The 57,671-nt window shown below is 63.1% G+C and carries 37 protein-coding genes (2 of these 37 running past the window's edge); 14 read left to right on the top strand and 23 right to left on the bottom strand.

The window, feature by feature from the left end:
• A protein-coding gene (locus tag M3G19_RS05035) for an O-acetylhomoserine/O-acetylserine sulfhydrylase (RefSeq protein WP_259901139.1) crosses the window boundary here: on the bottom strand, window positions 1-1,144 show its 5' portion. It extends 197 nt beyond the left edge of the window; only the first 1,144 of its 1,341 coding nucleotides appear in the window; its start codon is at window positions 1,142-1,144; the stop codon falls past the left edge of the window.
• Between the two features lie 172 nt (window positions 1,145-1,316).
• Here M3G19_RS05035 and M3G19_RS05030 point away from each other — a divergent pair, with 172 nt between their 5' ends.
• Window positions 1,317-2,252 carry a hypothetical protein gene (locus tag M3G19_RS05030; RefSeq protein ID WP_259901138.1) on the top strand — a complete coding sequence of 312 codons (936 nt, stop codon included), beginning with the start codon at window positions 1,317-1,319 and terminating at the stop codon, window positions 2,250-2,252.
• A gap of 189 nt (window positions 2,253-2,441) precedes the next feature.
• Here M3G19_RS05030 and M3G19_RS05025 read toward each other — a convergent pair whose 3' ends face one another.
• The 8 genes from M3G19_RS05025 to M3G19_RS04990 all read right to left on the bottom strand — a co-directional run bounded on the left by M3G19_RS05025 (window position 2,442) and on the right by M3G19_RS04990 (window position 25,624).
• Window positions 2,442-4,058 (bottom strand): hypothetical protein, encoded by a 1,617-nt coding sequence (locus M3G19_RS05025; protein ID WP_259901136.1) that lies wholly within the window; start codon window positions 4,056-4,058, stop codon window positions 2,442-2,444.
• On the bottom strand, window positions 4,055-7,444 hold the full coding sequence (locus M3G19_RS05020; RefSeq protein WP_259901135.1) for a DUF5682 family protein: 3,390 nt from the start codon (window positions 7,442-7,444) through the stop codon (window positions 4,055-4,057). The genes M3G19_RS05025 and M3G19_RS05020 overlap by 4 nt, the downstream gene beginning before the upstream one ends.
• Window positions 7,441-8,541: an AAA family ATPase gene (locus tag M3G19_RS05015; protein ID WP_210573809.1), complete on the bottom strand. Its 1,101-nt coding sequence runs from the start codon at window positions 8,539-8,541 to the stop codon at window positions 7,441-7,443. The genes M3G19_RS05020 and M3G19_RS05015 overlap by 4 nt, the downstream gene beginning before the upstream one ends.
• Window positions 8,538-13,154, bottom strand: a complete 4,617-nt coding sequence (locus tag M3G19_RS05010; RefSeq protein WP_259901133.1) for a hypothetical protein — start codon at window positions 13,152-13,154, stop codon at window positions 8,538-8,540. Before M3G19_RS05010 ends, M3G19_RS05015 begins: the two co-directional genes overlap by 4 nt.
• Entirely contained in the window at window positions 13,151-17,698 is a 4,548-nt protein-coding gene (locus M3G19_RS05005) for a hypothetical protein (RefSeq protein WP_259901131.1), read from the bottom strand. Before M3G19_RS05005 ends, M3G19_RS05010 begins: the two co-directional genes overlap by 4 nt.
• Window positions 17,695-22,272 (bottom strand): hypothetical protein, encoded by a 4,578-nt coding sequence (locus M3G19_RS05000; RefSeq protein ID WP_259901130.1) that lies wholly within the window; start codon window positions 22,270-22,272, stop codon window positions 17,695-17,697. Before M3G19_RS05000 ends, M3G19_RS05005 begins: the two co-directional genes overlap by 4 nt.
• Entirely contained in the window at window positions 22,265-23,164 is a 900-nt protein-coding gene (locus tag M3G19_RS04995; protein ID WP_259901128.1) for a DUF4132 domain-containing protein, read from the bottom strand. The genes M3G19_RS05000 and M3G19_RS04995 overlap by 8 nt, the downstream gene beginning before the upstream one ends.
• A 246-nt stretch (window positions 23,165-23,410) precedes the next feature.
• Window positions 23,411-25,624, bottom strand: coding sequence for an NADP-dependent isocitrate dehydrogenase (locus M3G19_RS04990; protein WP_259901127.1), 2,214 nt, complete (start codon window positions 25,622-25,624; stop codon window positions 23,411-23,413).
• A 117-nt stretch (window positions 25,625-25,741) separates the two neighbouring features.
• Here M3G19_RS04990 and M3G19_RS04985 point away from each other — a divergent pair, with 117 nt between their 5' ends.
• The 4 genes from M3G19_RS04985 (at window position 25,742) to M3G19_RS04970 (ending at window position 29,552) form a co-directional block, all read left to right on the top strand.
• Window positions 25,742-26,647 carry an exodeoxyribonuclease III gene (locus tag M3G19_RS04985; RefSeq protein WP_259901125.1) on the top strand — a complete coding sequence of 302 codons (906 nt, stop codon included), beginning with the start codon at window positions 25,742-25,744 and terminating at the stop codon, window positions 26,645-26,647.
• Window positions 26,648-26,751: 104 nt separating this feature from the next.
• Window positions 26,752-27,210, top strand: a complete 459-nt coding sequence (locus M3G19_RS04980) for a hypothetical protein (RefSeq protein ID WP_259901120.1) — start codon at window positions 26,752-26,754, stop codon at window positions 27,208-27,210.
• A gap of 60 nt (window positions 27,211-27,270) precedes the next feature.
• Window positions 27,271-28,329, top strand: a complete 1,059-nt coding sequence (gene trpS, locus M3G19_RS04975; protein ID WP_259901119.1) for a tryptophan--tRNA ligase — start codon at window positions 27,271-27,273, stop codon at window positions 28,327-28,329.
• A 140-nt stretch (window positions 28,330-28,469) separates the two neighbouring features.
• Window positions 28,470-29,552 carry a YhjD/YihY/BrkB family envelope integrity protein gene (locus tag M3G19_RS04970; protein WP_259901117.1) on the top strand — a complete coding sequence of 361 codons (1,083 nt, stop codon included), beginning with the start codon at window positions 28,470-28,472 and terminating at the stop codon, window positions 29,550-29,552.
• Here the strand turns inward: M3G19_RS04970 and M3G19_RS04965 are convergent.
• Window positions 29,512-30,876, bottom strand: a complete 1,365-nt coding sequence (locus M3G19_RS04965; RefSeq protein ID WP_259901116.1) for a D-alanyl-D-alanine carboxypeptidase family protein — start codon at window positions 30,874-30,876, stop codon at window positions 29,512-29,514. The two genes, M3G19_RS04970 and M3G19_RS04965, sit on opposite strands and share 41 nt — an antisense overlap.
• A gap of 249 nt (window positions 30,877-31,125) precedes the next feature.
• Between M3G19_RS04965 and M3G19_RS04960 the strand changes: the two genes are divergently transcribed.
• A complete protein-coding gene (locus M3G19_RS04960) occupies window positions 31,126-31,800 on the top strand; it encodes a VIT family protein (RefSeq protein ID WP_259901196.1) in 675 nt (224 codons plus the stop codon).
• A 198-nt stretch (window positions 31,801-31,998) separates the two neighbouring features.
• Here M3G19_RS04960 and M3G19_RS04955 read toward each other — a convergent pair whose 3' ends face one another.
• The 3 genes from M3G19_RS04955 to M3G19_RS04945 are packed head-to-tail and all read right to left on the bottom strand — an operon-like array spanning window position 31,999 to window position 34,595.
• The gene (locus tag M3G19_RS04955) at window positions 31,999-33,237 is read right to left on the bottom strand and encodes a hypothetical protein (RefSeq protein ID WP_259901115.1); all 1,239 of its coding nucleotides are present in this window, start codon (window positions 33,235-33,237) and stop codon (window positions 31,999-32,001) included.
• Window positions 33,238-33,276: 39 nt separating this feature from the next.
• Complete coding sequence (locus tag M3G19_RS04950; protein ID WP_259901114.1) at window positions 33,277-34,314, bottom strand: NlpC/P60 family protein; 1,038 nt, start codon at window positions 34,312-34,314, stop codon at window positions 33,277-33,279.
• Window positions 34,311-34,595 (bottom strand): hypothetical protein, encoded by a 285-nt coding sequence (locus M3G19_RS04945; protein WP_259901110.1) that lies wholly within the window; start codon window positions 34,593-34,595, stop codon window positions 34,311-34,313. Before M3G19_RS04945 ends, M3G19_RS04950 begins: the two co-directional genes overlap by 4 nt.
• 71 nt (window positions 34,596-34,666) lie before the next feature.
• On the opposite strand from M3G19_RS04945, the gene upp reads away from it, so the two are divergent.
• The 8 genes from upp to M3G19_RS04905 all read left to right on the top strand — a co-directional run bounded on the left by upp (window position 34,667) and on the right by M3G19_RS04905 (window position 46,458).
• Complete coding sequence (gene upp / locus M3G19_RS04940) at window positions 34,667-35,302, top strand: uracil phosphoribosyltransferase (protein ID WP_259901108.1); 636 nt, start codon at window positions 34,667-34,669, stop codon at window positions 35,300-35,302.
• 82 nt (window positions 35,303-35,384) lie between these two features.
• Window positions 35,385-35,816 carry a helix-turn-helix domain-containing protein gene (locus M3G19_RS04935; protein ID WP_259901106.1) on the top strand — a complete coding sequence of 144 codons (432 nt, stop codon included), beginning with the start codon at window positions 35,385-35,387 and terminating at the stop codon, window positions 35,814-35,816.
• 152 nt (window positions 35,817-35,968) lie between these two features.
• Window positions 35,969-37,153: an amidohydrolase gene (locus tag M3G19_RS04930; protein ID WP_259901104.1), complete on the top strand. Its 1,185-nt coding sequence runs from the start codon at window positions 35,969-35,971 to the stop codon at window positions 37,151-37,153.
• 123 nt (window positions 37,154-37,276) lie between these two features.
• Window positions 37,277-38,683 carry an NAD(P)H-quinone dehydrogenase gene (locus M3G19_RS04925; protein WP_259901103.1) on the top strand — a complete coding sequence of 469 codons (1,407 nt, stop codon included), beginning with the start codon at window positions 37,277-37,279 and terminating at the stop codon, window positions 38,681-38,683.
• A 124-nt stretch (window positions 38,684-38,807) separates the two neighbouring features.
• Window positions 38,808-39,947: an ATP-binding protein gene (locus tag M3G19_RS04920; protein ID WP_259901100.1), complete on the top strand. Its 1,140-nt coding sequence runs from the start codon at window positions 38,808-38,810 to the stop codon at window positions 39,945-39,947.
• 182 nt (window positions 39,948-40,129) lie between these two features.
• On the top strand, window positions 40,130-41,641 hold the full coding sequence (prpD, locus tag M3G19_RS04915) for a 2-methylcitrate dehydratase PrpD (RefSeq protein WP_259901098.1): 1,512 nt from the start codon (window positions 40,130-40,132) through the stop codon (window positions 41,639-41,641).
• A gap of 74 nt (window positions 41,642-41,715) precedes the next feature.
• The gene (locus tag M3G19_RS04910) at window positions 41,716-42,867 is read left to right on the top strand and encodes a bifunctional 2-methylcitrate synthase/citrate synthase (protein WP_259901096.1); all 1,152 of its coding nucleotides are present in this window, start codon (window positions 41,716-41,718) and stop codon (window positions 42,865-42,867) included.
• 150 nt (window positions 42,868-43,017) lie between these two features.
• Window positions 43,018-46,458, top strand: coding sequence for a pyruvate carboxylase (locus M3G19_RS04905; protein WP_259901094.1), 3,441 nt, complete (start codon window positions 43,018-43,020; stop codon window positions 46,456-46,458).
• A 168-nt stretch (window positions 46,459-46,626) separates the two neighbouring features.
• Here the strand turns inward: M3G19_RS04905 and M3G19_RS04900 are convergent, their stop codons facing one another.
• From M3G19_RS04900 to M3G19_RS04855, 10 genes are all read right to left on the bottom strand, one after another.
• The gene (locus tag M3G19_RS04900; RefSeq protein ID WP_259901090.1) at window positions 46,627-48,150 is read right to left on the bottom strand and encodes an ABC-F family ATP-binding cassette domain-containing protein; all 1,524 of its coding nucleotides are present in this window, start codon (window positions 48,148-48,150) and stop codon (window positions 46,627-46,629) included.
• Window positions 48,151-48,526: 376 nt separating this feature from the next.
• Window positions 48,527-49,165, bottom strand: a complete 639-nt coding sequence (locus M3G19_RS04895) for a DUF305 domain-containing protein (protein ID WP_259901088.1) — start codon at window positions 49,163-49,165, stop codon at window positions 48,527-48,529.
• A 76-nt stretch (window positions 49,166-49,241) separates the two neighbouring features.
• Window positions 49,242-50,075, bottom strand: a complete 834-nt coding sequence (locus tag M3G19_RS04890; protein WP_210573768.1) for a carbohydrate ABC transporter permease — start codon at window positions 50,073-50,075, stop codon at window positions 49,242-49,244.
• A complete protein-coding gene (locus tag M3G19_RS04885) occupies window positions 50,072-51,199 on the bottom strand; it encodes a carbohydrate ABC transporter permease (RefSeq protein WP_259901086.1) in 1,128 nt (375 codons plus the stop codon). The genes M3G19_RS04890 and M3G19_RS04885 overlap by 4 nt, the downstream gene beginning before the upstream one ends.
• 144 nt (window positions 51,200-51,343) lie before the next feature.
• Window positions 51,344-52,594: an ABC transporter substrate-binding protein gene (locus M3G19_RS04880; RefSeq protein ID WP_259901085.1), complete on the bottom strand. Its 1,251-nt coding sequence runs from the start codon at window positions 52,592-52,594 to the stop codon at window positions 51,344-51,346.
• Window positions 52,595-52,889: 295 nt separating this feature from the next.
• The gene (locus M3G19_RS04875; protein WP_259901082.1) at window positions 52,890-53,369 is read right to left on the bottom strand and encodes a GNAT family N-acetyltransferase; all 480 of its coding nucleotides are present in this window, start codon (window positions 53,367-53,369) and stop codon (window positions 52,890-52,892) included.
• 153 nt (window positions 53,370-53,522) lie between these two features.
• Complete coding sequence (locus tag M3G19_RS04870; protein ID WP_259901081.1) at window positions 53,523-54,908, bottom strand: NAD-dependent succinate-semialdehyde dehydrogenase; 1,386 nt, start codon at window positions 54,906-54,908, stop codon at window positions 53,523-53,525.
• Between the two features lie 97 nt (window positions 54,909-55,005).
• Window positions 55,006-56,559: an APC family permease gene (locus M3G19_RS04865; protein ID WP_259901079.1), complete on the bottom strand. Its 1,554-nt coding sequence runs from the start codon at window positions 56,557-56,559 to the stop codon at window positions 55,006-55,008.
• Window positions 56,546-57,487: a universal stress protein gene (locus tag M3G19_RS04860; RefSeq protein ID WP_259901077.1), complete on the bottom strand. Its 942-nt coding sequence runs from the start codon at window positions 57,485-57,487 to the stop codon at window positions 56,546-56,548. Before M3G19_RS04860 ends, M3G19_RS04865 begins: the two co-directional genes overlap by 14 nt.
• Window positions 57,488-57,498: 11 nt before the next feature.
• On the bottom strand, window positions 57,499-57,671 hold the 3' portion of the coding sequence (locus M3G19_RS04855; RefSeq protein ID WP_259901075.1) for an NAD(P)/FAD-dependent oxidoreductase. Its footprint extends 1,324 nt past the window's final position; 173 of the gene's 1,497 nt are visible here — the last part of the coding sequence; the start codon falls outside the window, past its right edge; the stop codon is at window positions 57,499-57,501.

Below are 57,671 nucleotides of genomic sequence, written 5' to 3'. Positions count from 1 at the left end.
GCTTCAGCGCGTCGATGAACTTCCACGCCGCGGTCTTGTCGTTCGCGTCGCCCGCAAGATCGAAGGACAGCACGGAGCCGGTGTACTTCAGGCCGAGCTTCTCCTTCGTCGCGTAGTGCGGCGAATCCGGCAGTCCCGCGAAATTCACGTGCGCGACCTCGTCCTTGCCCGCCAGGTATTCCGCGACCTTCAGGGCATTCGCATTATGCTTATCGACGCGCAGGCCCAGCGTATCCATCCCCTGCAGCGCCACCCAGGCGTTGAATGGCGAGATGGCCGCGCCTGTGTCACGCAAGATACCCGCGCGTGCCTTCACCGCGAATGCCGGCGCACCCAAGTCCGCGTAGACGAGACCGTGGTAGGCGGGGTCGGGATTGACGAAATAGGGGAATACCGGTTCGCCGTCGCGGGTAGCGGTCCAGTCGAAGGAGCCGCCGTCGATAAGCGCACCGCCGAGTGCTGCGCCGTTGCCGGTGTAGAACTTCGTGGTGGACACGACCACGATGTCTGCGCCCAGCTCAAGCGGCCGGACGATCGCTGCGGTGGCCATGGTGTTGTCCACGATCAGCGGTACCTGGTTGGCATGCGCGACCTCGGCCACTGCCGGGATGTCCAGCACATCCGCGATCGGGTTGCCAAAGGTCTCGCCGTAAAACGCCTTCGTGTTCGGCTTGACTGCCGCCTGCCAGCTAGCCGGGTCGTCCGGGTTGTCCACGAAGCTGACCTCGATGCCGAGGCGGGGAAGCGTTACCTCGAAGAGCGTCTCCGTGCCGCCGTAGAGGCGCGGTGAGGTAACGATGTGGTCGCCCGCACTCGCCAGGTTCGTGATCGCCGCAGTCTCCGCCGCCATGCCGGATGCGAACGCCACCGCCGCGACACCGCCCTCGAGCGACGCCAGCCGATTCTCCAGCGCCTCCTGCGTCGGGTTGGTAATGCGCGTGTAAATCGGGCCCGGATCCGCGAGCGCGAAGCGGTCCTGCGCGTGCTGCGTGTCGTTGAACACATACGACGTGGTCATGTAGATCGGCTGGTTTCTGGCGCCGGCACCGTTGTCGACGCTCTGGCCCGCGTGGATCGCGCGGGTGTCGAAGGACCAGTCGTTTGCTGCACTGTTGTCGTATCGGGTCTTCTGCTCGTTTGTCATGGCACCAAGTTAGGAGGGGGTCTGGGTGCCCGCAAGCACTTTTCGGTGCCGGTGGTCTGTGGCTCTAGCAAAAAGTGGACCAAGCTGTCTATTTGCGTGTACGGGTTGGGCGGGCTCCGTGAATCTAAATCGGCGGCGGAACCGGTTTGGGGGCGGCGGAGTCTAAGAGGATATGGGGAGAGATAGAGAAAACCAGGAAGAACTGAAGAAATGGGAAATGAGGAAGGGGGAGTTGCGGGCGGGGATCGTCGATAGGCGTGTGGCCGATGAAGATTTTCAGGGCGACGTTGAGGAGCTCGCGGCGCTCATCCACTACCCGCGTGAACTGTGGGAGGAACTCGAATATCACGAACAGCAGTGGCTGCGCGTCGAAGCCGCCGCCATGGTGAGCACCACCGCCATTCTGACGGGGCGGTCCGCCGCACGGAAACTCGGAATATGGGTCATAGCCAGCACTGAGGAGAAAGTCGAAGTGAGTCTTCCGTCCCGTGGCGTATCACGCAGCCGGATGGCCTCCGGAAACTACGAATTTCGGCATTCACATATCCAGCCGAGTGACGTGGTGATGTACGAGGGACATCCAGTCACCAGCCCCATCCGTACATTCATCGATATCGCCCGCCACCACGGCTTCCTCGAAGGCCTCATCGCCGCCGATTACCTGCTGCGCCGCGGAATCGAACGCTTCGAGATCCTGCGCGGAATCCAGCGAATGGGGCGCGCCAAGGGGATTGGGACTGCCCGCCGGTGCCTTGAACATGCCATCCCGGACTCTGATTCGCCCTACGAATCACTCGCTCGGGGGCTGATTATCGAAGCCGGTATTGGGCCTATACAAGCCCAGTACAAAATCGGTGGATACTACGTTGACCTACTCATCGACACCTGGCTTGTGATCGAAATCGACGGAGAAAAGAAATACTCTGGGCCTGATGCCGAGAAAGTCCGCCAGGACGAATTCAACCGGCAAAAACTCATTGCAAACCGTGGCTATGTGTTTCTCCGCTACGCGCCATGGTTTGTGCGCAAGTACCCCGGCCGGTTCCTCGCCGAGGTTCGCCAGGCACTGGCGGCCAGCGGGCTCATTGGTGAACGGTTGGTGCAGTAGGAGGTGGTGGCGGTGGTGGGCGGCGAGGATGTGAACCCTAGTTGTTATCTCTAGTTGTTAGCCCCTGCCAGATGTTAACCCCAAAACTTAGTTACCCCAGGTGGGCATTGTCAGCTGATTTTCGGCGACCAGGGGAAACTAAGTTTTGGGGTTAACATCTGGAGTTCGGCTAAGTTCGCAGCTCAGAGGTCAGCACACCGCGGCGACGGCGGCCCAGCGGCGGGGGATGTCGCGGGGGTCGGGGCGGAAGCGGCCGTCGAAATCGTGGGAGCCGGTGGTGGCGGCGTCGGCAAGGTTCTCGAGGAGGTCGGCTCGGTGGCCGCTGGCGTGAGAGCGCAGCCACGTGGCATCGGCCATGACCCGTTCGCGGTTCGTACCGGTCACCGCGCGTCGGCCCTGACGTGCCACGGCATCTCGCCACCGTCGCAGCACCGTTTCCGGTTCGATTTGTGAGAAGGGGACAGCCACCGGTTCCGCGTCCTTGGGGACACCGAGCCAGTGGTTGTTGGGGCGGTCGAGGCCGGGGAACACCCAGGTGTCTTCGTGAGCGACACCGATGAGGATCCATGGGGCGCTGCCCGGTTCCTGGGCGTGGCGCTGCCGCAGGCGAAGTTGCACCTGCACGTTGTTCGCACTGGCCAGAGTCCTCAAGGCGGGGCTGCCGATGCGTTCAGCGGTGGGGCTGGCCTGGCAGCGCAGTGGCCCCTCGTCGGTGTCGAACACGAATACCGGGTGGAGTCCGTCGTCCTCGATTCCCCGTAGGACGGCGTCGCCGAACCACCAGTCCTGCGCCGGAACGGCGTTTGTGTCCGGGGTGCGTGCGTTGACGCGGAGTTTCTTGCCACGGCCTAACCTGCCGTCGGCGGAGGCCGTGGCGTTGGTGAGCAGGAGGCCGGTACGAGCGACGTCGCAGTGTGGGAGCCCCAACTGGCCCAGCTCAGTGTCGCCGTTGTAGGACTGAGCGATCTGCGTGCTGTCGCCGGGGAGAACGGAGGACAGTTCCCAGACGCGGCCGTCGCGTTCGTCCACCAGATAGGTGATGACCCCGCTATAGCCGGACGCGGTGAGCAGGGGTTCGCATGCCCAACCACGCAGTCGCAGAGTCCCCACCGGTGAGTAGGCGCGGCGCACAGTGCCGATGGCGTCGATGCTCAATGTTCCGGTGTCGTAACCGTGGCGGAGCTGGTGAGTCGCTAATGCGATTTCCACCAGCGTCGAAATTGCGTCCTGGGTGACGTGGCTTTCGCCGTACCCGAGGCGTCCGGTGCCGAGGTAGCCGTGGAGCCTAGCGAAGTGGGCGGCCAACAGTGGCAGCTTCTGCACCCGTGCTGCTGCCACGACGCGCAGCACTTTCGCGCGGTCACCGGCGGTGAGTCCGCCGAGCCCGCGGTCGAGCAAGCCGGTGAGGCAGGATTCGGCGAGTTCGAGGGTGTCCAGTTGCTCGCGGGTAAGTGCCAGCGGGGTGTTAGCGGGGGCGGAAGAGTCGGCGGAATCGGCGGAATCAGTGGAGTCTGCAGCGGGATCGTCAGCGGAGTCCGGCTGCGCCTCAGCCGACGGGCAGCTCACCAGCACCTGCGCCAGGTGGAGGCAGCGGGGGCTGAGTAGACAGTCGCACTCCGCGGCCTGTGGAGGGTCAAGCGTGACGGTGGCGGTGCCGACGGTCACGGTCGCGGTGTCGGAGCCAGCGGCGATAGTCCAGGAGTCAGGGTCTGCTTTGTCCAGGCGTTTTTGCAGGCGGCCTGGGAGTGCTTCGATGGTGGCGGCGACGAAGGCCGGGTCCATGCCGGGAAGATCGTTGTGGGTCATCGTTGCACCTGCTCTGCCACCCATCGTGCCAACTCCGTCGGGGAGACGGCGGAGACCGCCATGCCTGCGCCAGCGGCGCGCGCGGCGATCTTGGCGTTGTAGCGCGCTGCCCCCGAATCGTCCAATGCGGCGCAGCCGAGCATCCGGACGCCGGAGTTGTGCAAGGACTCGATACGGGACAGCAAAAAGGATTCGGAGTAGGCGTCCTCGAAGTCGCTGATCAGAACAAGCATTGTGCGCGAGGGGACCGTGACGCGCTCCCCCGCCACGGCGAGGGCACCGCCGATGTCGGTGCCGCCGCCGACCTTGATCTCCAGCAGTAGTGAGAGCGGGTCGTCGACGTGGTCGGTCAGGTCAACGACCTCGGTGGAAAAGGCCAGGAACGTCACCGAAAGTGCGTCCACGCCGGCGAGAATGGCGGAGGTCATCGCGGCGAAGACGGTGGAGGGTTCCATGGACCCGGAGACGTCGACAAGCACGATGATGTGCCATTCTGAGCGCCGAGCCAGCGGTTGGCGGAAAATCGGTGTGGCCACGACGAGCTGCGGGGTGCCGTCGGAGCCGGAGACGGCGTGGCGTAGGTTCCTGCGGATGGTCGCCGCGGCATCCAAGCGCTGTGAGGGGCGCGTGGTGGGGCGCCAACCCTGCAAACCGTTGAGAGCGGGGCGGAGCTGGTTGGCTAGCACCTGGGATAGCTCGGAAACCATGCGGCGCAAAATCGGCCGCAGCTTCGCCAGAGTCGATTCGGGCATGCCGCCGGCGAGAGACAGGATGTCGTTGAGGAGCTCGACGGATGCGCGGGGCTGAGTGTTATCAAGGAGATCGATGGCGAGCGGGTTGCGGGCAGTGATTGCTGAGGCGGCGATGTCTTCCCGCACGTGCTCGCCGAACAGGGCGTCGAGGTCGTCGGCCCATTCGCGCGCGGTGGGGTAGGGAGGCTCGGATCCACCGCGGCCGCTCAGATAGCTGACGGACGATCCTTCGCCGTCACCGCTGCCGTACAGCTGGTCCAGGCTGCGCGCTAGTCTCCGCTGCTCGGTCCCCGTCAGTTCGTGGTGGCGGCGCCCCAGCACCAGCGACCAGCGCTGTTTGGGAGACACGGCGACGGAGGTGAGGCCAAGGCGTTGGAGACGTTCCCAGGCTGCGTGGTCTTCGGTAGCCCAGCGGGCGAGTTCCTCGGCAGGCACATCGGCCGGCCGGACGCGGTCGGCGCCGATAGCTTCAAGTAAGCGTTCGCGTTCGGCGGCAGACATCGGGTCGAAGCCGCCGCGCAATGCGGGGAGGCGGGCGACGAACATCGCTTCGTCAATGTCTTCGACACCGGAGCGGAGATCGTCGAGGAGTGAGGGCTCGTCAGTGAGCAATTCGGGACTGGCGGTGATCAGGCCGGTCAACCAGCGGGTCAGATCTCGGCGGCCCTGCACGCTGGAGGCAGCGCGGATGCGGGAAGCGATGCTGGTCAGGCCAGCTGTATCGCTGCCGATCCGGTGCAGCAAACCAGTAGCTGCCCCTTGCATCAGCGGGGAGGCAGCGGAGACGAATTCGGTGAGCGAGTGAGCTAGGCGCAGCCCGATATCCGTGTGTCGCAAGGCGACGAGGCGGCCCAACGCGGCTGCATCGGCTGGGTCGTCGCTGCCCGCGAGACCGTCGACTTGCGCAACAGCGGCATCAGCGAGAATCTCTAGGGCAGAAGCGATCTGTGTGTCACGGTCTATCAGCAGCATTCCTGCAACGGTGCCTTCGCCGATAGAGGCGATGACCTCGATTGCCTCCGCCAAAGCGTCGATACCGGCGCGAGGGGGCAGCTCCGCCGCCACGGCGTTAAGCCACCAGTCGAATTCGTCAGCTAGTCCAGCGGTGGCGGCGTCAGTCAGGCCGGTCACCAGGACGTCGGGGTCGGGATCGGAGTCGGAGTCGGGGCGGCGGGTGCGCAGAACGCCTTTGGCTGCCTGCACCACGGTCACACCGAATCGGCTGGCGTGGGGGAGGCTGGCACTGGTGGAGACGTCGTAAAGCACTGTCCATCTCGTGCTCACCGCTTGGGCGCCGCCGACGCCGATGACATCGTTGGATATGCCGTAGGCAATGCGTGCGACTCGGCAGCGCTGCAGGAAGATTTCGCGCCGGGTGTCCAATGTGTCTTCGGGAGAGGAGTCTTTCAGGCGCAGCGGATTCAAGGTCAGCTCGCGCGACCGTTCGCCAGCGCCCGGCAAGCGCAGGGCAGCGAGATCTGAAGCAAAAGCGAGAGCCAGACCCGATTGGGGTGTGTCTGGGGCGAGGGCGCCGTTGTGATTACCCACCAGGATCTTCTCGGCGGCTCGGGCCACGGCGCGGCCGCGCCCGAGCACGTCGCCCTGCGCGAAGACGGAGGTGCAGGCCTCCTGGAATTCGCGGCGGCCCGGCACCGGCAACCCGCGCAGCGCGGCGAGGTCGAGCGTCATGCGGTTCGCCTCTCGGATCTCAGCTGGCCCGCACGGATGGCCCTCCGAGCGGAGATGGGCAGCGAGCTGGGTGAGCAGAGAGGTCACGGCACCCTCGAATGCGGCGGGGTCGTCGCCGTGGGTCAACACCGCTTGCTGCCAGCGCGGGTCGCGGATGCCCGACGGGTAACCGGAGCGGGAATCGAGCAGCTTCTGCGAGTAGGGGACGAGGCTGGCTGTAGGCTCGCCGTCAAAGTTCAGGGAGCCAAGCAGCTCGTGGTCGGACTCCACCTCAGCGTCGATTAGCTCAGAGGTCAACGCCGGGCTGTGCCACGCGCCCGTCACCGCGGTCACCGCGGGGCCGTGTTCAGCGCGGGCACGGCGGATACCTTCGCGCATCGATGCCTCACGCGCGGCCGTGCGCTCATCCAGCATCCGCCCCTGCCGGTACGCCCAGCCGAAAGCCAGAGCACTGCGGCGCACAGCTTCGGGTGATGCGCCGGCGGAGGGGACTTCGACGAGGCGGTCCCAGGCGTCGTCGGGGTGTTCGGCGCGGACGTGGGCGTCGATAAGCGTGCCCACGTTGAACTCGCCGTCAGATGCCTCCGAAGATTCGGGGCGCGCGGCGGGGGAGAGGTCGGCGCAGATCACAGGCACATCGCGCGTGCGCGCCCACCGCAGGGCGACGAGCTCCGGGCTGAAATCGGCCAACGGCCAGAAACCGATCGTGCCGTCGTCATCGGCGACCGCGAAAGCGAGCGGCGCTGTCGCCTCGGGATGGGCGATCCACTCGCACCACGGCTGCGCCTGAGCCGGCAATTCCAGCACCACCGCGTCCGGGCGCGCCTCATCCAACAGCCGCGGCAGCACGCGCGCGAGCGACGGCGAGTGGTGCCGTACGCCAACCAAGTAGATGGAATCGCGCGCTAGCTTATCGACGGCTCCCGCAACGTTTTCCCCCATCATGCCAGCTCGTCGCGCTGATCCCACAGGGTGCGCCACGGTGTAGCGCCGTCTTTTGCTCGGCGCTGGACGACCCCATCCCAGTAGCCGCGGAGCCGATCCGCGTCCGCCTCGTCGTCTTTGCGGACGACACCGAGCAGGTGCCCAGCCACATCACGCAGGCCATCGCTGCGGGCAGGGAAATAAGCGCTGGCCAGGGCGATCGACGTGCTCACGGACACGGCTTCGGCGGTGGAGAGGACCGTCGTGGGTTTCTCCACCGGCCAGCCTTCCCGGCTCACACCGGTGCGGAGGTCGCGGAAGGCGGTGACGAGGACTTCGACAACGACTTCGTCGACAGGCGCGTCGATCTGAGCGGCGTCCAAAGCCCGCCGGGTCTGCTTTGAAACGAGGGCGATTTCCGCATCCACGTCGGCGATGGGGTGGACCGTCTCGAAGCTGAAGCGGCGTTTCAGGGCCGCACTCATTTCGGACACTCCGCGGTCGCGCAGGTTCGCCGTGCCGATGAGCCCGAAGCCCTCGGTGGCCGCCACCGACATGTCGCCGAGTTCGGGCACGGCAATGCGGCGCTCCGACAGCAGAGAAACCAACGAATCCTGCACCTCGGGCAGACAGCGCGTGATCTCCTCGATGCGGGCGATCGCGCCGTTTTCCATTGCACGCATCACCGGGCTGGGCACCAGCGCCTCAGGAGTAGGGCCGTTTCCGAGCAGCATCGCGTAATTCCAGCCGTAGCGCAGCTGGTCTTCTGTCGTCCCAGCGGTGCCCTGCACCACCAGCCCGGAGGTTCCGCAGATCGCAGCCGACAGCAGCTCGGAGAGCATCGACTTGGCTGTGCCGGGCTCGCCGACCAGCATCAACCCGCGAGAACCCGCTAGCGTGATCACGCAGCGCTCCACCAGCGCTGGATCGCCGACGTATTTCGGCGCGATGGTCAGCTTGGACCGGCCCGCCTTGAGATCGGTGCCGCCCATAATGAAAGCGACCACGGCGCGCGGTGTCAGCTTCCAACCCGGTGGGCGTGCGCCGGTATCCCAGCGCTCGAGGAACTCGAGTTCATCCGCGAAGCGTTCTTCTGCTAGTACGACTTGGTGTGTCATCGGCGTCTCCTCCTCGTGGTCTCCAGTTCTGCGAATTGTGGTGCGTCATCCCCCTGTGAGCGTTCCCAGCAGGCGGCGAACCATTCCGGCGGCGGCAGGGGTGCGACAGCGATGTCCAGCTGCGGCTCGAATTCGCCGTTGTAACCAGTCTGCTCGATGCCGAATGCGGGAAGCTTCCACACCTCGATCGGGAGCTGCCCGTCAGACTTATCCACCTTTTCCACCCATCCACCAGGCAAGAAATAGCTGCGGCCCGAGCGGGGGCGCTTGCCTTCGACGACTTTACCGGCGGCAACGAGTTCGGAACCGGCGCGGACGATATCGGCTTTTTTCCAGGAGTTCCAGCGGCGGATATTCTTGTCCGTCGGGTCGGGCCAGGCCAGCAGCTGCAGGTAGTAGCGGGCCGCGTCTTCGCTGACTCCGAATGTGTCTGCCGCCGTCGCCACGAGGCCTGGCGCAGAGACGAGCGGGTCGCTTGGCTCCCCCTCGCCGGGCTGCTTCAGCCATTCCGCGTAGGCGGTCAGGGCACCGTGTGCGCGGAGGTCCACCGCCGCAACGCGCATTCTACTGGTGCCGAAATGGAGGTCCTTTACCCATTCGCGCGCCAGATCCAGGTCGCGGCACGGCTCATCGACATCTGAGAGATCGACGAAGATCACATCTCCGTCATCATGCTGTTCTACTGCGAACCTGCCTGCCTGCAGGTTTTTGCGGTCCGTGTCGCCCGCAGCGCGTTTCGGCGCACCGATTGCGCTGCGAACTGCCTCATCGTCCTCGCCGACACCGGTGATAGCGACCTTGATTGCCTCGGTGCCCCGCGGGGAGCTGTGCAGCCGCTCGGCATGGTCGGCCAGCGCAGGGCGAAGCGGATCGGTCATGTCCAGCTCAGTGGCAAGCCACAGTAAAGCGCCGACCTCTTGGGCCCAGCCGCCGGCATTGTCAGCGTCATTGTCATCGTCGACATGCTGGCCGGCGACAATGCTTTGCAGCACGCTCTCCTTCAACACCTTCGGGATGTGCTCGGCGATGCGCGCCGGCAGCTCGGGTAGGTAGTCCGGCCCGTGCTCGGACCAGTACCGGGCCATGGCGTCGGTATCCGGGCCGCTGGTCAGCAACTCCGCCGCATCGTCGGGCAGGCCGGCTGCCAGGATCGCCGCGAAGTGGTCGTCGAAGTAGATCAACCGGTCGCGGGCAGTTTTGAGATCGCCGACTTGCATACCCATGGCTGCGCGCAGATCCTTCGGTACGAAATTAGTCTTGAAGGAGTAGAGGTTAGGGAAACCAGCGGCGATCAGGTGGGCGTCGGCAAGCGGCGTGCTAGCTGCGGCGGCGAGAGCCTCGCCCGTGGACGCTGAGTACGGCAGCGGGCCGTCCTGCTCAATGCGTGCGAGCAGTGCGTCGAAGACCGGTTCAAGGTCCGTGCGCGACGGCGCGATGTTAGTGCGGCTTTTCAGTTTTAGGGGTGTGCCATCCACTGTCACCGGTTCCTCGCTAGATACCCGCACAATCAGGATGTCGTTGGAACCTCTGTACACAAGACGTACCGCTTGTGGCGGCAGCTGTACATTCTGCCCGGGCGAAAACGGCACCGAGGCGTAGGACTCCAACACCAGATTGTCAGCCGTGAGTGCGCCGGCGTCGCGCAGTACAATCCATAGCTCCTTCAACGCCTGCACTTCGTCCGCAATACGGCCGGGAGATGCCGCGAAAACGAACAGGCCATCGCCGTAACCGAGCAGTTTCATCCAGTCATTTGAGCCTCTCGTGCTGTTGTGGGTGTACCCCTTCTCCGGGACATAACGGTCGTGCATTCCTAACGCAGCCGCACCTCGCCAGATGTCCATCGCGTCGAATTCATAGAGGGGAAACCGCGTGAGGGGACGGAGCACGTCTTGGTGTTCGGCGAACGTCGGTGCCCCGGTCAGCTCCTCTGTCCGTACGTCGGTATTCTCCTGCGGCCAGGTCGTCGCCGCCTCGTGCGCAACGGACGCAATCGCGTAGCGCAGCACCGGATCGTCAATATTGAGCGCGTCGCCGACAAAATCGCACATTCGCTTATCGACGCCGCCGTCGTTCCCACGCGCCTGTTCCACCAGGGGACGGACCTCATCGGCAGTGATCTTCCGCAGCTTCCCGCTAGTCTCGGGCTCGCGCACGCGGAAGTGGTGCCACAACATCTTCGAGTAGAAGTCCGTGCCGCGCACCGCCACCGGGGTCATGTCGTCCGGATCCACAACGACAGGATCTATGCGTTCAGTAGTGAGAATCCACCGTCCACCGTTGGGGCGGCGAAGTATGCCGATGACTGTGCGCGCGCGCTCGCCGATGACGGTGAATTCGGTTCCGTCCGCATCGACCAGCAAACAGAAGTTGGGGTCGCCGGGACGGGTGAACACAGCATGCCGGTGGAACCCATCAGCGGTGGAGAAGTGTGATTCCGCGGTCGTGTCCTCCACTGGCCGGTGCTGAGAACGCCACGGGTTGAGCACCAAATCCGGGTGGCGGCGGCACTGCTCGGCGAACCAGTCAGGCAAGCTCTCGCGGCCTGTGGCACCGGTGGCTGGATCGACTTCGACCACAGGGGAGACGTCGTCAAGCGGGGAGCGTTCGACGAGCCATACCCGGTCGCCGTCGACAAAGAAATGCTCGCTGCCGCTCGCCAACGTGGAATCGCCGGGGCGCATCACCGTGTCGGCGCCGAAGATACGCGCGCCGGGCACCGGGACCGAGGCGGTGAGACCGCCGTACGAAAAATGTTTCCATGCGCTGGACATGCCTTTGGGGGTATCGTCCCACCACAGCCGCGGATTCGCGTTGGTGGAGGTGGCGAGGCCGAATTGGCCGTCGATTTCCACGGCGCTGAAGAGTTTCTCCCCGGTCCAATTGGGAATCTCGGTGGCGGTGCGGCCGCGCAGGTAGGTAGCGCGGGTGTCTTCTCTCACGATGACGCCGGGCCAACAATCGGCGGGCTCTCGCCACAAAGTGAGCTGAGTCGGCTCTCCGTACTTCACGTTGAACTGCTCCAATTCAGGCCAGCCGAGCTCATCGGGCAGTCCGCGACGCAAGGATTCAGCCAAAGGCACGGCCGGATCGCGGTGAATCGCACGCACCCGGTCGAGGAGCGCCTGAATCTCCTCGTCGCCGACGAGTTCGAAGCCGCGGACGAACGTGGTGGCGTGCGTGAGGTGGTCGACGGTCGGCACTCCCGCTTCAAGCTTATCGACGATCTCCGTGAGCAGCTCCACCACCAACGTCCTGACGTGCGGATCGGCGGTGAGTGTCTCCACGACCTCGGGATGGCCCATCGCATTCTTGATCCCCAGAACGACAGCTCCTCGCAGCGATTCGTCCGCCATGAGGTGGGGCAGTGGTGCGCGCTCCGGAAGGCGTGCCCATCTGGTGAGGTCGATGCCCGTTTGCACTGGTGTATGGGAGAACGAGAAGGTCAGTCCGTTCGCGAGAACCTGCTCGACGGCTGCCGCCGGCAGGTAATGGAGCCGGTCTTTAGGCAGGGTGACGGTGCTGGGACCGGCATGGGGGAGGATATCTGCGAGAACCGGTGTCAACTGGGTCGACGGCGTATGCGGCCATTTCGTCCACTGGGACTCGAACAGGAGGAGCCCGGGAACGAAGTCCGGGTGCGCGCCGTCTTTCACTGCGTCGAGCGCTCCCGCGGCATCCAGCAGGTGCAGCCACGGATCGGTGTCCACGTTCCGCGGGAACAGCGTGAGCAAGCGGTCGATGAGCGAGGAATCGTCCTCGGCGACGCGGCAGATAGCCTTCTCGTAGTTCTTCCAGAAATGCGCGCCGGCCTTCTGCATCGACGGGACGCTCAACAGATCGCGGACGACCCCGACTTCTTCCTTAGCGGTGTCCAAGCCAGCGGCCTTCGCCAGCTTCGCCAGCTCTTTCTTCATTCCGGCGTGCGGGCTCAACCCACCCCGCACTCGTTCCACGCACAGGGTGCGGTATGCGCGGTACGCCTCTTCCGGTTCAAGCTGTTCCGCCAGCCGCTTCGCCTCGTTGCCGAGTTCCTTTGTGCTCAGCGCTCCTGCGTAAGCGAATTCCATGACGGCTTCGGCATGGCGAGACTCGTCGATAGCCAGTGAATATCGGCGTTCCGCGTCGCGAGCTTGCGTGAACATCTGCGCGGCGAGCTTGCCGTTATCTGCGGCGATGAAGATGCGTCCGGCCTCTTCGAAGAATGTGGGGAGAAAGTGCGGTGCGCTGTTGTCGAGTTTGTCAGCCAACTCGTCGACTGCCTCTTTGAACTTCTTGGGCTTGCTGGCGGCGTATTTGCCCGCGCGCTCCAAGTCGGCGACGAGGTTGAGCGCGTGATGCGCGTTCTCGGGGTCGTTGAGAATCGGCCAAGCGGGAAAGCCGATCGCCCGCCGCCGCGTGTGGCCCACGTTCACGCGGCCAGCTGGTTCGAGGCCGATGACACCGAGTGCCAATTCTTCGGCTTCCGCCAGTGGCTCGGGTGCGAGCTGGACGATCGTGCGGCCGGAAAGCGCTGCGTGAGTGAAGGACGATGCCACGAGCGGCACCGAGTTGTCCGCCGCGTTCTCAGTGATGCCCCCAAGGTTGAGGCGTGTGCTGACATCTAACGTCATCGGCGACTCCTAGGGTTCGTTTCCAATTCTTCGAATTGCGGCGCATCGTCGCCCCGGGAGCGTTCCCAGCAGGCGGCGAACCATTCCGTCGGCGGCAGGGGAGCCACGGCCACCCAGAGGAGTGGCTCGGCCTTGCTGCGCGCGCCCTTTTTCACGATGCCGAATGGCTCCGTCTTCCACGTTTCGATCGGCAGGTGCGGAGGCTGTCCTTCCGTCCAACCGCCAGGCAAGAAGTACTTTCTCTTGGCGCGGGACCGCTTGGCCTCAACGACGACGCCCGCATCGACCAATTCCGTGCCGGCGTTGGTGATGTCGGCTTTCTTCCAGCCGTTCCAACGGCGCACATTCGCGTCCGTCGGGTCCGGCCAGGCAAGAAGCTGCAGGTAGTACACGGCGGCGTTCTCGCTGACGTTCAACGTGGAGGCCACTTCTCCGATGAGCTCGGGCGCGGCGGCGCGCGGATCGTGCGGATCGCCTTCGCCTGGTTCGCGCAGCCACGTCGCGTATGCGGACAAGCTGCCCTGCAAATACAGTTTCAGCGCCCGGAGGTCACTTGTGGATGTGTCGCACATGATCGCAAACTCGAGGGCCTGCTGCAGATCAGGATCATCTGCATCGGTAATGTCGCTCAGGTCGACGCTGATCGACGTGGCGCCGGGCCAGGATCCTTCTATGCGGGTGAATCGTCCCGACTGGTAGATCGGATCGTCGGGATCGTCGAATTTTCTGATGGGCAGGTTGAGTCTGCGTGCGGTATCCCAGTACGTCGCCAGAGCGCCGAGGTGAAGATCTTGCCGATTTTCGGGGGACTCGTGCAGCTTCTCGGCGACATCGGCTAAGTTGCTGCGGACCGGGTCGGACATGTCCACCTCGTTGGCCAGCCAGAGCACCGATTTGACCCTCGAGTTCCAATAATCGTCGTGTTTTCCGTCGAGGACATTCAGAAGGGTTTCTGTGGACAGGTTGTTCGGCTTTCGGTCCGCGATGTCGGCCGGCAGCTGCAGGGGAGCAGCCGGACCGTGCTCTGACCAGTACTCGGCCATTGCCTGAACATCTAGACCGTTGTCCAGGACTGATTCGGCGTCCTCGGGAATGCCAGCGGCGAGCACGCGCAAGAAATGCTCGTCGAATCTGCTCAACCTGCGTTTCGCTTCTTTCGCCTCGGCGACCTTGATTCCCATTGCCGTGCGCACGTCCTTGGGCATGAAATTGGCCTCGTAGACGTGGAAGTTCGGGAATCCGGCCGTGATCAGATGCGCTTCAACAACAGGAGCTCCGCTGGCCGCTGCGAAAGCTTCGCCGGGCTCAGGCGACCACGGTTGCGGGCCGTTGTCGCGGAGACGCTCGATGAGGGCGTCGAAGACGGGCTCGAGATCCGTGCGTGACGGCGTGATTTCCCGCCGGTTTTCAAGCTCGAGAGCATGGCCGTCGATGGTGATGGGGTCTCCTCCGTCGGCACGCAGGACCATGAACCTGTTCCCGTAGTGCTGTCCGCCAGGCAACGTCAGCGGCGGGAATTTCGTGTGGATTTCTCGGTAGCGTCCGTTGTCCAACAGCTGGTCGATGATCAGATGCTCAGCCGATAGCAGGTTCGTATCCCGCAGCAGCACCCACAGTTCTTTGAGAGCTTGGACCTCTTCAAGTGTCCGGCCCGGCATTGCCGCGAGCGCGAGCAATGCGTCGGCGCAGCCGAGCAGCTCCATCCAGTTGTTTCCACTGACCTGCCAGGAATCCGGCTTCGGCGGCAGTTCTCTGTCGGTCAAGCCGAGCCGTGCTGCCCCGTGCCAGACGCTGAGCGCATCAATATCGTCCCACCGGTGGACCATGGCCGAAAGGAGAATGTCTTTGTGCTCTTGCACGGCAAGCGTCCTGGTCACAGCAACATCCGGTGATATCCCAACCTCCGGCCATGACTGCGCCAGGGCTGCGGCATGCTGCGCGATAGCGTGGTTCACCACGTAGTCATCGATGTCCAGCAGGTGTCCGACGGTATCGGCCAGATCGCCGTCGACGTGGAGCTTAGTGAAGCGCTTGATCACGATGCGGAGGTCATCGGCCGTGATCTCGCGTAGCCTCGCGCTGACCTCGAGGTCACGGGGCCTAGCATGGTGCCACCACATTGCGCTGTTGAACTCGAGGCCGTAGAAACGGGTGGGCATGCCATCCGCCGGGTCGATAATCCATGTGCCCCCTAGCGATCTCGCCAGAAGGCGTGGCTGTCCGTCCGGCAGTCGGATGACACCGAAGACCGTGCGGGCGAGCGCGCCCGTCACGGTGAACTCGGTGCCGTCCGCGTCGACAATGAGGGCGAAGTCCGGGTCGCCCTTCCGGTTGAAAACCGCGTGCCGGTGGTAGCCATCTGCTGTGGAAAACGGTGACTTTTCCGTCTCCTCGCAAACGGGCCGCAACTGGGAGGTGAGAGGATTGAACTCGAGGTCGGGGTGGCGGCGGCACTGCTGATCAAACCAGTCAGGCATCGATTCGCGACCGAGCGCACCTGTGTCGGGATCAATTTCGACGATCTTCTCTAAGTCATTGAGCACCCAGAAACGGCCATCTTCAACGAAGAACTGCCTGGTGTTGAAGCTCCATGCGGGCTGGTCGGGGCGTACGACCACATTCTCTCCGAGGAGACGACCGCCGGGAACGGGGACAGAAGCCGTGAGACCTGCAGCGTGAGAGAAATGCGACACCTTAATATCCAACGGTTCACGCGCGCCGGACCAGCTGATTTTGGTCCCGTTAGTGGAACGGTCCCGCGTCACAATAGCGATTTGGCCGTCAGCTTCGGCGACTCCCTCGATCTCTTGACCAGTCCAATTCTGGATTTCAGTGGTGGACTCGCCAACGACAAGAGCGAGTTGTTTGTCGTTGTGCACCACGACTCCGGGCCAGCAGTCTTTCGCTGCGACCCAGTTATTCGGGTCACTTTCATATTTTTCCCCGTAAGCGACCTCGAACTCAGTCCAACCCAGTTCTTCTGGCAGGCCGCGGCGCAGAGTCTCCGCCAACACCTCGGCGAGGTCTTCGTGGTATGCCCTCACGTGGTCGAGCAGACCTTGGATCTCGGCGTCGTCGACGAATTCGAAGTGGCGGACGTAGTCGGTCACCTCGGTCAAACGATCTGCCGTCGGCGGTGCCGATTCAAGGTATTCGACCCGTTTAGCGAGCAGCTCGACCACCACGGGATGGAGGTGCGGGTCGTTCGCGATGACGGCGATCTCGTCGGAGTGTCCAAGCGCTCGCTCGATGCCTTTGAACAGGTATTTCTGAAGTTGTTCGCTGGCAGCAACGTGGGGTAGCGGAGCCCGATGTTCGTTGCCCGCCCAGGTCTTGAGGTCGATGCGGGCCAGGATAAAATAGTTAGTGAAATCGATGGCCACGTCATGGCTCAGCAACTTCTCCCACGCTTCTGCGGGGATATCGTTCAGCCAAGCGTCCGGCACGGCGATAGCAGTGCAGCCGGCGTGGGGAAGAATCTCGTCGAGCAGCGGGGCGAGTTTCTCTTTGCTATCCGTGTCCCACATGATGCGAGTGGCTAATCCCAAGATGCGCCGGACAAAATCAGGGTGCTTTCCCTGCTTGACGAGCTCGATGGCCCCGCTGCCGCGGAGAATGTCGATCCAGTCGTCGACTTTGACTTCCCCCGGCGACATCGTCAACAAGTGGGCTTGCAGCGTCTTGTCCTGTTTAGCTGCTTTCCGGATAGCGGCCTTGTAATCCTTCCAGAACTTCTGGTTCGCGCGCAGGATGGAGGGCGCCCGCAGGAGAAGGGCGGCCAGTGCAGCTTCTTCGCCGGCGGGCTTCAGCCCCGCCGCTTTGGCCAGCTTCGCCAGGTCCTTTTTCATCCCGGAATAGGGAGTAAGCCCGCCGCGGACACGCTCCAGGCACAGTGTGCGGAACCGCTCGTATGCCTCAGCAGGTTCCATCCGCTCAGCCAGGTGAGTGGACTCCGCAGTGAATTCCTTCGCGGAGACCGCCCCCGCAAAAGCGAACTCCATCATGACGTCGCGGTGGCGCTCCTCGTCGATAAGCAATGCGTGCCGACGCTCAACCTCGCGCGCCTTCGTGAACATCTGCGATGCGTACGACGTGTTTCCAGCTTCCAAGAAGATGCGGCCGGCCTCTTCCAAGAATGTCGGCAGAAAGTGCGGGACGGCTGCGTCGAGATCGTCTGCGAGCTTGTTGACCTCTGTCTTCACCGCCGCCGGCTTGGACCGTGCCCGGGTGGAAAGACGTTTTAAGTCGGCAACGAGGTCGAGTGCGACGTGGGCGTTGTCGGGGTCGTGGAGGATCGGCCATTCGGGAAAACCGACCGCGCGACGGCGCACATGACCGACATGAGTCTGTTCTTCCAGCTCAAGTCCGGTTACTCCGAGGGCGGCTTTCTCTGCAGCCAAGAGCGGCTCGGGAGTGAGCCTGACGACGGGGTGGCCAGGCAAAAGTGCATGTGCGTACGTGGCTGCGGCGAGGGGAAAGGAGCGCTCTCCAGCTTCTCGTGTGATACCACCCTGCTCGAGGCGGGTGCTGTCATCTAACGTCATCGGCGATTCCTCCGGTCAGTTTCCAGTTCGGCGAATTGTGGTGCGTCGTCTCCTCGTGAGCGTTCCCAGCAGGTGGCGAACCACTCCGTGGGCGGCACAGGTGCCACAGTGACGTCGAGCATTGGCTCGTATTTGCTGCGTGCGGCTATTTTGACCATGCCGAAGGATTCTTTTTTCCATGTTTCGATCGGCAGGTGGGGCGGGTATCCTTCCAGCCAACCGCCAGGCAGGAAGTACTTCCGCTTGGCGCGGGACCGCTTCGCTTCGACGACGACGCCTGCATTGACCAATTCGGTGCCAGCTTTGGTGATGTCGGCCTTCTTCCACTCATTCCAGCGGCGCACATTCGCATCTGTGGGATCTGGCCAGGCGAGAAGCTGCAAATAGTAGCGGGCGGCATTCTCGCTGACCTTCAAAGTGGATGCCACCTCTCCGACGAGTTCGGGCACGACGGCCAGCGGATCGTGCGGGTCGCCTTCGCCTGGTTCGCGCAGCCACTTAGCGTAAGCGCCCAACCCACCGTGCAGCATGATTTTCAGAGCCGCGAGCTCCTGCACAGACCCGCTGCACATAGCGCCCCAATAGATGGCCTGTTCCAAATCGGGGTCATCGGCGTCGGTGACATTGCTCAAGTCCGCGATGATCTGGGAGGAGCCGGCCCAAGCTTCCTGTCTGAGAGTGAAACGCTCAGACTGGTAGAGCGGATCATCAGGGTCCTTCACGTTGCGGACGGGCAGACCGAGACTGCGGCAAACGTCCCAATAGTTGCTGATGGGGCCGAGCGCGATGTTGTCCAAACTGGAGGGGGACTGGATCAGTTTCTCGGCGTAATCGGCCAGGGTTTGCCGGTGTGGGTCTGAAAGATCAAACTCGTTGGCCAGCCAAAGCAACGAGGCGACTTCCTCGGACCACCAACCATCGTCGTCGTGCTCGCCGGCTAAAACCTTAAGGGTGATGTTTTCGTCGAGGTACTGCGGTTTTCGGTTGGCGAGCTCCTCTGGCAATTGTGGGGGTGTGGCGGGGCCGTGTTCGGACCAGTACGCTGCCATGGCGTGGGCATTTAGTCCGTTGTCTAGGACAGATTCAGCGTCGTCGGGAATGCCTGCGGCGAGCACACGCAAGAAATGCTCACGCGAATCTCGTAGGCGGTCTTTTGCTTTTGTTGCTTCGGCAACCTTGAGCCCCATTGCTGTGCGCAGCTCTTTGGGCATGAAATTGGACTCCCACTTATGGAAGTTCGGGAATCCGGCCATGATCAAATGCGCGTCGGTCAGCAGTGCGCCGCTTGCGGCGGCGAATGCTTCACCGGGTTCGGGCGACCATGGTTGCGGGCCGTCCTCGCGGAGTCGCTCGATGAGTGCGTCGAAGACAGGCTCGAGGTCCGTGCGCGACGGCGCGATCTCCCGCCTGGAGTAGATCTCCACAGGGCTGCCGCCGATAGTGATGGGGCCGCCACCGTCGGCTCGCACGAGTGGGCGTCTCTCGTAGTATTCCCGGCCAGCAAGCAGCGACTGCTGAGGAAGTTGCTGTGGCTGCAGATTGTGGGGAACCTTCACGTCCTCGACGATCAAGTGATCGGCCTCAAGGGCATTGGTGTCGCGCAGCAAGACCCACAGTTCTTTGAGTGCTTGGGCTTGTTCTGCCGTGCGACCCGGAATGACAGCGAGCGCGAGAAGTGCGTCGGCGCAGCCGAGCAGCTCGATCCAGTTGTTCGGACCGTTGTGCCACTGCGATGATGGTTGAGGTAGTTCTTTGTCGTGTAAGCCTAGTTTCGCTGTGCCGTGCCAGATGGGGAGGCCGTCGATGTCGTCCCATTCGTACTGCATGGTCGACAGCAAAATGTCCTTGTGATCTTTCAGGCTGAGCGTAGTCGATAGTGCTTCTTCGGGGCCCGAGGTTTCCCACCCGGGCCAGGACTGGGCCAGGGATATGGCATGCCGCGCGATCTCGTGGCTTACCACGAATTCGTCGATGTCTAGCAGTTGCCCGACGGTATCGGCTATTACAACCTCGTAATCGTCGGAATCGGCCATATCATCGTCGACGTGCGGTTCAGTGAAGTGTTTGATGACGCCGCTTAGGTCATCAGCGGTGATCTTGCGCAACCTCGCGCTCAGTTCCAGGTCGCGGTACCGGGTGTGGTGCCACCACATTTTGGAGTCGAATTCGAGACCGTAGAACTGGGTGCGCCTGCCATCTGCCGGGTCGATTATCCATGTGTCGGAAAACATGGAGGTGAGAATGCGTGGCTGTCCGTCGGGAAGGCGGATCACCCCGAAGGCGGAGCGGGCGAGCTTGCCGGTGACGGTGAACTCGGTGCCGTCTGCATCGACAATGAGAGCGAAATTCGGGTCGTCTTCGCGGTGAAATACCGCGTGCCGGTGGTAGCCGTCTGCTGTGGAGAATGGTGAGTGCGCGGTCTCGTCGCAGACGGGACGCAATTGTGAAGTGCGCGGATTGAAAACAAGGTCGGGGTGGCGGCGGCATTGCTCTTCGAACCAATCTGGCAGTGACTCCCGGCCGAGCTCACCGGTCTCGGGATCGATCTCGACGATCTCTTCAGCGTTTGTGACCATCCAGACCCGGTCGCCTTCGACGAAGAACTGCGCGGTGTTGTAGGCCCATGTGGGCTGTCCGGGACGGACGACGGTATTTTCTCCGAGGAGGCGTCCGCCGGGGACAGGCACTGAAGCGTATAAAGAGGTGCGGCTCGCAGCCGAGCGCGGGTCGTCTTCCATCGGCTCGCGGAAACCAGACCAGCTGATCTTGTTCTTGCTATCGGACCTGCCCCGCGTCACAATGGCTATTTGGTCGTCTGCCTCGATGACGTGCTCGATCATTTCACCGGTCCAGTTCTGGATCTCGGTGCGGGAGTTGCCGACAACCAGCTCGATTTCCGATTCGTTGTGTACCAACACGCCCGGCCAGCAGTCTGCCACTGTCACCCGGCCATAAGGGTCGTTTTCGAGTTTGTCGGAGTAGGCGCCTTCGAATTCCGGCCAGCCTATCTCGTCGAGCAGGCCACGGCGTAGGGTCTCTGCTAATACTTCGGCCAAGTTGCCGTGGTATGTCCGGACGCGGTCGAGGAGACCTTGGATCTCGGTGTCGTCGACGAACTCGAAGTTGCGAACGACATCGGTCACCTCGGCCAAACGATCCGCCGTCGGCGGCGTCGACTCCAGGGACTCGATCCGTTCTGTGAGCAGCTCGACCACCACGGGGTGGAGGTGGGGGTCGGTCGCGATAACGGTAATCTCGTCGGGGTGTTCAAGCGCCCTTTCGATGCCCTCGAACAGGTATTTCTGAAGTTGTTCGCTGGCAGCAACGTGGGATAGCGGAGCCCGATGTTCGTTGCCCGCCCAGGTTTTGAGGTCGATGTAAGCCAGGACAACATAGTTAGTGAAATCGATGGCCACGTCATGGCTCAGCAACTTCTCCCACGCTTCTGCGGGGATGTTGTCCAACCAACCGTCCGGCACGGCGATAGCAGTGCAGCCGGCGTGCGGAAGAATCTCGTCGAGCAGCGGGGCGAGTTCCTCATTGCTATCCGTGTGCCACATGGTGCGAGTGGCTAATTCCAAGATGCGCCGGACAAAATCAGGGTGCTTTCCCTGCTTGGCGAGCTCGATAGCTCCGCTACTGCGGAGAATATCGATCCAGTCGTCGACGGTGGGTTCCCAGGGAAACAATCCCAGTAGGTGGGCCTGCAGCGTTTCGTCCTGTTTGGCTGCTTTCCGGATCGCGGTTTTGTAGTTCTTCCAGAAACTCGCGTTCGCGTGCTCGATTGAGTTTTGCCGTAGTAGTTCTGCGACCATTGCCGCTTCTTCGTCGGCGGGTTCTAGCCCCGCCGCTTTGGCCAATTTCGCTAGGTCTTTTTTCATCCCGGAATAGGGAGTAAGTCCGCCGCGGACGCGCTCCAAGCACAAGGTGCGGAATCGCTCGTAGGCGTCTGCTGGTTCCAAACGTTCGGTTAGGCTTGTCGACTCTGCGGTGAGTTCTTTCGCTGAGATCGCTCCTGCATGGGCGAATTCCATCAGGACTTCGCGGTGGCGCTCTTCGTCGATTAGCAGTGCGTGACGGCGCTCGACTTCGCGTGCCTTGGTGAACATCTGTGATGCATACGAAGTGTTGCCTATCTCCAGGAAGATGCGGCCGGCTTCTTCTAAGAATGTGGGCACGAAGTGAGGGGCACTGGCATCGAGGGTGTCCGCGAGTGCGTCGAGCTCGTTCTTGGCTGCTGCCGGTTTGGATGCGGCGCGGGGGGAAAGACGTTTCAAGTCGGCAACGAGGTCGAGCGCGACCTGGGCGTTATCGGGGTCGTTGAGGATCGGCCACTCGGGAAAACCGACCGCACGACGGCGCACGTGACCGACAGGTGTGTGCCCTTCCAACTCAAGTCCGGTCACCGCGAGGGTGGCTTTGTCTGCTTCCACGAGTGGCTCGGGAGTGAGCCTGACAACGGGGCGACCGGCCAGAACGGGATGGGTGTAGGTGGCCGCGGCGAGAGGAAAGGAAGTATCTGCAGCTTCTCGTGTGATACCGCCCTGTTCGAGGCGGGTGCGGATGTCATGCATCGTCGCTCTCCTCGACGGTTCGGCCGGCGTGAATGTGCGTGGCCATGCGGACGCCCTCGCTGTAGGCGACAGGTCCAACTTCCCGCACCGAGACGCTACTTCCGTCAATCAGCCAAAACAATGCGCCAGTGTGCGCCTCGTACTCGGGATGCTCATCAGAGTCGATCCAGTAGCTCGCTTCCACGAGGTGGCCGTCTTCGTAGATGCGGGCTTTAGCGTACCCACCTTTGACAATGAACCCGCCGGACTGAGCGCGGTTCACTGCGAAGCGCGCTTTCTCGAAGGTAGCACCCGCCCATTCGTCCAGGCTGGTTAACGACTCCTTCGGCAGGGGATCGGGTCGCTCGTACACTGCGCGCTGGAGTTGATCGAAGCGCTGTTCCACACCAAGGTCGGCGGCGAACTCACGCAGGTCTTCCAGGTCATCCAGAAGCACCGGGTGCGGGATGAGAATCTCCTCGGCCACGATCGTGCGCGTTTCGCCGTCCAAGTCGACGACGCCGAGCTCGACCTTCCCGTCGTCTGACTTCGTCACATCCCGCAGGAATCCAGCAACAGATGCGTCGTCTGCGGCCTGGATGATGAGATCTCGCAGCCAAGACTGCCACGTCTCGTCTCGCCAGATTTCGGCGAGGACTACCGAGGGGACGGGGAGGGAGCGCAGCAGCCACGTCTCCACCTGGGTGCCGCACTCCTCGTCGTGGGTTTTCAGCCACGTAAGCAGGCTGTCAAGCTGCAAGTATTCCTCGGTCTTCTTTATCTTCGCGGGAACGGACTTCAGCTGTTTGCCTTTGGCGTTGCGGGCTCGGATTGCTCCGTCGTCAATGGTCAGGGCGTATCCGCCGGTCACGTCGATCCATGTGGGTTCTGCTGCTTCTGCGGTGGCGCTCATGCCCGCGAATGTACTTCAGATCACACCCGAATGTGTCGCGATGAGGTGAATCGACAGCCAATTAGGTAAGGGCTGTCAGCTGAACGACAAAACCCTATTCCTGGATACTTTTCGTCAAGGTCGCGGTTTCAACGGTGAACGCGCTGACCCAGGAATAGGTATGAAGAAAAACACTGCTTATCGACGCCACACGCACCCGGCCGCCCTCCCGTTCTGGGAGGTGGCCAACGTCAGCGTCGGGAGCTGCTAGCTCTCCAGTGCGTCGACGATGCGGTTGAAGGTCTCGGACGGGCGCATGACCTTGGTGGTCTTGGCGTCGTCGAACCAGTAGTAGCCGCCGAGGTCGGCGGGGCCGCCCTGGACGTCGAGAAGCTCTTGCAGGATGGTCTCCTCGTTGTCGCGAAGCTCAGCGGCGATCTTCTCGAAGCCGGATGCAAGCTCAGCGTCGTCGGTCTGCTTTGCCAGCTCATCGGCCCAGTAGCGGGCGATGAAGTAGTGGGAGCCGCGGTCGTCGATCTCGCCTGCCTTGCGGGACGGGGAACGGCCCTCGTCGAGGAAGGTCTCGATGGCGCGGTCGAGGGTATCTCCCAAGACACCGGCGCGGGCGTTGTCGTTCTTGTCCTGCTCGTGGCGGAAGGACTCGGTGAGTGCCAGGTACTCGCCAAGCGAATCCCAGCGCAGGTGGTTTTCCTCCTCGACCTGCTGGACGTGCTTCGGGGCAGAGCCGCCCGCGCCGGTCTCGAACAGACCGCCGCCGGCCATGAGCGGGACGACGGAGAGCATCTTGGCGGAGGTGCCCAGCTCGAGAATGGGGAAGAGGTCGGTGTTGTAGTCGCGCAGCACGTTGCCGGTCACCGAGATGGTGTCCTCGCCGCGGCGGATGCGGTCGACGGTGATCTTGGTGGCTTCCTCCGGGGATGCGAACGAGATGTCCAAGCCGTCGGTGTCCAGGTCGGCGAGCTGCTTCTCGGCGATCTGCTGGATATTGGTGTCGTGGGCGCGCTGCGGGTCGAGCCAGAAGATGGTCTTCATGCCGGACTTGCGGGCGCGGTCGACGGCCAGCTTGACCCAGTCCTCAATGGCGGGGCCACCGGTGTGGCAGGAGCGCCAGATGTCGCCCTTTTCAACGGTGTGCTCCATCAACACGGTGCCGTCGCCGGCGACGACCTGCATGGTGCCGTCGAAAGGCATCTTGAAGGTCTTGTCGTGAGAGCCGTACTCCTCGGCCTTCTGTGCCATGAGGCCGACGTTGGGGGAGGTGCCCATGGTGGTCGGGTCGTAGGCGCCGTTAGCGCGGCAGTCGTCGATGACCGCCTGGTATACACCGGCGTAGGAGGAGTCCGGGATGACGGCCAGGGTGTCTTGCTCCTGGTCATCGGCATTCCACATGTGGCCGGAGGTGCGGATCATGGCCGGCATGGAGGCATCGACGATGACATCGGACGGCACGTGCAGGTTGGTGATGCCCTTGGCGGAGTTGACCTGCGCCAGTGCCGGGCCGTCAGCCATGGCCTTGTCGAAGGCGGCGCGGATCTCCTCGCCGTTTTCCAGGTCGGACAGGCCACTGTAAATGGCGCCGAGGCCGCTCTCGCCGTCGAGGCCAGCTTCGAGAAGCTCAGAGCCGTACTGGTCGTAGACGTCCTTGAAAAAGGCGCGGACGACGTGGCCGAAGAGGATGGGGTCGGAGACCTTCATCATGGTGGCCTTGAGGTGGACGGAGAAGAGGATGTTCTCGTCTTTTGCGCGCTGAACAGCGCGCAAAAGGAAGGCATCGAGGGCCTTGACGGACATGTAGGTCGCGTCGACGACGTCACCAGCGGCGACCTTCACATCGTCGCGGAAGACGCGCTCCTTGTCGTCGCCGACGAGCTTCATAGTCAGGGTGTCATCGGCGTCGATGATGACGGACTTCTCGTTGTGGCGGAAGTCGCCCTCGGACATGGTGGCCACGTTGGTCTTGGAATCAGCGGACCATGCGCCCATGGAGTGCGGGTGCTTGCGGGCGAAGTTCTTCACCGAGCGCGGTGCGCGGCGGTCGGAGTTGCCCTGGCGCAGGACCGGGTTGACGGCGGAGCCCTTCACGGCGTCGTAGCGGGCGCGGACGTCTTCCTGCGTCTCGTTGGTCGGGTTGGCCGGGTAGTCGGGGATGTCGAAGCCGGCGTCCTGCAGTTCCTTGATGGCCTTGCGCAGCTGCACCAGAGATGCGGAAATATTGGGCAGCTTGACGATATTGGCATCGCGGGTGCCTGCAAGTTCGCCGAGCTTCTCCAGGTAGTCGGGTACTCGCTGGTCTTCGCCCAGGTAGTCAGGGAACTGGGCGAGGATGCGGCCCGCGAGGGAAATGTCGTAGGTCTCTACGTCCACGCCTGCGTTGGAGGCGAAGGCTTCGACGATCGGTTTGAGGGAGTAGGTAGCTAGAAGCGGAGCTTCGTCCGTTTTGGTCCAGATGATTTTGGCCATGGGTCACCTCAAATAATCAGAATGTTCTATTTCTCAATGTGTCAGCCCACCAGCGTACCCATATAGCTTTCGGTCCGCCGTCTAGGCTCCGGGTACCGCACGGTAAGGTGGGCCCGCATGAGCCTCACTATCGCATCCGTCAACGTCAATGGCATCCGCGCGGCCACGAAGGTGCGCAACGAGAACAATCCGGGCATGCTCGCCTGGCTCGAGGAGACTTCGGCTGACGTGGTGCTCATGCAGGAGGTCCGCGCGACGCAGGACCAAGCAGAAAAGGCACTTGCACCCGCGATCGAGCAGGGTTGGCACGTCTATTTCGCACCCGCCGCAGCGAAAGGTCGCGCGGGCGTGGGCATTGCGTCGCGCACACCGCTTGACGAGGTCCGCGTCGGCATCCCCGAGTTCGAGGATTCCGGTCGCTTCATCGCGGGCACGCTTGACGACGGCACCGTGGTCTCCTCCCTCTACCTCCCCTCCGGCAGCACCGGAACCGAAAAGCAGGATGAGAAGTGGCGTTTCCTGGACCAGTTCGAGCTGCTGCTGACACAGTGGGCTGAGGAAAACAAGGACATGGTGATCGGCGGCGACTGGAATATCTGCCACCGCCGCGAGGACCTGAAGAACTGGAAGGGCAACCAGAAGTCCTCCGGTTTCTTGCCCGGCGAGCGCGCTTTCATGGACTCTGTCTTCGGCTGCTTCCCGGACGATGAGGCGCAGGACATCGACGCCAAGGACGAGGCCGGTTTCTTCGGTGCCGTCGAGTACGTCAGTGATCTCCGTCGCGCTGCTTGCGCCGAGCCTCGCTGGTTCGATGTCGCCCGCCGTCTCCAGCCCGATGACGCGCCGTATACCTGGTGGACCTACCGTGGCCAGGCATTCAACAACAACGCGGGCTGGCGCATCGACTACCAGGCCGTCACCGCGAATATGCTCGAGCGCGCCCAGCGCACCTGGGTGGAAAAAGCTGCGACCGTCGAAGAGCGCTGGTCCGACCACTCGCCGCTGCTCGTCGAGTACAGCTAGGCGGGACTACCGGTTCGCCGCAGCCCCCGGATGGAACGGTCACCGTCACGCCGTTACAGTAGTCGGGAACTGCAGGGAAACCGTCCGATCGGCCAGGAGGATTCGTGGGCACAATCGTGGAAGCTCTGTCCGAGGACGGACTGCGCGCATTCATTGCTGCGGGAGACGCGGTCGACTGGAATGCGACGCCGGAGGAGAACGGCGCCATGTTCGAGCGTGACTTCTCGTGGACCAAGGCCACCCGACGTCGATGGGGCACACCGTTCGGACTGCCGGTGTTCGTCGGAACCGGCTCGGTGTTGTTGTCGATCACCGCCAAGCACACGCGGTGGAGCGACAACACCACGTGGGACGACGCCGAGGTCGCTGCTCGACGCGCTGAGCTCATCGACATCATCGACCGCATCACCGACGTCGAATCCCGCACCCAACGCGACCGTGATGGCCGGGTGCATCCCCGGTGGGTGCTGCCCAAGGGCACGTCATTGTGGTTGCGGGAGGACGATCTCGACTATATCGGTCCGCTGAACACCCAGGCCGATAGTCGCCTCATCGGCAGCTGAGCTAGGGCTTCTGAGCCGTGAGTGGCATGAGCAGTTCGCGCTGTCGCTAGACTGTTGCCCATGACTGCTGCTGACAACGCTTCCGCATCCGAATCCCAGAACCAGACCGGCGCAGGAACCAAGCGGGTCCTGTCGGGCATCCAGCCGACGGCGGACTCGTATCACCTGGGCAACTACCTGGGGGCGCTGAAGCAGTGGATTGACCTGCAGGACGACTATGAGGCGTTCTACTTCATCCCGGACCTGCACGCGATCACGGTGGAGCAGAACCCGGAGGAGCTGCGCGAGCGCACACTCAAGGGCGTGGCGCAGCTGATCGCGCTGGGCATCGACCCGGATAAGTCGACATTGTTCGTGCAGTCGCACGTGCCGGAGCACGCGGAGTTGACCTGGGTGCTGCAGTGCCTGACGGGCTTCGGTGAGGCGAGCCGCATGACGCAGTTCAAGGACAAGTCGCAAAAGCAGGGCCAGGACCGCACGTCGGTGGGCCTGTTCACCTACCCGGTGCTGATGGCGGCGGATATTCTGCTGTACTCGCCGCAGCTCGTGCCGGTGGGCGAGGATCAGCGCCAGCACCTGGAGCTCACCCGCACTCTGGCGGAGCGTTTCAACGGCCGCTACGGGAAGACGTTCGTGGTGCCGGAGGGCTTCATTCCGGAAGGCTCGGCGAAGATCTACGACCTGCAGGAGCCGACCTCGAAGATGAGCAAGTCGGGGGCGAATCCGAAGGGCATCATCAACCTGCTGGACGAGCCGAAGACGTCGGCGAAGCGCATCAAATCGGCGGTGACGGACAATGACGGCGTGATCGCGTTCGACCGTGAGGCCAAGCCGGGCGTGTCCAACCTGCTCGCGATCCAGTCCGCGCTGACGGGCAACAGCATCGATTCGCTCGTCGCTGGTTATGAAGGCCAGGGGTACGGTGCGCTCAAGGGCGACACGGCCGATGCGCTGGAGGCGTTCACCACGCCGCTGCGCGCACGCTACGACGAGTTGATGAGCGACCGTGCCCAGCTCGAGGACATTCTCGCCCGCGGTGCCGCCCGCGCCCGTGAGATCGCGCAGCCGCTTCTCGCGGACGTCTACGAGAAGACAGGCTTCCTCGTTCCCCGCCGCTAATAGCACGCTTATCGACGACGGGGTGTGCACCCCGCCCTCCCCGCACCGGCCCGACACCTCCCGAAGCGCCATTAAGGCGCAGGTGTCCGGCCGGTGCTTTACCATGTATGAGCGAAACTTAGGAAAGGACTGGATTACCCATGGCAACGGCTACGTCGCCCCGCGAGGGCTTCACGGATGAGCAGGGGATTGAGCGCGCCCACCCGACCCAGCAGGACGGCGCGATGGCGAAGGTGGAGGAGAAAGCGCCGCCGGTCGCACACCTGATGCGCATGAACGAGCGCTTCGGGGCAGAAGGCGGCAACCAGTTCGCCGCCGGCATCACGTACTTCTCCGTGCTGTCGATCTTCCCGCTGGTCATGCTCCTTTTCGCAGGCATCGGTTTCGTCCTAGCGGCGCGCCCGGATTTGATGGAGCAGCTGCAGGAGCAGATCTCTAACTCGGTGGAGGGCGACACCGGTGAGATGGTCAACGAGATCGTGAAAACGGCGATCGATCAGCGTGGTGCTGTCGCCGGTATCGGTTTGCTGACTGCACTGTGGTCGGGCCTGGGGTGGATGAACCACCTGCGCACCGGCATCTCCGCGATGTGGTCGCTGGACGCCAATGAGGGCGGCAATTTCGTGACCAAGAAGCTGGCGGACTTGGTCGCGCTCATCGGTCTGCTGGTGCTGCTGATTCTCGCCTTCGGCGTGACTGCTGTCGGCTCGTCCAGCCTGACCACCACGGCGATGGAGCACTTCGGCATCGGCAATTTCCCGGGTGCGCGCTTAGTGGTGTGGGTGGCGGGCCTGGTCGCCGGTATCTTCGCCAACTTCCTGGTCTTCTGGTGGATGATCGTGTTCATGCCTCGCACCAAGGTGCCGCTCAAGTCGGGCTTCAAAGGAGCGCTGCTGGGTGCCGTGATTTTCGAGCTGATCAAGCAGTTCTCCACCGTCATCATCGGCTCTGCCACCGGCAACCCGGCAGGCGCGCTGTTCGGGCCGATCATCTCCCTGATGGTCGTGCTTTACCTGGTGTGGCGCGTGGTCCTCTACGTCTCTGCATGGACGGCGACCACGAAGGAATCCCTCGCGCAGGAAGAACCGGTCATTCCGGAACCGGCTGTGATCAATATCCGCGCCGGGATCAACGAGAAGGACAACACCGGCCGCAACCTCGGCATCGGTGCTGCGATCGGTGCTATCGGCGTCGCCGCCGTTTCTTTGCTGACGCGAGACTGAGCCAGGTAGCTAGCCCGGCTAGGGCCAGCACACCACTGAAGACGGCGATTCCTTCCCACGGGACGGGGTCGCCGTTTTTGGCGGTTTCGGAGGATCTTCCGTCCGAGTCGGGTGCGTCGGAGATGGGGGTGCCGGTGTTGGAGGGGTTGGCGGTGTCGTCGATAAGCGATGCGACGGCGTCGTCGGAGCTGAACTTGTACGCCTCGTGAATGAGATCTTGCGTCTGCTCCCACGCGCGACCCTTGTCGATGGTGGTGTCCAGCACGATCGCCATGAGCCGCCGACCGTCGCGGTCGAGCGCGCCGACGAAGGTGTGCTTCGCGTCGTCCGTGTAGCCCGTCTTGCCACCGATTCCGTCGGGATCGTTGAGGTAGAGCTGGTTGTCGTTGTAGACATCGAAGCCCGGCAGCTCCTCCCCGTCCGCGGCGGTGTAACCGGGGAAGGGGTACATCTCGGTGGCGATGATCTCGCTGAACTTCGGGTTCTTGTACGCCTCGGAGTACGCCACGCCCATGTCCCACGCGGAGGTGGACATGCCGGGGCCATCGAGTCCGGAATAGCTCGCTGCGCGCGTGTCCTTCATCCCCAGCTCGGCGGCCTTCTCGTTGACCTTGCGCAGCGTCTCCTCGTCGCCGCCCAGCTCCTGTGCGAGTGCGTGCGCGGCATCGTTGCCGGAGACCATGAGTAGGCCGTGCAGGAGGTCATCGATGGAATACTTGCCATTCGGGCCCAACCCCACCGCGGAACCCTCCTGGCCGGCGGATTCCTCGCTGACCGTGACCTCCTTGTCCAACGGGAGTTCGTCGATGGCGATGAGAGCGAGCAGCACCTTGATGATCGACGCCGGGCGGTAGCGCCCGTGCGGGTCCTTCATCGCGATCACGTCGCCCGTGTCAGCGTCCGCGACCAGCCACGATGTGGCCAAGACCTTCTCGCTGACCTTGAAGCCGTCCGGCGCGATGACACCGCACGGGCCGTCGTACTCCACCGGCAGCGGCGTCGGGGTGGGGGAACCGGGCGCGACGCGTTCCGACGTGCTCACCGGCTCCGGCGGCAGCGTCGCGTTCGGGCAATTGTCCGTGTTCGGGGCTTCCTCGCGCGGATCCGGGTAGTGCGGCGCATCCTCATCCGTGGCCTCGGCCTGGGCATCTGCCCCTGCCTCGTTGTCCGGGTCTGCCGGGGTGTCAGCTCCGGGCTCTTCGGGTGCCGCGGTGCTGGTTTCTGCTTCCTGTGCCACGGCAGCAGGCTCAATAAGTGGGACGACCGGTGCGATAGCGGCGGGGACGATGGCTGCAGCTAACGCGATAGACAGCTTCTTCTTCATCGAGCGGTAAGTCTAGGACCATGATCGGGGTAGGGGACTTATGACCCGCTGAATACTCCGGCCCGTATCCGCGCCGGGCAAGCGTAGCCTCACCTCAAAAATAGCCTCTCACCTGCGGTAAGTTAGTGCTAACTTGGTTGCGGAGCTGGTTGGTGCCCGCGTAGAACTAACAATATGAGTGAAAAGGAAAGTATTTCTGGCTACCTCGAGCAGGAGGATGTCCCCGAAGTCGAGGTGGAAACCCACGGCATGGGAGAGAAGCTGAACCGTCTCCGCGCCGCCGTGCTGGGTGCGAACGACGGCATCGTGTCCACCGCCGCCGTCGTGGTCGGTGTTGCCGGTGCGACGGACAGCACCCGCGAGATTTTTACCGCCGGTCTGGCGGCGCTCGTCGGTGGTGCGATCTCTATGGCGCTAGGTGAGTATGTCTCCGTCTCCTCCCAACGCGACGCAGAGAAGGCCGCCGTCGACTCCGAGAAGAAGCTGCAGGCAGAAGACCCTGAGGCGGAATTCCGCCACCTGGTTCAGGCGTACAAGAACGACGGACTGTCCCCGGAGACCGCCCTTGCCGTGGCCCGTGAGCGCACCGAATCCGATCCGCTCGCCGCCCACTTGGAGGTCCACTATGGCCTCGACCAGGACGACATCGTCAGTCCGTGGTCTGCTGCGATCGCTTCGTTCCTGTCGTTCTTTGTTGGTGCGCTGCTGCCGCTCGGTGCGATCATGCTCGGCGGCGGCGCCACCACCCGCGTGGCTGTCTGCGTTGTTGCCACCCTGATCGCCCTGGCAGTCACCGGCGCGATCTCCGCCAAACTCGGCGGCGCGAAGCCGGGTCGAGCCGTCTTCCGACTGGTCATCGGCGGTGGGTTGGCGCTCGCTGCGACCTTCGCCGTCGGCTCGCTGTTCGGCACCGCGGTCGGGTAGTTTCGGGAGCCCGCAGTGGTGAGGGGTGGCCGGGGTTGGTGGCTCTATTTGTTAACCCCCGCTCTAGTTGTTAACCCCAAAACTTAGTTATCCCAGGTGGGGGTTTGAGGCCCGTTCTCAGCGACCTGGGGAAACTAAGTTTTGGGGTTAACATCTAGGTTTTGGACCGGTGGCCCTGCAGGTTCTGACCCGGCAGCCCTAGAACTTCGAGAAGCGCTTCACTAGCAGGTCTTCGAGTTCGCGCCAGCCTTCGGCCTTGTCGGTGAAGGGGGCGGAGGGGACGTAGCCGGCGGCTTCGGTGGAGCCCATCATGTAGGCGAGGTAGTCCTGCATGCGAGGGTTGGCGAGCAGGTAGGAGTTGAGCGAGTCGTCGTCGGCCCAGTCGGCTGCGTCGGCCATGAGCTCGTAGGCCTTGGACATCTGCTGGGTGTCGACGGAATCGACGCCCTTCTCGATGTCGGAGGCGATGCCGTTCAGCGAGTAGGAGTTGTCCGGGTGGACGGTGACCTCGAGTTCGCCGGCGTTGGCGAGGTTCTGCAGGTCGGACCAGGTGCTCACGCGGGCAAGATCGTGGTCGTCGTTGTCCACGATCCAGCGCAGCAGGTGCTTGGTCGTGGGGAAGGTGAAGATTTCACCGAATTTGCCCAGGAAGACAGGGGAGTCGCCGATGTAGGTGCGCAGGGTGTACACGCCCTTGCCCTGGACAGTCATCTTGACGGGGTCGATGCCAGCATCGGCCCAGGCGGACGAATCGTAGGGGTCGGCGGCGGCGCGGGCTTCCTCGGCGTCTTTCTCGGCCTGGGCGCGCTGCTCTTCGCGGGCGGCGGTGGCTGCGGCGATGGATTCGCCGGCGTCGGACACGCGGGTGGCATCGAGCTCATCATCGGCGACGACGCGGACAGCGTCATCAAGGGAGGAGACGACATTTTCCCAGTTGGTCAGGACGGTGCGGCCGACACCGGACCATTCACCGAGGCCGGTCGGGCCGGCGTAGTGCTCGTGGCCGCGGTGGACATTGTTCAAAATGGAGTGGGACGCGAAGAAGATGGAGGCGTCCTGCGCGTTGGCCACTTCGGCGAGCGACCGGGAGAGCTGGAAAATGCGGGAGACAGCGGAGACATTCTCGTGGCTCGGGCGGCCGGCCAGGTAGGACGGCAGGCCGATGATGTCGTAGGAGTTCTTGTCGCCGGGCACGACTCGGTCATCGCCGCCGGCCTGGAAGGCGGACCACTTGGGGTGGTCAACGAGGTCGTGGTCATTGTGGTCCTCGAGGTAGACGAGGAGTGCCTCGGGGCTGTTGAAGACGAGGACATCGTCGGCGTCGCCGAGGAAGGCTTGCCATTCGGATCCGCCTTGGCGCCACGTGGGGGCCCAGAGCGTGTAGAAATCGCCCTCCGTCAACGAGATCTTCACCGGGAGAATCGCGCGCGTATTCATGGGCATTCACATTACTAAATCCATGTCCAATTATTCGAGCTAGGCCGTCGGCCGCCAGAACCCTTTGAACGGCATGCCGATATTGGTCGTGCGCACCGGGTTCATCTGCACCGGGTCACCGGCTTCGACCATCATTCCGTCGCCGGCGTACATGGCCACGTGACCGGACCAGACGATGAGGTCGCCGGGTTGCAGATCGTCGTGGCTGACTTGTTGCCCGATGGCCTGGTTTTCGGCGGTGCGCGGGATTTCGACCCCGGCTTGTCGGTAAGCCCAGGAGGTCAGCCCGGAGCAGTCGAAGCCACCGGGCGCGTTGCCGCCCCACACGTACGGGGTGCCCAGCATGGATTTCGCGGCGGCGACGGCGGCGCGGCCAGCTTCACTGTCCCCGGCGGGGACGGGACTATCAGGGACGTCGGCGGGAGCGGGTGTCTCCAGTGCGGCGGTCTGCGTCGAGCTGCCACGGAGTTCTGCTTCGGCGGCCTGTGCCGTGGCGGACGGGACGAGCGGGTCGCGGGATAGCGCGTCAGCAACCAGGTTGTCCAGGCGTGTGATGAGCGGGTCCAGGTCGTCTTTCAATACGTCGAGCCGCTTATCGACGTCCGCCAGCGCCCCTCCCGCCAAGACCGTGAGCTCAAGGACAGCACCGAATCCGGCCGGGCCAGAAAGCAGGCCGGGGAGGAGCGGTGCAGCGTCAATGAGGAACTGCTTGCCGGTCTCGACGATATCGGCGGCTGCGCTTTCGATATGAGGAGCGGCGTCGCCTATAGCGGCCTCAATCTCATCGCGGTCGGCCGCGAGGTTGGCCACCGCACCGAGCAAGCGGCTGGGATCTGCGCCGACTAGGTCGGCGAGCGCATTGGCGGAAGCGAACTCGGGCGTGGTGCCGATGGTGATCTCCGGCAGGGGCTCAGGCGCAGATTCCAGGATGGCGCACAGCACAGGCTCGACCAGAGTGAAACCGGCGGCAGCCACCAGAGGCATGAGCCCCAGGCCGGACGACATGGGGTCGAGCGCAGGTGCCGGTTGGGGCAGTGCCGATTGAGACAGCGTCGGTGGTGTCAGAGTCGCGGTCATGGGTGGATGGCCTCGAAGGAGTGGGCAGATGCACCGTCGATAAGCGATGCCTTGTTGCTGAATACCGCCATGTTGTCGGCGACGCGGTGCGCTTCATCGGTGAGCAGCGCAGCTTGATCGTTGGCGGCGGCGACGGCGTTGGTGATGGCGGTGGCAAGGCCAGCGAGCGGACCTGTAGTAGGCAGCGGCGGCAAGGATGTGGGCGCGAGTGCGTCAGCGTCTTCGCGCAAAGTGGCGAGGTCGGTTTCAGTGGCGGCGGTATCCAGTTTCAAAATGTGCATGCCTTATTGGACTGCCCGAAGCGCCCGAAGGTTCCATCAGCGTGAAAAATTCCGCGATAGCATGGGTGTCTATGGAGATCACGATCATCGACCACCCGCTGGCCCAAGCACGTCTGACCCGCCTGCGCGACGAGCGCACGAATAATTCCGGTTTCCGTACCGCCCTGTCGGACCTGGGAGCGATGCTGGTGTACGAAGCGTCGCGCGACCTCGAGGTGGAGACCTACGAGTGCATGACCCCGGTGGCGACTGCGGAAGGTTCGCGGCTGAAGAATCCGCCGATCATCGTGCCGGTGATCCGTGCCGGCCTGGGGCTGGTGGACCCGGCGCTGTCGATGATCTCGGACGCGCAGGTCGGCTTCATCGGTCTGGCACGCGACGAGGAGACGCATGAGCCGGTGCCGTACCTGGAGGCGCTGCCGGACGATCTGTCGGGACAGCCGGTGTACCTGGTGGACCCGATGCTGGCCACGGGCGGTTCGCTCGTCCACGCGATCGAGCTGCTCACCGCGCGCGGAGCGGACGACATCACGGTGATCTGCGTCGTGTCCGCGCAGCCGGGCGTGGATCGCCTCGCGGAGATGAATGTGCCGCTCCGTTTGATCACGGCGGCGGTGGACCCGGCGTTGAACGAGGACGCGTACATCGTGCCGGGGCTGGGCGATGCGGGCGACCGACTCTACGGACCTCGTAATATTCACCTCTAAAATATTTGTGTGGCGCGCCTCACACATTTGAGTTAGTCTCCGCCTTAACGAAAACTTAAAAAATTCTAAGGGGGGCTTAGGGATGGATGAGGTTTTGCCGACGCGCAATTGGATGAGCTTCGGTTACAGCCTGTCGGCGCGTCTGCGAATGCTGCGGGACATGAGGGGGATCAGCCAAATGCGTTTGGCTGAAATGGCAGGGTTGTCGCGCAGCTTGGTGTCGAATCTGGAGCGGAATAGTTCCGGGGCGACGCGGTCGTCGGATCCGACGATGAGCACTATCTACCGCCTGGCGTACGCCCTGCGCGTTCCGCCCGCGGTGCTGCTGCCGGCCGTAGGGGAAGAGGTCGGCGAGCTGTGCTGGGAAGCGCTCGAGCGGGTGATGGAGAAGGCGAAGGACCTGCAGGACGAGGAAGTCGAGCAGAAGAAAAGGGCCCACTGGCGGCAATTGAGTACCACCGTCGCCTGGCCGGCTGGCCCCGACGATACGAAGCCTTTCGCATCGCTGGGTTAGGTAGTGTCCGAGAAATCTCGGCCATTTTTCTGCCCCAACTATCTGTACAGCTTGGTCTAGTTGTACACTTCCACGCAGAGCGAAACTAGATGCGCGCGGACGCTAACGTGGCCGGCGCGCAGACATCGTTGAGGCGAAGGGGAGTGTGCAGCGTGTCAATAGCGGCCCAAATCGACGCATGGCTGGTGGAGCACCGTGATCAGGTCGTGGAGTGGCGTCGCCATCTGCATTCCCATCCGGAGTTGTCCCACGCCGAGATCGAGACGACGCAGTTCATCGCCGGCGTGCTCGCAGACCACGGGCTTGAGCCGCAGCTCTTCCCGGAGACGGGCCTGTACGTCGACATCGGGCCGGAGGGCGACGAGCGTCTCGGCTTCCGCGCGGACATCGACGCATTGCGCGTTGAGGAGGTCTCGGGCCTGCCGTTCGCGTCGCTGACCCCGGGAATGTCGCATTCCTGCGGGCACGATGTCCACACCACGATCTGTCTGGCGTTGGCGTGCGCCTTGTCGGGGATCGACCTGCCGTTCGGCATCCGCATCATCTTCCAGCCCGCGGAGGAAGTGATGGACGGCGGCGCGCGCGATGTCATCGAGTGGGGTGGCTTGAAGGGCGTGTCCAGCATCTACGCCGTGCACGTCGAGCCGAAATTGCGCGTCGGCCAAGTCGGCGTGCGCACGGGCGCGATCACGTCCGCCGCGGATGTTTTGCGTATCGACGTCACCGGTCCCGGCGGCCACACTTCCCGCCCGCATTTGACGGCCGATGTGGTCTACGCCCTCGGCAGCTTGGTCACGCAGTTGCCGGGTTTGCTGTCGCGCCGGGTGGATCCGCGCACCGGCACCGTGCTGGTCTTCGGTCAGCTCGAGGCGGGGTTTGCCGCGAACGCCGTGCCGAAAACGGGTCGCGTGTCCGGCACGATCCGCACCCAAGATATCGGGACGTGGCGCACGTTGGAACCGCTCATGCGCGAGCTTATCGACGCCGTCGTGGCCCCCACCGGCTGCAAATACGAATTGTCCTATACCCGGGGCGTTCCGCCGGTGATGAACGACGATGTGGCCACCGCAGCGCTTGCCGGGGCCGCGCAGAATGTCGACCCGCACGCGGTGGTGCAGGCTCCGCAGTCCAGTGGCGGCGAAGATTTCTCCTGGTACCTCGAGCACGTGCCCGGTTCCATGGCGCGCTTGGGTTGCTGGCAGGGGACTGGCCCGAAATACGATCTGCACCGCGGCGACATCATCGTCGACGAACGGTGCATCGACGTCGGCGTGCGCCTGTTCGGCTCGCTGGTCGAACGCTACGAAGGCGGCCTCGTCGAACCAGCTGCACTGTAGGCGTTCTGCCCAGTTCAGCGTCTCTCTTCTCGCTCACTGGCAGCCCGGTCGGCGACACGTGCTGCTGACGGCTACAGTGGACTCCCGGAAACTGTGCAGACGCGAAGCGCAAAGGAGACATGCGTGTCCAAGAAGATCGTGATCATCGGCGGCGGCCCGGGCGGCTACGAGGCAGCACTCGTCGGCAGTTCTTACGGCGCGGACATCACGTTGGTCGAGGATCTCGGTGTCGGTGGCTCCGGCATTCTGCGCGATGTTGTCCCGTCCAAGGGCTTCATCGCGGGCACGAATATCAAGACCGACCTCCGCCGCGCCGACGCCATGGGGCTTAAGCATGGCCTCAGCGAGGTGAACCTGTCGGTTCCGGCGCTGAACAACCGCGTGGTCGCCCTCGCCTCCGAGCAGTCGCGCGATATCCGCAACCAGGTCGAGCGCGCCGGCGTTCGTCTGATCAACGGCCGCGGCCGCTTCGCGTCCAAGCAGGAGGGCCACACCACCCACCGCGTCGAGGTGGAACTCAAAGACGGCACCGTGGAGACCATCGACTGCGACATGGTGCTCATCTCCACCGGCGCATCCCCGCGCGTGCTGCCGAAGGCGAAGCCGGACGGCCGCCGCATTTTGAACTGGCAGCAGATGTACGACCTGATTGAGATGCCGGAGCACCTCGTCGTGGTCGGCTCGGGCGTGACCGGTGCGGAGTTCGTCTCCGCTTACGCTGAGCTCGGCGTGAAGGTGACCATGGTGGGTTCCTCCGACCGCATTCTCCCGCACGACGATGCGGATGCGGCCGACGTGCTGGAGCAGGTCCTGTCCAACCGTGACGTGACCCTGGTCAAGGACGCACGAGTGGACAGCGTGGAGAACACCGGCGACGGCGTCATTGTGCGCACGAGCGACGGCCGCGAGATCACCGGCTCCCACTGCCTGATGTCCATCGGTTCGATCCCGAACACGAAGGATCTGCAGCTCGAATCCCAGGGCGTGGACGTCACTCCGTCCGGCCACATTCACGTGGACCGCGTCTCCCGCACCAATGTCGCCGGCATCTACGCCGCGGGCGACTGCTCCGACCTCATGCCGCTGGCCTCTGTCGCCGCGATGCAGGGCCGCATCGCGATGTACCACGCGCTCGGTGAGGGCGTCGAACCGCTGCGCATCCGCACCGTCGGCAACGCCGTGTTCACGCGTCCAGAGATTGCAGCCGTCGGCATCACGGAACAGCAGATCCACAACGGCGAGTACTCCGCCGACATCATCAAGCTGGACCTGGCCACCAACCCGCGCGCGAAGATGCGTTCGCTCAAGACCGGTTTTGTGAAGATCTTCGCCCGCAAGGGGTCCGGCCAGGTGCTCGGCGGCGTGATCGTCGCGCCGACCGCCTCCGAGCTGATCCTGTCGCTCACCATCGCCGTGACCAATAACCTCACGGTCGAGCAGCTGGCCAATTCCATGGCGGTCTACCCGTCCCTGTCGGGTTCCATTACCGAGGCGGCACGCCGTCTCGTGCACAAGACGGACCTGAACTAAGCGCTTAAAGCGCCAGTTCAGGACGAAATATAAGTTATATAAGACTGCGGCGGCTGATCGGGAAAATATAGAGAATATAAGCTATATAAAAGCTAAAAGCCGAGGCCCGAGCAGGAGGTTCGCCGTGGGCAATTTATCGCGCAACCCGTTCATTCCCACATTCGGTGTCTCGCCGAGCGTGTTCGCTGGCCGCAATGCGGTCGTGGAGGCGTTCGGTCGCGGGCTGTCCGGCGGCGTCGGCGACCCGCGGCGCGCGCTGTTGCTGTCGGGCCCGCGCGGCATCGGCAAGACCGTCACGCTGAATGAGTTGGAAGACGAAGCCAAGCGCCGTGGCTGGGTGGTGCTCCGTGCGCAGCCGCACGACCTGGTCCAGCCGCTGGTGGATACCGCGATTCCGCACGCCCTGTCGATCCTGAGCCAGCGCCCCGAGGGGCGCCGCCGAATCACGGGCGTCAATATTGCGGGGCTTGGGGGAGTGCGCAGCGAGATCGACGATGGGTACAGCCCCGCGCCCTCACTGATCACGGGCTTGAATTCGCTTGCCGACGAAGCCGGCCCCGACTCCGGCATCCTCATTACCGTCGATGAGGTCCAAAGCGCACCGTCGAATCAGATGTGGGAGCTCACCGCCGCGGTGCAGGACCTGATGCGGGATAACCGCAATATCGCCTTCGCTGCCGCGGGGCTTCCCGAGGGCATCGCATCGCTGTTGCAGCACCCGGGCACGACGTTCTTGCGCCGGGCTCAGCACTCCAATCTGGGGCCGATGTCGCCGGAGCAGACGGCAGAGGTGCTCGCCCAGACCGCAGAAGCAGGTGGGGCGGAGTTCGATCAGGCGGCCTTGCGCGCATCGGTGGCGATGAGTCGCGGCTACCCGTTTTTGATCCAGCTCATCGGATTCCACCTCTTTGAGCGGGCTGGCCGGGGCGGAAGGATCACGGCCGGTGATGTGGACGCGGTGCGCGAGGATGTGCTGGATACTCTCGGCCAGCTGGTGCACGCGCCGGCACTGAGCACGGTTCCGCCGAAGCAGGAGGAATTTCTCGTGGCAATGGCGCAAGCCCAGCAAGAATTGGCGGCGGTGCCGACGGCGGAGATTGCGCGCGTGCTCGGTGCCACCCCGCAGTCGCTCACCATGGCTCGGCAAGCGTTGCTCAAGCGCGAGCTGGTCTACAGCCCGAAACACGGCTACCTGAATTTCACGATCCCGCACATGGGGCACCACCTGCTGAACCGCGGTCCCCGCGACAGCGGCTGGGACTAAGGCAAAGCCAAGCCTTCCACGGCGGGGCGCGAGTTTGCTGGGCAGGTGTGCGGGGCAGAAAGTGGGGAAAGATGGCCCGCGCCCCACATTGTTTCGGCATACTAATTAGTGGCGCGGGACACAAAGGTATCCCGCAGTGATATGAATTGCCCGCGGCGATATTCCCAGGAGGTTTGCTGTCCATGATCGAGCACGAGGTGCGCACGCGCAGGTCGGCGGAGGAGTTTCCGTACGAGGAACACCTCGCCTACAAGGTCGCGCAGGTGGCCGCGGACCCGGTGGAGGTTCCGGAGGAGACCAAAGAGATGATCATCAACCGGATCATCGATAATGCCGCCGTCGCGGTGGCCTCGGTGGTACGCCGGCCGGTGACGTCGGCACGGGTGATGGCGCAGGCACATCCCGTCGATAAGCATGGCGCTTCTGTTTTCGGTGTGGACGGGCGCTTTTCTGCTGAGTGGGCGGCGCTCGCGAATGGCACGGCCGTGCGTGAGCTGGACTACCACGACACATTCTTGGCTGCGGAGTACTCGCACCCGGGCGATAATATTCCGCCGCTGCTGGCGGTCGCGCAGCACAAGGGGCTGGACGGCAAGACGCTGATCCGCGGCATCGCCACCGGGTACGAGATCCAGGTGAACCTGGTCAAGGGCATCTCTCTGCACGAGTTCAAGATCGACCATGTGGCGCATCTGGGGCCGAGTGTGGCGGCGGGCATTGGCACCATGCTGAATCTGGATGTGGACACGATCTACCAGTCGGTCGGTCAAGCGCTGCACACCACGACGGCTACGCGCCAGTCGCGCAAGGGGTTGATCTCTTCGTGGAAGGCGTACGCTCCGGCCTTCGCCGGAAAAATGGCCATCGAGGCGGTGGACCGCTGTATGCGTGGTGAAGGTGCGCCCGCCCCGATCTGGGAGGGCGAAGACGGCGTCATCGCGTGGATGCTGCATAGCCCGGACCGCACCTACACGGTGCCGCTGCCTGCGCCGGGGGAGGAAAAGCGCGCGATCTTAGATACCTACACCAAGGAGCACTCCGCTGAATACCAGTCGCAGGCACCGATCGACCTGGCTCGGCGCATGAAGCAGACCATCGCCGATGCCGGGCGGAAGACGGCGGAGATCGAGTCCATCGTCCTGCACACCTCGCATCACACGCACTATGTCATCGGCACGGGAGCGAATGACCCGCAGAAGATGGATCCGTCGGCCTCGCGCGAGACGCTCGACCACTCGATCATGTACATCTTCGCCGTCGCCCTCGAGGACGGCACCTGGCACTACCGCGACTCCTACTCGCCGGAGCGTGCCGGCCGCCCGGAGACGTTGGAATTGTGGCACAAGATCACTACCACGGAGGATCCGGAGTGGACGCGCCGCTATCACTCGACGGACCCGAATGAGAAGGCCTTCGGCGCCAAAGCAGTGATCACGTTTAGCGATGGGGAAGTGATCGAGGACGAGCTGGCTGTGGCGGACGCACACCCGTTGGGCGCACGGCCGTTCGCGCGGGCGGACTATATCGCGAAATTCCGCACGCTTGCCGACGGGCTGGTCAGCGCCGACGAGCAGGACCGCTTCATCGCTGCGGCGGAGAACCTGGAAAACCTCACTGATCTGAACGAGTTGAATGTCCGCCTGACCGACGAGGCGCTTGCCACCGCGCCGGCGACACCGGAGGGCATTTTCTAAACACCCACGCTGGGCCTGGATATAGCCAGGCCCACTTTTTCACCCAAATAAAAGTTTTGTAGAGGAGAGAAACTATGTCGGAGCAACCAGAAATCCGCAAGGGCCTCAACGGTGTCGTCGCCGATTACACCGAAGTGTCCAAGGTCAACCCGGAGACGAATTCTCTACTGTACCGCGGCTACCCGGTGCACGAGCTGGCCAATAACGTCAGCTTCGAGGAAGTGGCCATGCTGCTGTGGAATGGGGAACTGCCGAACGAGGAAGAGCTGCAGGAGTTCTACGACGTGGCGCGAAGCCGCCGCGGGCTCGACGAGGAGCTCATCGGTGTGATTGAGGCGATGCCGAAAGACTGCCACCCAATGGATGTCCTGCGCACAGCGGTGTCATTTCTGGGCACGCGCGACCCGGAGAAATTCACTCCGGACTCCGACCACATCCGCGATATTGCGCTGACGCTGTTGACCAAGCTGCCCACCATCGTCGCCCTGGATATCCGCCGCCGGCGCGGGGAAGGCTATATCGAGCCGGACACGAGCAAGGGGTACGCGGAGAATTTCCTCTGGATGGTCTTCGGTGATGGGGAAGGGTCGCCGGCGACGATCCCTTCGGATATCGAGGCCTTTGAGAAGTCGATGATCCTTTATGCGGAGCACTCCTTCAATGCCTCAACATTCACCGCCCGCGTGATCACCTCGACGCAGTCCGACACGTGGTCGGCGGTCAGCGGTGCGATCGGCGCACTGAAAGGGCCGCTGCACGGCGGCGCCAACGAATTCGTCATGCACAACATGGTCGCCATCGGCGACCCAGCGAAGACCGAAGAGTGGACCCTGAACAAGCTGAAGAATAAAGAGCTGGTCATGGGGTTCGGTCACCGCGTGTACAAGAAGGGCGATTCGCGCGTGCCCACGATGGAGGAAGCCTTCAAGAAGCTCGCTTCTGAGCACCCGGAAAAAGACGGTGCGAAGTGGGTGGAGATGTACGACATCATGGCGAAGACGATGTACGAGAACACCTCGATCAACATCATGCCCAACCTGGATTTCCCGGCGGGCCCGGCGTATTACATTCTCGGTTTCGATATTGAGTTCTTCACCCCGCTGTTCGTCATGGCGAGGATCACCGGCTGGACCGCGCACATTATCGAGCAGTTCGAGAACAACACCATTATCCGTCCTCTGGCCGCTTACAACGGGCCAGCCGAGCGCCACGTGCCGGGGGCATAAAGGAACCTGGATCCACATAGCTGGATCCACAAAGCTGATTCACCGCAGGGCAGGGCGGAGGGAGAGTAGTCGAGGTCACAGGGCTTGTGCGGTGCGCAGCCTTTAAGATCGATGGGTGTACTGCACCTATCTGATTCAGGGGAGAAATCCATGACTGGTCCTGACCACACGGCCGGAACCGAAGCGGCGCACCTGCCCACATTCAACAAGATCCTCGTCGCTAACCGCGGCGAGATCGCAGTGCGCGCTTTCCGCGCGGCCTTCGAGACGGGCGCCAAGACCGTCGCGGTGTACCCGCGCGAGGACCGCCACTCCTTCCACCGCCCGTTCGCGGATGAGGCAGTTCAGATCGGCGATGAGGGACAGCCGGTCCGCGCATACCTGTCCATCGACGAGATCATCCGCGCTGCGGAAAAGACCGGGGCGGATGCGGTCTACCCGGGCTACGGCTTCCTCTCCGAGCGCGCTGACCTTGCTCGCGCCTGCAAAGAGCGCGGCATCACCTTCATCGGCCCGACCGCCGAGACGCTGGATCTGACCGGCGATAAGGCCGCTGCAGTTCGCGCCGCGGAAGAGGCGGGCCTGCCGGTGCTCAAGGATTCGGAGGCCACCACGGATATCGACGAGCTGGTCGGCTGGGCGGACGATTTCGAGTTCCCCGTCTTCGTCAAAGCTGTGTCGGGCGGCGGCGGAAGGGGCATGCGTTTCGTCGATAAGCCGGAAAACCTGGCCACGCTGGCTGCGGAAGCATCCCGCGAAGCTGAAGCCGCGTTCGGCGATGCGAATGTGTACCTCGAGCGCGCCGTGATCAACCCGCAGCACATCGAGGTGCAGATCCTGGGCGATGCTTCCGGCGACGTCATCCACCTCTTTGAGCGTGACTGCTCCGTGCAGCGCCGCCACCAGAAGGTCGTGGAGATCGCTCCCGCGCAGCACATCACCGAAGAGCAGCGCGAGCGGATCTGCCAGGATGCGGTGAATTTCTGCCGCCACATCAACTACCAGGGTGCCGGCACCGTCGAGTTCCTCGTGGACGAGCACGGCAACCACGTCTTCATCGAGATGAACCCGCGCGTGCAGGTCGAGCACACGGTGACCGAGGAAGTCACCGGCGTGGATATCGTGAAATCCCAGATGCACATTGCTGCGGGCGCGTCCCTGGAGGAGCTGGGCCTGCGCCAGGACGAGATCACGCTGACGGGCGCCGCGCTGCAGTGCCGCATCACCACGGAGGACCCGAATAACGGCTTCCGCCCGGATTCCGGCGTGATCACCGGCTACCGTTCCCCGGGCGGCGCCGGCGTGCGCCTGGACGGCAGCATCTCCGTCGGCGGCGAGATCACCCCGAACTTCGACTCCCTGCTGGTCAAGATGACCTGCCGCGGCAAGGATTTCGAGACCGCTGTGGCGCGCGCCCGCCGTGCGCTCAACGAGTTCTCCGTCAACGGCGTGTCCACCAATATCGGCTTTTTGCGCGCGCTTTTGAGCGAGCCGGACTTCATCAACAAGCGCATCGCCACCAGCTTCATCGAGGACCACCCGCACCTGCTCGAGGCCCCGGCCGCCCCGGACGAGGCTGGCCGCATCCTCGAGTACCTGGCGTGGACGACGGTGAATAAGCCGAACGGCCCGCGCCCGACGAATATCCGTCCGAGCGAGAAGCTGCCGGAGCTCGACTATGAGTCCACCCCGCGCGGCGCGCGCGATGAGCTGCGCGAGCTCGGCCCGCAGAAGTGGGCGGAGAAGCTGCGCGGCCAGACCGCGCTGGGTGTTACCGACACGTCCTTCCGCGATGCGCACCAGTCTCTGTTGGCTACCCGCGTGCGCACGAACACGCTGGTTGCCGCGGCCAAGCACGTCGGCCACCTCACCCCGGAGCTCACCTCCGTCGAGGCGTGGGGCGGCGCGACCTACGACGTGGCCATGCGCTTCCTCCACGAATCGCCGTGGACGCGACTGGAGGAGCTGCGCGACGCGATGCCGAACATGAATATCCAGATGCTGCTGCGCGGCCGCAACACCGTCGGCTACACGCCGTACCCGGATTCCGTGACCAAAGCATTCGTGAAGGAAGCAGCATCCACCGGCGTGGACATCTTCCGCATCTTCGACGCGCTTAACGACGTTTCCCAGATGCGCCCCGCCATCGACGCTGTCCTGGACACCCAGACCACCGTGGCCGAGGTCGCCATGGCGTACTCGGGCAACCTGATGGACCCGAATGAGGACCTGTATACCCTCGATTACTACCTGCGCCTGGCAGAAGAGATCGTCGAAACCGGTGCGCACGTTCTGGCCATCAAGGACATGGCCGGCCTGATGCGCCCGGCAGCCGCTGCGAAGCTGGTCAGTGCTCTCCGTGAACGCTTCGACCTTCCGGTGCACGTGCACACGCACGACACCGCCGGCGGCCAGCTGGCCACCTACCTCGCCGCCGCCAATGCCGGTGCCGACGTGGTGGATGTGGCGTCCGCACCGCTGGCTGGCACCACCTCGCAGCCGTCCATGTCTGCTCTGGTCGCCGCCTTCGCCAACACCGAGCGCGATACCGGCCTGTCGTTGGAGGCCGTGAGCAACCTCGAGCCGTACTGGGAGGGCGTGCGCCAGCTCTACGCCCCGTTCGAGTCCGGCATCCCGGGCCCGACCGGCCGCGTCTACCGCCACGAGATCCCGGGCGGCCAGCTGTCCAACCTGCGCACCCAGGCAGTGGCGCTCGGCTTGGGTGACCGCTTCGAGCTCATTGAGGATTACTACGCCGCGGTGAACGAGATGCTGGGACGCCCGACCAAGGTGACTCCGTCCTCCAAGGTCGTTGGCGACCTGGCGCTGCACCTCGTCGGCGCAGGCGTGGACCCGGAAGAGTTCGCGAAGGACCCGCAGAAATTCGATATTCCGGATTCCGTCATCGGCTTCCTCCGCGGCGAGCTGGGCACCCCTCCGGGCGGTTGGCCGGAGCTGCGCGACCGCGCTCTCGGTGGCCGCAAGGAGACTCCGCAGCTCACTGAGGTGCCGGAGGATCTGGCGCAGGACCTCGAGTCCGATAACCACCGCGTCCGCCGCGCGGCACTGGATAAGCTGCTTTTCCCGAAGCAGTACGCCGAGTTCCTGGAGCACCGCCGCACCTATGGCTTCACCGACCAGCTCGGCGACAAGACATTCTTCTACGGCCTCCAAGAGGGCGAGGAGACCATGATCTGGTTCGGTGACCTAGAAAAGCAGCAGACCCCGCTGGTGGTCCGCCTCGACGCCGTGGGCGAGCCGGACGAAAAGGGCATGCGCCGCGTGATCATCAACGTCAACGGCCAGATCCGCCCGGTCATGGTGCGCGACGAGAACGCCGAGTCCTCCGTCGCCGAGGTGGAGAAGGCTGACGCGTCCAACCCGAACCACGTCGCCGCACCGTTCGCCGGTGTGGTCACCGTGACCGTGAAGGAAGGCGATACCGTCTCCGCCGGCGACCAAGTCGCGTCCATCGAGGCAATGAAGATGGAAGCCTCCATCTCCGCTCCGAAGGACGGCGTGGTCGAGCACATCGCCTTCACCCAGGCCACCAAGGTCGAAGGCGGCGACCTCGTCGCCGTGATCCGCTAAGGGCCATGGCAGCGTAGCGCACAGAAAAAGCCGCTAGGCGCCGTCCCAACTACTGGGGCGGAACCTAGCGGCTTTGTGCTGTGTAGGGGGGGAATGTCGGCGAGAAGGGGTCGAATACCCCAAATAGTTCCCTGGTCGGGAACTATTTTCGGGAAGAGGCCCATAACATCAGGTCAAATCATCGATGGAAACTTCCCTGTTAAGGTTCATACGCTCACAGAAGTCTTCGTCGTGGCTGACGAGAAGAAGCGCACCTGCATAACTCTCAAGAGCGGAGACAAGCCAGTTCACGGTTGAGATATCGATGTTGTTGGTGGGCTCGTCGAGAAGCAAAAGCTGCGGAGCAGGCGACGAAAGAAGAACACGGGCAAACTCAACGCGGAAACGCTCACCACCCGAAAGCGTTCCGATAGGCGCGTGCACAGTCTCATTCTGAAACAACAATTGCGCGAGTTGGTCCCGAATATACTGCGGATCAGCAGACGCGTTGGCCTCCGAGACCAACTCCAAAACTGACCGGTTGCGGTCAAGAACAATGCGCTGCCGGAGGTACCCCACATTCCCAATCACGTACCCCGCGCCTCCGTCTGCAACAGAATTGAGCAGGGTCGTCTTTCCGCTGCCGTTCGGTCCAGTGATCCGGACACGCTCGGGGCCTACAACAGTGAGTTCTGGGATTTCCACAACGCGGGTTCCGTTCGGAAGCGCCGTACCGGGAAGCTCAATGTACACTTGTTGATCGTCGCGGACCTTGTCTTGCGCGTGACGATACTCAGCGAGAGACGACTCCACAGACTCGGCATGAGCCGCACCACGCCGAGCAGCAGTCTTCTCAGACCGATCCTTGTCCAGCCCCATCGCCATGCCAGGTTTACGATTGTTAGCAGCGAACTTCCTTCCGCGACGAGCGTCCCGAGCAATGCGTGTTTGCATCGCCTCACGCTCTCGAACCTGCCTACTGTGAATCGTCTTCTTTTCCCGCACCTCCCGCATCGCTGCATCCTGTTCATTGGCCAGAGCTTCACGGTAGGCGGAGTAGTTACCGGGGAAAAGTCGTAGCTTCCCGTCGTGAAGTTCTGCAATCTCGTCCACGGAATCCAACAAGTCGCGATCGTGGCTCACCACAATCGCAGGAACAGTCGATTTGGAAAGAGAGCGGATCAGCTGGGCTTTCGCTTCCACATCGAGGTTGTTCGTGGGCTCGTCCATGACAATGAAATCGGGGTTGTCAGCCATGAGCGCAGCTAGTGCAACACGAACAGCCTCTCCACCGGACAGGGTAAATAGCGGCCTATCCAGGTTGAGCTCGAGGCCATGAGCTGACAACACAGCCCGAGTCTCTTCGGCAGCATCCCACCGGTCACCGATGAGCTCGAACAACTCGGGATTGAACTGGCCACCTTCGATGGCGTTGATTGCCTCGATGATTCCGGTGATCCTAAAGACGTCTGAAACCGTAGTGTCCGGTTGCAGTCCAAGATCCTGAGGCAGGTAAGCGATTTTCGACGGGCGTTCGACCGAACCAGTGCTCGGTTGTAGCTCGCCGAGGATGACCCTGATCAGACTCGTTTTTCCGGAACCGTTATCGCCGATCAGGCCGGTCAGGTGACTTGAAAATATGGCATTTAAGTCCGAGAAGCAGAGGGTTCCGTTAGGCCACTCGAGGGAGACGTTATTCAGGGAAATAGGCATGCTCATTCAACTTTCTGTTTCGTGTTAGGCGGAAACACGGAATTTGAGCACGGCCTATTCCTTCCTACGGGGACAATTCCTCGTCGAGACTATGACAGTGTCCGTCGGGGGTCAAGGGGTTTGCGCTGCTGAAAGTCGGGATAGGTGATGGTTGAAGGTGGATCGCGGTTGACAGATTGCAGCGGAATCTGTCAGCGACCGGCATCGTGCCTGGTTAGAAATCGACCCTGACAAATTTTGTGAAATATGTCAGGAGTGGGACTCAACGCCCGTAGCGGGCGGGCCTGCAAAATAGTTCACGGGTGAGCCTTGAAGCCGGGAACTATTTCGCCTCTCCGGGGAGCCGACCTGGGGGGAGGGGGAAGAGGAGCGAACTCTACTTGAGAAGCTCTTCCATCTCCTTCATTTCCGCGGTCTGGACGTCGACCATCTCCTGGGCCATGTCGCGCAGCGGGGCATAGCCGCCGTTGTCGATCTGGTCCTGGGTCATGGGGATGACATGATCGTGGTGGTAGTGCATCATCTCCAGGAAAGTGGTGCGCAGCTCGTCGCCTTCCAGCGTTGCGAATTCCTCGAGCTCTTCCGGCTGGAACATGCCGTTCGCGATGTGGGTCGAGTGCATCTCCATGTCGTCCTGGATGCCCCACTCATCGGCCCAGGCGCGCATCTGTTCGTTCTCGCGCTCCTGGCCGTCCTTGATGCGCTGAGCCAGGTCGCGGACCTCTTCGTCGTCGACATCGGATTCGAGCAGCACGTCGGACATGTCGATGGCCTGCTGGTGGTGGGGGACCATCATGCCGAGGAAGTGGACGTCCACCTCGTTGTGCGTCCCTTCCGCCTCGTCCCCGCCGCCGCTGAAGGCCCCTCGAATCGTCGGGCTGAGCGCGGCGATGAGCAGCACGAGCGCGGCGATGACGGCGAGGGCGATGATCCACGGCTTGCGGTTCGGTCGCGTCAGCTCCTCGGATTCAGTGGCACGGACATCAAGTCCATTATTGAGTTCTCTGTCTGCCATTGGCATTCCCTTTCAGTGTTTAGGGTAAGCCTAGCTGTCAGTCCCAGGTCAACGCCACAAAAGTGGGGCAGGCCACTTATCCCTTCACGCCGCCGGCGGTCAGACCGGAGACGATGCGGCGCTGGAAAGCCAGCACCATGAGGATCAGCGGGATGGTGACCAGGGAGCCGGCGGCCATGATCGCCGCATACGGGTATTCGAAAGCGTTCGGACCGGAGAAGCGGGCGATCGCCACGGTGACCGGCTCGGTGGCGTTGGTGGACAGCTGGCGGGCGAGCATGAACTCATTCCACGTGGCGATGAACGCGATGATCGCCGTGGTGAAGATGCCGGGCACCGCCAGGGGCAGCAGCACGAGGCGGAAGGCCTGGCCGCGGGTGGCGCCGTCGACACGCGCTGCTTCCTCGAGCTCCCACGGCAACTGGCGGAAGAACGAGATGAGCGTGTACACCGTCAGTGGCAGCGCGAACGAGATATTCGGGATGATCATGGCGCGGTAGGTGCCGATCCACCCGATGTCTCCGAAGAGCTGGAACAGCGGAGTGACCAGCGCGATGCCCGGGAACATCGACGCGGCGAGAATGATGCCGGTGACGATGCCCTTGCCGCGGAAGTTCAGGCGCGCCAGCGCGTAGCCGGTGAACACACCGACGACAACGGCGAGCGCGGTGGTGATCAATGAGATGATCAGCGAGTTCATGATCGCGCCGAGGAAGTCGTTGCCCTTGTCGGTCGCGAGCGCGTCGCGGAAATTCTCAAGCGTGACGTGCGTCGGCCACGGAGTGGTGTCGAAGGTGTGTTTCTTGTCGCGCAGGGCGGTGATCAGCATCCAGTAGAACGGGGCGAGACCCCACACGAGGATGAAGGCCACGCCGATCTTGTGGCCGATATTGCCGAAATTCTTCTTCATCGCGTTGCCTCCGTGCTCGTCGCCGCTGCGGCCACGGAACTAGCCGCAGCATCATCCCCGTCAGCGGATCCATTCTTTCTCCGCTGTTTCTTCGCCTGCTTCTTCGCTTCGCGTTTCTCCCGCCGAGCGCGGGTCTGATCGCCGCCGACATCGGCGCCGCCGAAGCGCACCATGAGGAAAGCGACGGTGAAGATGAGAAGGAAGATCAACGTGGACAGCGCGGAGGCGGAGTTGAAGTTGTTTTGGCGCATGTCTTCGACCACCAGCTGGGAGATGGTGGCGGTAGGCGAGTTCGACGACCCGGAGATCATGATCACCGGCAGGTCGTACATGCGCAGGGCGTCGAGGGTGCGGAAGAGGATCGCGACCATCAGCGTCGGGCGCACCAGCGGCAGCGTGATGCGGGTGAAGGTCTGCCACGCCGACGCGCCGTCGACACGCGCGGCTTCGTAGACATCCTTCGGGATCATCTGCAGGCCCGCGAGGATGAGCAGCGCCACGAACGGCGTCGTCTTCCACACATCGGCGATGATCACTGCGATACGCGCCGCCCACGGGTCCGTCGTCCACGCGATGGACTGGCCGAGCAGCGAGTTCACGATTCCGTTGGGCGCGAACATGAACTGCCAGAGCTTCGCCGTCACCGCAGTCGGAATCGCCCACGGGATGAGCACGGCAGCGCGGATCAGCGCGCGCACGCGTGACGGGTGGTTCATGATCAGCGCCATGATCATGCCCAGCACAGCCTCCAGCGCCACGGTCACCACAGTGAAGAACAGCGTGATGCCCAGCGCCGGCCAGAAGTCCGTGGCCAGCACGCCGGGCGGGCATTCACCGACGGTCCCCGACGGGCTCATGCACCGGTTCTGAATCCAGTACAGGTAGTTGTCCAGCCCCGCGAAGCCGCCGTCGACGAAGATGCCGGTGGACGGGTCGAGATGGCGGTTGGCTTGGAACGACAGCCAGATGGCGCGCAGGATCGGGTAGCCGATGACCACGGCCAGGACGATCAGCGCCGGGGTGACCAGGCCCCACGCTTTGCCCGCATCGCTGCGGGAGCGCGTGTTCTTTTCAGCGGGTTCCGCGTTTTCCGCAGCTCCGCGCCGCTTGACGACGGTACTCATGAACTCTCCTTAACAACCAGCACGCGCAAAGATGCGCGCTTCGCGCATGGTGCAGGCCCTGAAACAAACAGAGTCTGCAGCTTCGGTCCGTTGAAAAACTGGACCGAATCTGCAGACTGATTTTAAACTGTTCCGCCCGCCGTTTTACTGGGCGGCTTGCTTGATCGCGGCAGACATGTCCTTGGTGGCGTCGTCGACGCTCTTATCGGCGGTCAGCGCCGCGTAGGCGTTGTCCTGGATAGCCTTGGAGATCGCCGGGTAGAACGGGGAAACCGGACGCGGCTTCGCGTTCTCGAGGGATTCCTTGAGAGCCGGCAGGTACGGCTGCTCCTTGATCAGCTCCTCGTTGTCGTAGATGGACGCGAGCACCGGCGGGAAGGATGCCTTGGCGAAGGAGAGCTGGTTCTCCTCGCTGATGATGAACTCGATGAAGTCCTTAGCGGTCGCCTTGTGCTTGGAGTTCACGTTGATGCCGTTGTTGTAGCCGCCGAGCGTGGACACGCCGACTCCGGACTCACCGACGAGCGGCTGGACTTCGAAGTTCAGGCCCTTCTCCTGCGCGTTGGCGTACATGTACGGCCAATTGATGGCGAAGGCGGTCTGGCCCTCGGTGAAGGCCAGGTTGGTCTCCTCCTCGGTGGCGGCGGTGGAGCCCTTGGCGATGGTGCCGTCCTTGTACGCGTCGACCAGTGCCTGCAGGCCAGCCTTGGCCTCGTCGGACTCGACGGTCGGCTCACCCTTGTCGTCAATCACGGTGCCGCCCCAGCCGTTGATGAAGCCGAGAGCGTTCACGGTGAGGCCCTCGTACTGCTTCAGCTGAGTGGTCAGGCAGTCGCCCTCGACGGCCTCGCAGGCGGACTTGATGTCTGCGAAGGTGTCCGGCTTGGAGTCGACCTTGTCCACGTTGCGGAAGAGCAGCTGACCGTTGGTGTTCTGCGGCAGCGCGTAGAGGGTGTCGTTGTAGGTCGCGGACTCGACGGTGGACTGCAGGAGCTTGGAGGTATCCACCTCGAAGTCGCCCTCGAGCGGCTCGAGCCACTGGTTTGCCGCGAAGTCAGCGGTCCACACGACATCGAGCGCCATCACGTCGTAGTCGGAGTTGCCTGCCTGAAGCGACTGCACGAGGGTGTCGCGCTGATCGTCGGCCTCACCGGCGAGCTCCTTCAGAGTCACCTGCTCGTCCGGGTGCTCCGCATTCCACGCATCGATGATCGGGGTCAGCTTGTCCGTGTCATTGCGGCCCATGGCGAAGGTGATGGGGCCGCGCTCGCCGGCGCCTTCCGAGCCGCCGTTGGAGCCGGAGGAATCGCTGGAGCATGCTGCGAGAGTAGTAGCGGACAGTGCGATTGCGCACAGCGCTGCGCCAGTCCGACGACGGGTTGCGTGAAGTTTCATGCGGAGACCTTTCAGATAGGAGGTTTCCCCAATCTTAAATAACGTGTGCCTTGAAACCGGGATTCAGTGAATTTTCAGTGAACAATCCTGCAGAAATGCCACGCCCGTCACCCCCGACCCGGGGGGTTTCGTTTCGGATAAGGCCCGTTTGGTCGCAGCCGTCACACGAAAAACATGTATTTCTCCCCGTCGCGCACCCCGCGGTTAGGGGGGCAGCTGCGTGCAACGCGTGCAATACGAAAACCGCCGCGGCCCGAAAGCGGGCGCACGGCGGAATATCGGCGATGGTGAGAACTTAGACCAAGTCGCGGTACATCACGTTCGGGTTTTCCTTGGTGGGGATGAAGCCGAACTTGTCGTACACGTAGCGCGCACGCTTGTTTTCAGGCATGACCTCGAGCGCAATGCGCTTCGCGCCCTGGTCGATGGCAAGCTCGCACACGGAGTGCAGTAGCACGGCACTGAGGCCGTAGCCGTGGGAGCGCTCCTCTACAGCGAGGATCAGCTCCGGCACGTCCGGGCCCAGGTTGGCCTTGCTGGTCTTGTCGCCATTTTCCCAGTAGCGCAGCCAGATGCCGCCGGCCGGGGTCTGGTCCTGGTCGTGGGCGATCCAGCCACCGTCATTCTCGGGCGACCAATCGTCGACAAAGGCCTTGACCTTCTCCTGGCCGCTGCTGAGTCGCTTGGACTCATCTCCGAACACATCTGCCAAGTAGTACAGACGACGGATGTAGGTGCGGTCCGATTCGGTGGCGGGCTTGAGTCTGAATTCCATAAACACCGATTGTAACGAAACGCACGACTAATAGACGCCACTTATGGGAGTCTAATTATCTTTAATGACATAGAAAACTGCCCCTTCGTCTCCGGCTTCCGCGGCAGCGGCAGAGACAAAGGGGCAGTGGCAGTGGTGAAGAGCGCGGGCTGCTTAGTCCTCTTCGAAGTACAGCTGCTTGTTGACGAATTCGTCCATGCCCAGCGGTCCGAGCTCGCGACCGAAGCCGGAGCGCTTCACGCCACCGAACGGAATCTCTTCGCCCTCTCCTGCGGGGGTGTTCACGTTAGCCATGCCGGAGTTGATCTGGCGGGCGATTGCCCGTGCGCGCTCCGTGTCCTGGGAGAAGACGGCGCCGCCGAGGCCGTACTGGGTGTCGTTGGCCAGCTCGAGAGCTTCCTCGTCGGAGGAAACCTTGAAGACGAGGGCGATCGGGCCGAAGAGCTCTTCGCTGTACACCGAGTTGTCCTTGCCCAAGTCGGTGATCACGGCCGGTGCATAGTAGGCGTTGTCACCGAGGCCGCCACCGGCGCGAAGCGTTGCGCCTTCCTTGACGGCGCGGGAGACCTGCTCGTCGAGACGCTCGGCGGCGTCGCGGGAAGACAGCGGGGAGTAGATGCCGTTCTCGCCGGCTTCCTCAGGCGTGCCCGGCTTTGCTTGCTCGGCGAGCTTGACCAGCTCGTCGACGAACTCGTCGTAGATGTCGTCCATGACGATCATGCGCTTATTGCCGTTGCAGACCTGGCCCATGTTGTAGATGCGGGTCTCCCATGCCAGCTCAGCGGCGGCCTTCACGTCGTCGGTGTCCAGGAGCACATAGGGGTCGTTGCCGCCGAGCTCCAAGACTGCCTTCTTCAGGTTCTTGCCTGCCGTCGCGCCGACAGCGGCACCGGCGCGCTCGGAACCGGTCAGAGAGACGCCCTGAACGCGAGGATCCTCGATCATCGTGGTGATCTGATCGTGGGAGGCGTACACGTTCTGGTACACGCCCGCGGGGACACCAGCATCCTCGACGATCTTCTGGATCGCGGCGGAGGACTCCGGACAGATCTCAGCGTGCTTGAGGATGATGGAGTTTCCGTTCATCAGGTTCGGCGCTGCGAAACGCGCGACCTGGTAGTAGGGGAAGTTCCACGGCATGATGCCCACAAGGGCACCGAGCGGGAGGTGACGGATCACAGCGGTGCCGCCATTGAAGCTCTCGATCTTCCGGTTGGCAGCGAACTCTTCGCCGTTATTCGCGTAGTAGCGGAAGATATTGGCGGACAGCTCCACCTCGTCAATGGCGTGGGGGCGCGACTTGCCCATTTCGCGGCCGATGATCTCCACGAGCTCGTCCTGACGCTCGTCGAAAAGCTCGGCGATGCGCAGCACGTACTTCTTACGCTCAGCAATGTCGAGGGCGGACCATTCTTTAAAGCCCTTTTCCGAGGCGGCGAGAACCTCCTGGATCTCATCGTCGGTAGCGGTGGGGAAGGTCGTGATGGCCTCGCCGGTGGCCGGGTTCTCTACCCGGTAGGACATATCTTTCTCAGCCATGTTTCTCCTTAATTCGTAGAGCTTTCGTTTTCTGTGTTCTTTTGTGCGGCCCAGTGTAGGGAGGCGCCCTGTGAATCAGATGTGCCTTGTGCGCTGCCTAGATGGTCAACATCTCGCCTTGATCATCGTCTTCAGCCGTGGTCCGCGGCAGGGTCTCGTTGCGGAAGAACGCCGGGTGACGTAGGCGTGTGAACAGCATGAGCACGGCGCCAAGCAGGAGGATGCCCATACCGAGCACGAACACGGTTCCCACGCCAAAGATCGAGGAGCCGGAGCCGTAGGACGGATCGATCGAGTCGAATGCGGTGACGAAGAACATCGCCAGAAGCATCGTGCCGCCGATCAACGGCAGCAAGAAGCGGAAGATGAAGCCGCGCACCGAATCCGTGATCTCCTTGCGGAAGAACCACACACAGGCAAACGCGGTGATGCCGTAGTAGAAGCAGATCATCAGACCCAAGGCAGTGATCGTGTCCCACAGTGCATTTTCCGACGCGATTCGGGTCACGGTGTAGAACCCGCCCGCCGCGATGGCGGAGGCAGCAGTAGCCACTGCCGGGGTGTGAAATTTCGGGCTAATCTGCGCGAAAATCGGCGGCAGCGCCTTGTAGAAGCCCATCGCCAGCAAGGTGCGGGCAGGACCGACCATCGTCGACTGCAGGGAGGCGAATGAACTCGCCAGCACCGAAATTGACATCAGAATCGCCCACGGTCCCATGACCGGGCTCGCCAGTGCGGCGAAGATCGATTCTTGGTTCTCCGGGTTGCCGGCGCCCAAGCCGGTGTCGCCGGTGCCTGCCCAGGCCACGACCGCGACAGCGGTGAGGACATAGACGGTGATGACCACGAGCACGGTGAGCGTGGCCGCGCGGCCCGGGGTCTTCTCCGGATCCTTCGTCTCCTCGTTCATGGTCAGGGTGACGTCCCAGCCCCAGAACATGAAGATCGACAGGGAAATGCCAGCTGCGACTGTCGAGAAGTCACCGATGGTCAGCGGATTGAACCAATCCGCCTCAACCGGGTGAAAATCGAAGCCTTTGCCGTGGTACGCGTTCCAGAGCGCCATTCCGCCGAAGAGCACGAGGGTGAACAGCTGCAAGGCGACCAGGAAGTACTGGAGTTTCTCCGTGGACTCGAGCCCGCGGTACGAGATATACGCGGCGACTGCGAGCAGCGCGATCGTCGTCGGAATATTCACCCACAGGTTGCGGGTGAGATCCGCGATCGCCTCATTTCCGGTGAGCTGGGCGAGCAGAATATAGAAGAAGTCCACGGCCACAGCTGCGAGATTCGACAGCACCAGGATCGTCGCGGTGATCAGTCCCCATCCGCCCATCCAGCCGACCCAGGGGCCGAATGCTTTCGTCGCCCACGTGAACGAGGTTCCCGAGTCGGGGACTCGGTTATTCAGCTCGCGGTAGGCGAACGCGACGAGCAGCATGGGGAAGAAACCCAGCAGGAGGATAGCGGGGACGTGGTCGCCGACTTCAGAGATCGTCGGGCCGAGACCGGATGTCAGCGTGTACGAGGGAGCGATACAGCTCACGCCGATCACGACGGCGCCGATGAGGCCGACGCGTCCTGCGATGAGGCCCTTTTCGCTTTGCGACGGCTGGTGTGCCAGGTTCTCTACCTTCTTACGCATGCTCATCACCCGCCTTATCGGACTCGTCCTTCTTTTCCAGTGCGGGAGTGATCACGAGCGGAATCGGCAGGGTACGAAGCACCTTCGCAGCGCGCGGGCCCATGAACACTCGGCTTGCAGTGGCCAGGCGCGACGACCCGGCGAGCAGGATTTCGTCGTCGTTCCACTCCAGTTCGGTGGCTGCCTCAGCGACCGTCTTTCCGGTGACGATCTCGGTGGAGGCAGACCCGGCGTCGACAAGCTGCTTTGCTTGTTCCGCGAGGTAGCGGTTCGCATTCGCCTCGATGTTTTCCAGCACCTTGTGGCTGACTTCCTGGTTGAGCGCGCCTGCGTCTTCCTGGGTGAGGAAGGAGATGAGGCGGAGCTCGCTGCCGGACTTCTTCGCTGTCTGGATCGCGGTGTCGATCAGCTCGTGCGATCCGGAGAGCGTGCCGAACATGCAGGAGATGCGGCTGATGCGCTCCGGAGCCTCGTAGCGCGGCGGTGCCAGTGCGACGGGGATCGACGACGAATGCAGCAGCGTGTTCGCCGACGACCCGATGCTGAACCGACGGAGCAGTCCGCCACCGCGGGTCCCCAGAATGATCAGGTCGCAGTCCAGCTCCTTCGCAGTGCGGTGGAGTGAGCGCGCAGCGTCGCTGCCCGACACGACCCGGCCGGTGGCGTTGATCTCGTCGGGAACTTTCGCGAGTGCGTCTTCCAGCCATGTGCTCAGCTTGCGGCTGATCACCGTCTCATGCGCCCGCGTGTGCGGGTACGTGCCGGAATGTGCCTCGGAGTGGGGGACGACCATCGCGATTTCGAGGTCGGCATTCCAACTCCGAGCCAGGCCGATGCCGAGGTTCAAGGCATCGCTGCCGGACGGAGTGGCGAGGTATCCGACCAGGATCTTCGCCGGCCCCTGGTCAGTGGGTTGTGGTGACGGCTGTGTCATATCACCTATTCCTATCCGTTATCGAGGATGGCGTTCGCAGCGCGCTCGCCCTGGCGGATAGCGCCATCGACGTGCTGGTAACCCTCGTCGGCGATATCGGAGCATGCGAAGTGGATCGGTCCGACCGGCTGGTTCTGCAGGTGGCCCCAGCGGGACAGGCCGCCCAGGTCGTAGCTGGTGGCGT

The sequence above is a fragment of the Corynebacterium sp. p3-SID1194 genome (assembly GCF_025144155.1).
Lineage (GTDB): Bacteria > Actinomycetota > Actinomycetes > Mycobacteriales > Mycobacteriaceae > Corynebacterium.
This window is presented reverse-complemented; position numbering and strand designations above follow the sequence as displayed.

Coding starts and splice junctions, on each gene's coding strand:
- M3G19_RS04880 (WP_259901085.1), bottom strand. CDS start 52,594: ATGAAACTTCACGCAACCCGTCGTCGGACTGGCGCAGCGCTGTGCGCA.
- M3G19_RS04875 (WP_259901082.1), bottom strand. CDS start 53,369: ATGGAATTCAGACTCAAGCCCGCCACCGAATCGGACCGCACCTACATC.
- M3G19_RS04890 (WP_210573768.1), bottom strand. CDS start 50,075: ATGAAGAAGAATTTCGGCAATATCGGCCACAAGATCGGCGTGGCCTTC.
- M3G19_RS04895 (WP_259901088.1), bottom strand. CDS start 49,165: ATGGCAGACAGAGAACTCAATAATGGACTTGATGTCCGTGCCACTGAA.
- M3G19_RS04995 (WP_259901128.1), bottom strand. CDS start 23,164: ATGAGCGCCACCGCAGAAGCAGCAGAACCCACATGGATCGACGTGACC.
- M3G19_RS05005 (WP_259901131.1), bottom strand. CDS start 17,698: ATGACGTTAGATGACAGCACCCGCCTCGAGCAGGGTGGTATCACACGA.
- M3G19_RS04900 (WP_259901090.1), bottom strand. CDS start 48,150: ATGCCTATTTCCCTGAATAACGTCTCCCTCGAGTGGCCTAACGGAACC.
- M3G19_RS05020 (WP_259901135.1), bottom strand. CDS start 7,444: ATGATGGGGGAAAACGTTGCGGGAGCCGTCGATAAGCTAGCGCGCGAT.
- M3G19_RS04955 (WP_259901115.1), bottom strand. CDS start 33,237: ATGAATACGCGCGCGATTCTCCCGGTGAAGATCTCGTTGACGGAGGGC.
- M3G19_RS05025 (WP_259901136.1), bottom strand. CDS start 4,058: ATGACCCACAACGATCTTCCCGGCATGGACCCGGCCTTCGTCGCCGCC.
- M3G19_RS05015 (WP_210573809.1), bottom strand. CDS start 8,541: ATGACACACCAAGTCGTACTAGCAGAAGAACGCTTCGCGGATGAACTC.
- M3G19_RS05030 (WP_259901138.1), top strand. CDS start 1,317: ATGGGGAGAGATAGAGAAAACCAGGAAGAACTGAAGAAATGGGAAATG.
- prpD (WP_259901098.1), top strand. CDS start 40,130: ATGATCGAGCACGAGGTGCGCACGCGCAGGTCGGCGGAGGAGTTTCCG.
- trpS (WP_259901119.1), top strand. CDS start 27,271: ATGACTGCTGCTGACAACGCTTCCGCATCCGAATCCCAGAACCAGACC.
- M3G19_RS04965 (WP_259901116.1), bottom strand. CDS start 30,876: ATGAAGAAGAAGCTGTCTATCGCGTTAGCTGCAGCCATCGTCCCCGCC.
- M3G19_RS04885 (WP_259901086.1), bottom strand. CDS start 51,199: ATGAGTACCGTCGTCAAGCGGCGCGGAGCTGCGGAAAACGCGGAACCC.
- M3G19_RS04990 (WP_259901127.1), bottom strand. CDS start 25,624: ATGGCCAAAATCATCTGGACCAAAACGGACGAAGCTCCGCTTCTAGCT.
- M3G19_RS04960 (WP_259901196.1), top strand. CDS start 31,126: ATGGGAGAGAAGCTGAACCGTCTCCGCGCCGCCGTGCTGGGTGCGAAC.
- M3G19_RS04985 (WP_259901125.1), top strand. CDS start 25,742: ATGAGCCTCACTATCGCATCCGTCAACGTCAATGGCATCCGCGCGGCC.
- M3G19_RS05010 (WP_259901133.1), bottom strand. CDS start 13,154: ATGACGTTAGATGTCAGCACACGCCTCAACCTTGGGGGCATCACTGAG.
- M3G19_RS04905 (WP_259901094.1), top strand. CDS start 43,018: ATGACTGGTCCTGACCACACGGCCGGAACCGAAGCGGCGCACCTGCCC.
- M3G19_RS04945 (WP_259901110.1), bottom strand. CDS start 34,595: ATGCACATTTTGAAACTGGATACCGCCGCCACTGAAACCGACCTCGCC.
- M3G19_RS04935 (WP_259901106.1), top strand. CDS start 35,385: ATGGATGAGGTTTTGCCGACGCGCAATTGGATGAGCTTCGGTTACAGC.
- M3G19_RS04970 (WP_259901117.1), top strand. CDS start 28,470: ATGGCAACGGCTACGTCGCCCCGCGAGGGCTTCACGGATGAGCAGGGG.
- M3G19_RS05000 (WP_259901130.1), bottom strand. CDS start 22,272: ATGCATGACATCCGCACCCGCCTCGAACAGGGCGGTATCACACGAGAA.
- upp (WP_259901108.1), top strand. CDS start 34,667: ATGGAGATCACGATCATCGACCACCCGCTGGCCCAAGCACGTCTGACC.
- M3G19_RS04860 (WP_259901077.1), bottom strand. CDS start 57,487: ATGACACAGCCGTCACCACAACCCACTGACCAGGGGCCGGCGAAGATC.
- M3G19_RS04950 (WP_259901114.1), bottom strand. CDS start 34,314: ATGACCGCGACTCTGACACCACCGACGCTGTCTCAATCGGCACTGCCC.
- M3G19_RS04910 (WP_259901096.1), top strand. CDS start 41,716: ATGTCGGAGCAACCAGAAATCCGCAAGGGCCTCAACGGTGTCGTCGCC.
- M3G19_RS04865 (WP_259901079.1), bottom strand. CDS start 56,559: ATGAGCATGCGTAAGAAGGTAGAGAACCTGGCACACCAGCCGTCGCAA.
- M3G19_RS04870 (WP_259901081.1), bottom strand. CDS start 54,908: ATGGCTGAGAAAGATATGTCCTACCGGGTAGAGAACCCGGCCACCGGC.